This window comes from Undibacterium sp. Dicai25W, from assembly GCF_049340505.1.
GTDB lineage: Bacteria > Pseudomonadota > Gammaproteobacteria > Burkholderiales > Burkholderiaceae_D > Undibacterium > Undibacterium jejuense.
In genome coordinates this window covers 1-57,671 of sequence record NZ_JBMPOQ010000017.1, presented here as the reverse complement: position 1 = coordinate 57,671, position 57,671 = coordinate 1, and the positions used below count along the sequence as shown (strand labels likewise).

Annotated in this window: 49 protein-coding genes, 1 tRNA gene and 1 riboswitch (1 of these 51 running past the window's edge); of the genes, 22 read left to right on the top strand and 28 right to left on the bottom strand. The window is 47.1% G+C overall.

Annotated elements, in window-relative coordinates; translation table 11 throughout:
• From infB to ACO0KY_RS15920, 8 genes are all read right to left on the bottom strand, one after another.
• Positions 1–1,484: the 5' portion of a translation initiation factor IF-2 gene (infB, locus tag ACO0KY_RS15955; protein ID WP_423047687.1), read on the bottom strand. 1,375 nt of this gene lie to the left of the window's left edge; only the first 1,484 of its 2,859 coding nucleotides appear in the window; the start codon lies at positions 1,482–1,484; its stop codon lies off the left edge, out of view.
• Positions 1,485–1,531: 47 nt separating this feature from the next.
• Positions 1,532–3,091, bottom strand: a complete 1,560-nt coding sequence (gene nusA, locus ACO0KY_RS15950) for a transcription termination factor NusA (RefSeq protein ID WP_423047685.1) — start codon at positions 3,089–3,091, stop codon at positions 1,532–1,534.
• Entirely contained in the window at positions 3,088–3,573 is a 486-nt protein-coding gene (rimP, locus tag ACO0KY_RS15945) for a ribosome maturation factor RimP (RefSeq protein ID WP_186913353.1), read from the bottom strand. The genes nusA and rimP overlap by 4 nt, the downstream gene beginning before the upstream one ends.
• 209 nt (positions 3,574–3,782) lie before the next feature.
• A complete protein-coding gene (locus tag ACO0KY_RS15940; RefSeq protein ID WP_423047683.1) occupies positions 3,783–5,489 on the bottom strand; it encodes a pseudouridine synthase in 1,707 nt (568 codons plus the stop codon).
• Positions 5,470–6,459, bottom strand: a complete 990-nt coding sequence (gene scpB, locus ACO0KY_RS15935; protein ID WP_423047681.1) for an SMC-Scp complex subunit ScpB — start codon at positions 6,457–6,459, stop codon at positions 5,470–5,472. Before scpB ends, ACO0KY_RS15940 begins: the two co-directional genes overlap by 20 nt.
• A gap of 575 nt (positions 6,460–7,034) precedes the next feature.
• On the bottom strand, positions 7,035–7,850 hold the full coding sequence (locus ACO0KY_RS15930; RefSeq protein ID WP_423047679.1) for a DUF6671 family protein: 816 nt from the start codon (positions 7,848–7,850) through the stop codon (positions 7,035–7,037).
• Positions 7,847–10,387, bottom strand: a complete 2,541-nt coding sequence (locus tag ACO0KY_RS15925; protein WP_423047677.1) for a YbcC family protein — start codon at positions 10,385–10,387, stop codon at positions 7,847–7,849. Before ACO0KY_RS15925 ends, ACO0KY_RS15930 begins: the two co-directional genes overlap by 4 nt.
• The gene (locus ACO0KY_RS15920) at positions 10,384–12,027 is read right to left on the bottom strand and encodes an NADH-quinone oxidoreductase subunit L (RefSeq protein WP_423047675.1); all 1,644 of its coding nucleotides are present in this window, start codon (positions 12,025–12,027) and stop codon (positions 10,384–10,386) included. The genes ACO0KY_RS15925 and ACO0KY_RS15920 overlap by 4 nt, the downstream gene beginning before the upstream one ends.
• Before the next feature lie 97 nt (positions 12,028–12,124).
• On the opposite strand from ACO0KY_RS15920, the gene ACO0KY_RS15915 reads away from it, so the two are divergent.
• A complete protein-coding gene (locus tag ACO0KY_RS15915) occupies positions 12,125–13,075 on the top strand; it encodes a LysR family transcriptional regulator (RefSeq protein ID WP_423047673.1) in 951 nt (316 codons plus the stop codon).
• A 50-nt stretch (positions 13,076–13,125) separates the two neighbouring features.
• On the opposite strand, the gene ACO0KY_RS15910 is transcribed toward ACO0KY_RS15915, so the two are convergent.
• Positions 13,126–17,058 (bottom strand): sensor histidine kinase, encoded by a 3,933-nt coding sequence (locus ACO0KY_RS15910; RefSeq protein WP_423047671.1) that lies wholly within the window; start codon positions 17,056–17,058, stop codon positions 13,126–13,128.
• Positions 17,059–17,477: 419 nt separating this feature from the next.
• Between ACO0KY_RS15910 and ACO0KY_RS15905 the strand changes: the two genes are divergently transcribed.
• From ACO0KY_RS15905 to tauC, 7 genes are all read left to right on the top strand, one after another.
• Positions 17,478–17,942 carry a rhodanese-like domain-containing protein gene (locus ACO0KY_RS15905; protein ID WP_423047669.1) on the top strand — a complete coding sequence of 155 codons (465 nt, stop codon included), beginning with the start codon at positions 17,478–17,480 and terminating at the stop codon, positions 17,940–17,942.
• Between the two features lie 31 nt (positions 17,943–17,973).
• Entirely contained in the window at positions 17,974–18,924 is a 951-nt protein-coding gene (gene epsC, locus ACO0KY_RS15900) for a serine O-acetyltransferase EpsC (protein ID WP_423047667.1), read from the top strand.
• Positions 18,925–19,093: 169 nt separating this feature from the next.
• On the top strand, positions 19,094–20,023 hold the full coding sequence (locus ACO0KY_RS15895; RefSeq protein WP_423047665.1) for a family 2A encapsulin nanocompartment shell protein: 930 nt from the start codon (positions 19,094–19,096) through the stop codon (positions 20,021–20,023).
• A 4-nt stretch (positions 20,024–20,027) separates the two neighbouring features.
• On the top strand, positions 20,028–21,869 hold the full coding sequence (locus ACO0KY_RS15890) for a family 2A encapsulin nanocompartment cargo protein cysteine desulfurase (protein WP_423047663.1): 1,842 nt from the start codon (positions 20,028–20,030) through the stop codon (positions 21,867–21,869).
• A 349-nt stretch (positions 21,870–22,218) separates the two neighbouring features.
• Positions 22,219–23,214 (top strand): taurine ABC transporter substrate-binding protein, encoded by a 996-nt coding sequence (gene tauA / locus ACO0KY_RS15885; RefSeq protein WP_423047714.1) that lies wholly within the window; start codon positions 22,219–22,221, stop codon positions 23,212–23,214.
• Between the two features lie 109 nt (positions 23,215–23,323).
• Positions 23,324–24,103, top strand: a complete 780-nt coding sequence (locus ACO0KY_RS15880) for a taurine ABC transporter ATP-binding protein (RefSeq protein WP_423047661.1) — start codon at positions 23,324–23,326, stop codon at positions 24,101–24,103.
• Positions 24,100–24,999: a taurine ABC transporter permease TauC gene (gene tauC, locus ACO0KY_RS15875; protein ID WP_423047659.1), complete on the top strand. Its 900-nt coding sequence runs from the start codon at positions 24,100–24,102 to the stop codon at positions 24,997–24,999. Before ACO0KY_RS15880 ends, tauC begins: the two co-directional genes overlap by 4 nt.
• Positions 25,000–25,060: 61 nt before the next feature.
• Here the strand turns inward: tauC and ACO0KY_RS15870 are convergent, their stop codons facing one another.
• The 8 genes from ACO0KY_RS15870 to ACO0KY_RS15835 form a co-directional block, all read right to left on the bottom strand.
• Complete coding sequence (locus ACO0KY_RS15870) at positions 25,061–25,981, bottom strand: LysR substrate-binding domain-containing protein (RefSeq protein ID WP_423047657.1); 921 nt, start codon at positions 25,979–25,981, stop codon at positions 25,061–25,063.
• Positions 25,982–26,062: 81 nt separating this feature from the next.
• Entirely contained in the window at positions 26,063–26,761 is a 699-nt protein-coding gene (locus tag ACO0KY_RS15865) for a YoaK family protein (protein ID WP_423047655.1), read from the bottom strand.
• A 26-nt stretch (positions 26,762–26,787) separates the two neighbouring features.
• Positions 26,788–27,213 (bottom strand): DoxX family protein, encoded by a 426-nt coding sequence (locus ACO0KY_RS15860; protein ID WP_423047653.1) that lies wholly within the window; start codon positions 27,211–27,213, stop codon positions 26,788–26,790.
• Positions 27,214–27,297: 84 nt separating this feature from the next.
• Positions 27,298–27,453 carry a DUF1427 family protein gene (locus ACO0KY_RS15855; protein WP_422989977.1) on the bottom strand — a complete coding sequence of 52 codons (156 nt, stop codon included), beginning with the start codon at positions 27,451–27,453 and terminating at the stop codon, positions 27,298–27,300.
• Positions 27,450–27,656 (bottom strand): DUF1427 family protein, encoded by a 207-nt coding sequence (locus tag ACO0KY_RS15850; RefSeq protein ID WP_423047651.1) that lies wholly within the window; start codon positions 27,654–27,656, stop codon positions 27,450–27,452. The genes ACO0KY_RS15855 and ACO0KY_RS15850 overlap by 4 nt, the downstream gene beginning before the upstream one ends.
• 14 nt (positions 27,657–27,670) lie before the next feature.
• Complete coding sequence (locus tag ACO0KY_RS15845) at positions 27,671–29,518, bottom strand: amidohydrolase (protein ID WP_423047649.1); 1,848 nt, start codon at positions 29,516–29,518, stop codon at positions 27,671–27,673.
• A 97-nt stretch (positions 29,519–29,615) separates the two neighbouring features.
• Positions 29,616–30,269, bottom strand: coding sequence for a hydrolase (locus ACO0KY_RS15840; RefSeq protein ID WP_423047647.1), 654 nt, complete (start codon positions 30,267–30,269; stop codon positions 29,616–29,618).
• A 548-nt stretch (positions 30,270–30,817) separates the two neighbouring features.
• A tRNA-Met gene (locus ACO0KY_RS15835) sits at positions 30,818–30,894 on the bottom strand.
• Positions 30,895–31,021: 127 nt separating this feature from the next.
• On the opposite strand from ACO0KY_RS15835, the gene ACO0KY_RS15830 reads away from it, so the two are divergent.
• The 5 genes from ACO0KY_RS15830 (at position 31,022) to ACO0KY_RS15810 (ending at position 35,302) form a co-directional block, all read left to right on the top strand.
• Positions 31,022–31,594, top strand: a complete 573-nt coding sequence (locus ACO0KY_RS15830) for an NUDIX hydrolase (protein WP_423047645.1) — start codon at positions 31,022–31,024, stop codon at positions 31,592–31,594.
• Positions 31,591–32,310, top strand: a complete 720-nt coding sequence (gene aat, locus ACO0KY_RS15825) for a leucyl/phenylalanyl-tRNA--protein transferase (RefSeq protein ID WP_423047643.1) — start codon at positions 31,591–31,593, stop codon at positions 32,308–32,310. Before ACO0KY_RS15830 ends, aat begins: the two co-directional genes overlap by 4 nt.
• Positions 32,311–32,352: 42 nt before the next feature.
• Positions 32,353–33,075, top strand: coding sequence for an arginyltransferase (locus tag ACO0KY_RS15820; RefSeq protein WP_423047641.1), 723 nt, complete (start codon positions 32,353–32,355; stop codon positions 33,073–33,075).
• Between the two features lie 122 nt (positions 33,076–33,197).
• Positions 33,198–34,244 (top strand): quinone-dependent dihydroorotate dehydrogenase, encoded by a 1,047-nt coding sequence (locus ACO0KY_RS15815; RefSeq protein WP_422989963.1) that lies wholly within the window; start codon positions 33,198–33,200, stop codon positions 34,242–34,244.
• Positions 34,245–34,258: 14 nt separating this feature from the next.
• Positions 34,259–35,302 (top strand): aldo/keto reductase, encoded by a 1,044-nt coding sequence (locus tag ACO0KY_RS15810; protein ID WP_423047639.1) that lies wholly within the window; start codon positions 34,259–34,261, stop codon positions 35,300–35,302.
• Between the two features lie 93 nt (positions 35,303–35,395).
• Here ACO0KY_RS15810 and leuE read toward each other — a convergent pair whose 3' ends face one another.
• From leuE to ribB, 5 genes are all read right to left on the bottom strand, one after another.
• On the bottom strand, positions 35,396–36,091 hold the full coding sequence (gene leuE, locus ACO0KY_RS15805; protein ID WP_422989959.1) for a leucine efflux protein LeuE: 696 nt from the start codon (positions 36,089–36,091) through the stop codon (positions 35,396–35,398).
• A gap of 222 nt (positions 36,092–36,313) precedes the next feature.
• On the bottom strand, positions 36,314–37,321 hold the full coding sequence (locus tag ACO0KY_RS15800; RefSeq protein ID WP_423047637.1) for a peptidylprolyl isomerase: 1,008 nt from the start codon (positions 37,319–37,321) through the stop codon (positions 36,314–36,316).
• A 288-nt stretch (positions 37,322–37,609) separates the two neighbouring features.
• Positions 37,610–38,533, bottom strand: a complete 924-nt coding sequence (locus ACO0KY_RS15795; RefSeq protein WP_422989955.1) for a methyltransferase domain-containing protein — start codon at positions 38,531–38,533, stop codon at positions 37,610–37,612.
• 244 nt (positions 38,534–38,777) lie between these two features.
• Complete coding sequence (locus ACO0KY_RS15790; protein ID WP_186913380.1) at positions 38,778–39,053, bottom strand: hypothetical protein; 276 nt, start codon at positions 39,051–39,053, stop codon at positions 38,778–38,780.
• Between the two features lie 259 nt (positions 39,054–39,312).
• On the bottom strand, positions 39,313–40,026 hold the full coding sequence (gene ribB, locus ACO0KY_RS15785) for a 3,4-dihydroxy-2-butanone-4-phosphate synthase (protein ID WP_423047634.1): 714 nt from the start codon (positions 40,024–40,026) through the stop codon (positions 39,313–39,315).
• A 110-nt stretch (positions 40,027–40,136) separates the two neighbouring features.
• A riboswitch (FMN riboswitch) is annotated at positions 40,137–40,298 on the bottom strand.
• Between the two features lie 281 nt (positions 40,299–40,579).
• Between ribB and ACO0KY_RS15780 the strand changes: the two genes are divergently transcribed.
• The 7 genes from ACO0KY_RS15780 (at position 40,580) to cobA (ending at position 47,405) form a co-directional block, all read left to right on the top strand.
• Complete coding sequence (locus ACO0KY_RS15780; protein ID WP_186913382.1) at positions 40,580–41,353, top strand: sulfite exporter TauE/SafE family protein; 774 nt, start codon at positions 40,580–40,582, stop codon at positions 41,351–41,353.
• 61 nt (positions 41,354–41,414) lie between these two features.
• The gene (locus ACO0KY_RS15775; RefSeq protein ID WP_423047632.1) at positions 41,415–43,121 is read left to right on the top strand and encodes a nitrite/sulfite reductase; all 1,707 of its coding nucleotides are present in this window, start codon (positions 41,415–41,417) and stop codon (positions 43,119–43,121) included.
• 28 nt (positions 43,122–43,149) lie between these two features.
• A complete protein-coding gene (locus tag ACO0KY_RS15770) occupies positions 43,150–43,671 on the top strand; it encodes a DUF934 domain-containing protein (protein WP_423047630.1) in 522 nt (173 codons plus the stop codon).
• A complete protein-coding gene (locus ACO0KY_RS15765; protein WP_423047628.1) occupies positions 43,668–44,411 on the top strand; it encodes a phosphoadenylyl-sulfate reductase in 744 nt (247 codons plus the stop codon). Before ACO0KY_RS15770 ends, ACO0KY_RS15765 begins: the two co-directional genes overlap by 4 nt.
• Positions 44,411–45,346: a sulfate adenylyltransferase subunit CysD gene (gene cysD, locus ACO0KY_RS15760; protein ID WP_186913386.1), complete on the top strand. Its 936-nt coding sequence runs from the start codon at positions 44,411–44,413 to the stop codon at positions 45,344–45,346. The genes ACO0KY_RS15765 and cysD overlap by 1 nt, the downstream gene beginning before the upstream one ends.
• Positions 45,346–46,674 carry a sulfate adenylyltransferase subunit 1 gene (locus ACO0KY_RS15755; RefSeq protein ID WP_423047626.1) on the top strand — a complete coding sequence of 443 codons (1,329 nt, stop codon included), beginning with the start codon at positions 45,346–45,348 and terminating at the stop codon, positions 46,672–46,674. Before cysD ends, ACO0KY_RS15755 begins: the two co-directional genes overlap by 1 nt.
• A 5-nt stretch (positions 46,675–46,679) precedes the next feature.
• Positions 46,680–47,405 carry a uroporphyrinogen-III C-methyltransferase gene (gene cobA, locus ACO0KY_RS15750; protein ID WP_423047624.1) on the top strand — a complete coding sequence of 242 codons (726 nt, stop codon included), beginning with the start codon at positions 46,680–46,682 and terminating at the stop codon, positions 47,403–47,405.
• Positions 47,406–47,418: 13 nt separating this feature from the next.
• Here the strand turns inward: cobA and ACO0KY_RS15745 are convergent, their stop codons facing one another.
• The 4 genes from ACO0KY_RS15745 to lptF form a co-directional block, all read right to left on the bottom strand.
• Positions 47,419–48,165, bottom strand: a complete 747-nt coding sequence (locus tag ACO0KY_RS15745) for a substrate-binding periplasmic protein (RefSeq protein WP_423047622.1) — start codon at positions 48,163–48,165, stop codon at positions 47,419–47,421.
• Between the two features lie 121 nt (positions 48,166–48,286).
• A complete protein-coding gene (locus ACO0KY_RS15740; RefSeq protein ID WP_186913390.1) occupies positions 48,287–48,658 on the bottom strand; it encodes a sirohydrochlorin chelatase in 372 nt (123 codons plus the stop codon).
• Positions 48,658–49,788 carry an LPS export ABC transporter permease LptG gene (gene lptG / locus ACO0KY_RS15735; protein WP_186913391.1) on the bottom strand — a complete coding sequence of 377 codons (1,131 nt, stop codon included), beginning with the start codon at positions 49,786–49,788 and terminating at the stop codon, positions 48,658–48,660. Before lptG ends, ACO0KY_RS15740 begins: the two co-directional genes overlap by 1 nt.
• Entirely contained in the window at positions 49,785–50,915 is a 1,131-nt protein-coding gene (lptF, locus tag ACO0KY_RS15730; protein ID WP_186913392.1) for an LPS export ABC transporter permease LptF, read from the bottom strand. Before lptF ends, lptG begins: the two co-directional genes overlap by 4 nt.
• Positions 50,916–50,965: 50 nt before the next feature.
• Here lptF and ACO0KY_RS15725 point away from each other — a divergent pair, with 50 nt between their 5' ends.
• Positions 50,966–52,474 carry a leucyl aminopeptidase gene (locus ACO0KY_RS15725; protein WP_423047618.1) on the top strand — a complete coding sequence of 503 codons (1,509 nt, stop codon included), beginning with the start codon at positions 50,966–50,968 and terminating at the stop codon, positions 52,472–52,474.
• 272 nt (positions 52,475–52,746) lie between these two features.
• Here ACO0KY_RS15725 and ACO0KY_RS15720 read toward each other — a convergent pair whose 3' ends face one another.
• The gene (locus tag ACO0KY_RS15720; protein ID WP_423047616.1) at positions 52,747–54,684 is read right to left on the bottom strand and encodes a DUF5018 domain-containing protein; all 1,938 of its coding nucleotides are present in this window, start codon (positions 54,682–54,684) and stop codon (positions 52,747–52,749) included.
• A 238-nt stretch (positions 54,685–54,922) separates the two neighbouring features.
• Between ACO0KY_RS15720 and xth the strand changes: the two genes are divergently transcribed.
• A complete protein-coding gene (gene xth / locus ACO0KY_RS15715) occupies positions 54,923–55,687 on the top strand; it encodes an exodeoxyribonuclease III (protein ID WP_422989901.1) in 765 nt (254 codons plus the stop codon).
• Between the two features lie 25 nt (positions 55,688–55,712).
• Here the strand turns inward: xth and ACO0KY_RS15710 are convergent, their stop codons facing one another.
• Positions 55,713–57,590 carry a methyl-accepting chemotaxis protein gene (locus ACO0KY_RS15710; RefSeq protein WP_423047614.1) on the bottom strand — a complete coding sequence of 626 codons (1,878 nt, stop codon included), beginning with the start codon at positions 57,588–57,590 and terminating at the stop codon, positions 55,713–55,715.
• Positions 57,591–57,671: the final 81 nt, after the last annotated feature.

Genomic DNA, 57,671 nt, shown 5'->3' with positions numbered 1-57,671 from the left:
TGATATGCACCAATGTGCTGAGTAATACCACCAGCTTCGCCAGAAGCGACCTTGGCGCGACGGATGTAATCGAGTAATGAAGTTTTACCGTGATCGACGTGACCCATCACTGTAACCACAGGGGCGCGTGGGAAAGTTTCGTATTCCGCGTGTTCAGCAACGTCAGTCAATGCTGCTTCAGGATCATCCAATTTCGCAGCAAATGCTTTATGGCCCATTTCCTCAACCAGAATCATTGCTGTTTCTTGATCAAGAACCTGGTTGATCGTACACATTTGACCCAATTTCATCAAATGCTTAATCACTTCCGATGCCTTGACTGACATTTTATGCGCCAACTCAGCGACAGTCAGTGTTTCAGGAACGAACACATCTTTCACGATGGCTTCGACCGGCACCTGGAAGTTGGATTCACGATCATCGTGATGATTATTACGACGGCCTTTAGGACCACCTTTCCAACCATCGCGACCACCAGAAGTATCACCGCGGGTTTTCAAACCACCGCTGCGTTTTTTCGATTCGTCCGACCAGGTCGAAGAGACGTTAGCGGATTTAATCGCTTTTTTATCAGCCGTAGCTGGTTTTTTGTCGTCTTTTTTCTCAGTCGTAGCTGCACCTGTTGTAGCCGGCTTCTTCTCACCTGCTTTTTTATCAGCTGGCTTATGCAAAGTACCTTCAGCTTTTGGTGCTACCACAGGTGCAGGTACCGGTGCCTTAGCTGGTCTGCGCGCTGCATTCATCATTTCTTTGATCTGCGCAACTTCATCCGCGACGGCTTTTCTGGCCTTCTCGGTTGCTGCGGCACGATCTGCTGCCTCTTTAGATTCTAAGGCAGTTTTTTTCTTTGCTTCTTCTGCTTCCAAACGTTTCTTCTCTTCATCTGACTGAGAAGGTTTCACTTCTACAGTTTTTGCTGCGGCAGCGGCTGCTGCAGCTTGTTCCGCTTTCAAGCGCTCAGCTGCGACGCGTGCCGCCTCAGCTTCTGCCGCTTCACGCATTGCTTTTGCCTGAGCTTCTTTTTCAGCTTCCAGCTTAGCAAGGTGTTCTTGTTTTTCGCGTAATTCTGCTTCCTGACGAGCGATCAACTCGGCCTCGCGGCGAGCGTCCTCTTCATTCAACTCAACTTCTTCTACTTCTGCCACAGGAGTACGTGCCGCAGCATCGTCAGCAACGACTTCGTCACGTTTGACGAAAGTACGTTTCTTACGAACTTCGACCTGAATGGTGCGAGATTTGCCCGTAGCATCCGCCTGTTTGATCTCCGTTGTCTCTTTACGAGTCAGCGTGATTTTCTTTTTTTCATTGTCGACAGCAGATCCATGGGAACGACGTAAGTGTTCCAGCAGTCTATCCTTGTCTTCTTTTGTCAACGAATCTGACGTCGAATTTTTATCGACACCTGCCGCACGCAATTGCGTGAGCAGCAAATCCGCTGACATTTTCAGCTCGGTGGCAAATTGGGCAACGTTGTTACTCGCCATTCAGTCCTCTTTTTCTATGTGCGCGTTATGAATTTGAAACCCGTGAATTACTTTGCTTCTACGAGTTTCCAGGCGGTAGCTAACAAAGCCTTGGCCTGATCATCATATTTAGCGTCGATGAGTTTCATCTCATCATCGGTCACATCTTCAAATGCTTCTTTAATCAAATGGCGTGAACGGTCGGCAGACAATGCCAAAATCGCGCCAAATTCGTCGTAAGCCAGACCAGCGAAAGCTGCCAGTGTTTTAATACCAGCCAAGCCCAGTTTACCGGCGGTAACGCGGGTCATACCTTCGAGGTTCAACAAATTATCATCCATGCCTTCCAAACCTTCTTCGGAAGCAATGGCTTCTGTCAAAAGGGCGTCGCGTGCACGGTTACGCAACTCTGTTACGGTATCTTCATCGAATGCTTCAATTTCCAGCATTTCACTGATAGGTACGTAAGCAATTTCTTCGAGACTAGAGAAGCCTTCATCAACCAGAATTTCAGCTACTTCCTGGTCAACGTCGAGTTTTTCCATGAACAATGCACGGATACCCGCTGTTTCTTGCTCAGCCTTGTTCGCAGATTCTTCAGCAGTCATGATGTTGATTTGCCAGCCAGTCAACTCAGCTGCGAGACGCACGTTTTGGCCACTACGACCAATCGCGATTGCCAAGTTTTCCTCATCAACCACCACGTCCATGCCATGCTTCTCTTCATCCACCATGATGGAAGAAACATTAGCAGGAGCCAGAGCACCGATCACGAATTGCGCCGGATCTTCAGACCACAAAACGATATCAACACGTTCACCACCCAATTCGCCAGTCACAGCCTGAACGCGGGAACCACGCATACCAACGCAAGTACCGATAGGATCGATACGCTTGTCGCTTGTGTGAACCGCAATCTTGGCGCGCACACCAGCGTCACGTGCAGCAGACTTGATGACCAAAGTACCTTGCTCGATTTCTGGCACTTCCAGCTCGAACAATTTCATAATGAATTCTGGTGCCGTACGAGACAAGATCACTTGTGGGCCACGGGCATTGCGATCAATACGCAAAATATAGGCACGAACACGATCACCAACACGTAAGTTTTCTTTCGGGATCATCTGATCACGTGGCAAACGGGCTTCGATTTTACCGGACTCAACCACGGCATCACCGCGCTCCATGCGCTTGATCGTACCTGTTACGAGCGAGTCACCACGCTCCAGGAAATCAGCCAGAATCTGTTCACGCTCGGCATCGCGAATACGCTGCAGAACGACTTGTTTTGTGTCTTGGGCGAAACGGCGGCCAAAATCAACGGATTCAATTTCTTCTTCGATGTAATCATCGATTTGAATTTCCGGGTCATCTTCCACAGCTTCAAAATGCAAAATTTCTTGATCTGGCAATTGCAAACCCGCCTCATCAGGCACCACGTGCCAACGACGGAAAGAGCGGAATTCACCAGTATCACGATCAATCTCTACTCGGATATCAACTTCACCGGGGAAGCGTTTTTTTGTCGCTTGTCCCAAAGCATGTTCCAAGGCACCGAAAACGACTTCTTCATCGACGTTTTTTTCGCGTGCCAGCACATCCACCAATAACAACAAATCACGACTCATGCTTTGCGACTCCTAAAATCCACTTGTGGCACCAGACGTGCCTTATCCACGTCGGCGAGCGTAAACTCCAGCATGGCCGACCCATCTTTTACTTCAAATTCCAGCTTCAGGTTTTCGCCTTCAGGCTCGTGCAATACACCGGTAAATGTTTTACGGTTTGGTGTGCCTGGCATAGGCATACGCAATTTGACGGTAACTTCACAACCGACAAAACGGACGTAATCAGCCACTTTCTTCAAAGGGCGATCAAGGCCCGGGGAAGAAACTTCCAGACGTTCGTAATTAACATTTTCAACCGTCAACACGTGTGACAATTGGTGACTGACTTTTTCACAATCTTCGACTGCAATATTGCCTTTTTCAAGGTCAGCCGGCAAAAAGTCGATATATACCCTGAACAGGCCGCGCTCAGCCTGCTCAAAGTCAACCAGATCATATCCGGTACCGTTGACGGTTTTCTCTATCAAATCCAACAAAACCAAACTATTCTCCGATAAACACACAAGCCCAGAAAAATTATAGTCAAGGCACGCAAATGGTAAAACCAAAAAAAAATGGGCTAAGCCCATCTTTTCTTTGCGCCCGGATTTTAATTTCATCAGGCATAAACTACTAACTACCAGATTATAAACGATTATTTACCCCGTCGCAATCAGAAACAGGGCAAAACAACCACAATTCATCCGTCAAATCAAGCGCCGCGAGAACGGCGGCGAGCTGCAATACCCTGACCTATCGCCTGACCACTACCTCTGGCTGTCGGACCACGACGTTGCTGCCCAGCATCAGGGAATCCCAATGCAGTTTGCAAAGGATCCGGCTGGCGCGGGCGTTTTTTTCCAGTTGCACCACCATTACCGTTAGCGGCACCGCCACCATACGCACCGGTTTTATTGCCATTCGCATTACCACCACGACCAGCACCAAATTCACCACGGGACTCACCGCGCCCACTGGACATAGGGAAATTCGGCTGCTTCTGCGCGTAAGGACTGGAAGCAGCAGCCTTATTACCAAACGGCTTACCACCTTTAGCAGCTGCCGGTTTGTCGCTGGCAGTTTTTTCCAGACCACTTAATTTCAGTAAGCTGCGAACCGCATCTTCTTCCAATTCTTCCCATCGACCACGTTTCAGATTAGCAGGCAATGTCATTGCGCCATAACGCGTACGAATCAGACGGGATACGGTCAGGCCAACCGCTTCAAACATACGACGAACCTCACGATTACGGCCTTCACCAATAATCACGCGATACCACTTATTAACACCCTCACCGCCACCGTCGGAAATTTTTGAGAATTGCGCCAGACCATCTTCGAGCTCAACACCCGCCAACAGCCGCTGGCGCATACCCTCTTCCAACTCGCCCAAAGTACGAACGGCATATTCACGCTCGATACCATAACGCGGATGCATTAAGCGATTTGCCAGATCACCGGATGTCGTAAACATCAGCAAACCTTCTGTGTTGTAATCGAGGCGACCAACTGCCAGCCATTTACCGAGCTTCATGGTTGGCAAACTATCAAATACCGAGGTGCGACCTTCAGGGTCACTGGTACTAACAATCTCGCCAGCTGGCTTATGGTAAATCAACACGCGCGGCGGCTTTTTGCTGACTTTGCGCATGATAGGCTTACCGTTAATGCGCACCTGATCAGTCGGCAAAATACGTTGGCCGATATGCGCTGGCTCACCATTCACAGAAACGCGACCAGCAACAATTAAGTCTTCCATGTCGCGACGTGAGCCGAGACCCGCCTCAGCCAACACTTTGTGTAACTTTGGCGCATCATCGTCAGCAGTCAAATCACGACGGACTGGTTTGGCATTGCGACCACGACCTTTTGGCTCGTCAGCATCAGAAAAGCCAGCATCAAAGGCTTCAGAAGTCACGAATGAAAACACGTCATCCGGATTATTTACCTCACGGCGCGCCACATTGGCTTGCGAAGAGCGTTTACCATTACCGCGATTTGGCCCACGACCAGCTTGACCAGCTTCACGCACTGGACGCACAGGACGCTCGGCGTGCTCAGTACGTTCACCACGCTCCGGGCGCTCACCGCGATCAACTCTCGGAGCACGCTCGCCGCGCGGAGCCGCTTGCTCACCTTCAACACGCGGCTTGCGGGAACGATTTGCATTAGCAGCACGAGGAGCGCGCTCACTGCGCCCACCATCAATCACGGAGTCAGCAGACTGCACGCTACTTTCAGCGGAAGCCGACGCTTCTGCACCAGCCACTTTAGGACGTGGGGAGCGGCGCATATTACGCGGACCACGAACGCCGCGCGGACCACGGCTATTTGGCTTGGATTCTTCAGCACCTGCGGCCGAAGCTTCGCCGCCAGGATTTTTATCGGCTTTTACATCATCAGGATTCATGGGATTCATTCTTCAATTCATTTGATTCTACGTGAGGCTGCTGCTGATCAGCATCCAGTTCATTATCTGGCACCGATATCCCGGCAGCCTGACTACTTAAAATTTCTAATTCATGAGATACAGCAACATCAACACCCGATTCAGCACTCACTTCAAGCGCAATTACGTGATCTGGTTCATCGACATCAATATCATCACTGATGGCTACAATACTACCTTCGCCTGCAACCGCGTCATCAAACGCTTCAATAGCTAAACCAACATTCACTACATCAGGCACATTCAATTCACTGGCAACCGCGTCAACCGGGTCTTCGAGTGAACCAATATCCTCAACCATTTCACCAGCAACAGCAACCATATCAACCAGATCGGGCACATTACTACCGAATCCAGCGAGTTGCGCCTCAAGATCAGGTTGCGGATCCGAGTTCTGATCATCGCCTTTACTTACTTGCTGTAGCGGCGGCAATTGATCAAGTGAAGCAAGACCCATATCACTCAAAAACTGCTTGGTCGTGGCAAATAATGCCGGACGCCCGGGAACATCGCGATGCCCTATCGTTTCTATCCAACCACGATCCTCCAACGTCTTCACCATCTGTGAAGACACCGTTACACCACGAATCTCTTCAATATCGCCACGAGTCACAGGTTGACGATAGGCAATAATCGCCAGCGTTTCCAGGGTTGCACGCGAGTATTTTGGCGGCTTTTCAGGATTCAGACGATCGATATAGGCGCGCATTTCAGGACGGCTTTGAAAACGCCATCCTGTTGACAAGCCCACTAACTCAATTCCTTTATCTGACCAATCAAGACGCAGATCTTCCAGCATCATTTTGATGGTATCTGCGCCAACGACATCTCCATCATCGTCGGCATCCTGAAACAGTTTTTTCATGTTGTTGACTGTTAGCGGCTCAGGCGCGCATAACAAGGCTGTTTCGAGGACTCGCTTTGCCTCAGCAGTATTCATGCAAGTAATAGATTACACGGGTTTAATTGGTGCCATACACAGAACCACACCGGAGATGTACCCAGCTGTAGCCCACGCTTTTATGTATTTAGTTTTGTTGTAAGCCATTTTGCTTACAACGCCCGTCAAGCGGGCAGATCAGGGAGTTTTGGAAGCGCAACAACTGCTTTACGCCCTACCCATCAATTCAGTAGACACTAGATTGTAGTCCAGAATCGGCGTAGCAATCAAAAATAAATTGTCTACATGCAAAAAAAGCTACGCTTTAGGTGATTTTTTTGAACTTTCAAACAGCTATTATTAACTATTTATTAATTATTTATTAAATAAATTTAGCTCAACAAACCAACCACCGAAATCAGAAGTGGAATCTAAAATCACCATAACATCAATGAAATCAATCACTTCCATACTTTCAGTTGTTACATTATACCCGTTTTAACTACTCCCCAGTCAAAGTTATACGCCTGAGTCAGCCCCACTCCTAAAACAAAGCCAATATTATTTTTTAAAATCCAAAAGACCGCTGATCACATGACAACACCCAGAAAAACCAAAAATCATACTTTTATAACTTAAGGATTGCAGTAATCGCAGTAATTTGCAGTGACTGCGGTACGTAACTGTTTTTCGGATTCAAATCCGCAGGCAACACATTTAAACACCACTGCTCGTGCTTGCTGGGTAGGCATGTGACATTCCTCACACAGCGCACCCAAGACCGGCGCGTGCGCGCCAAATCCCGGCGCCTGACATTGTGGACAATGGGTAGCAAGTCTGGTCGCCAAATCTTGCGCACAACGCGCAATCATCTGCATACGCTTAGGATTGCGATGTGCACGCATATCGGTAGCCAAATCCACCGCCCCGTATTCCAGCGCCTTAATCACACAAATACTCAAAGCCTGCATATCTGAACACGACTTATCATAGATGATGCCATCCGGCTGCCCCACCACTATTCCGTGCTGCGGAAAGCCGATGGCAGCGGCAAATGTCAGCGCCTCCTCCAGATCACTCACACATTTATTTGCGTAATTTGTTTCTGGACCTTGAACAAAAGCACTGATTTCAAGTTGCTCTTTAGCATCATACCAAACCAGAACTTCGCGTCCCCAACCGGTAATACCAAACCATGGGTCACCGCCAAAACTTCCTTCGCTGCCGATGCCAAACCTAGCACCACTAAGACTACACGCGAGCTGCGCTTTACGCCTGGCAGCTTCCAGCATCGTACCTTCACGCGCGATCTCACCAGTAAAAGTACCCAAGCTATCAGTATTAAAATCGCTCACCGTAAATACAGCATAACCAGCTTGCGCAAGTGGCTCCTCGAGGGCCACCTGCTTTCCATGACAAGTCAGTAGTGCCGTGGGATACAAATTACTCATACTTGCGCAGACTCCAATACCCATTGATAAGCAGCACCGCCATTTTCAGCACTCTTCACATAACGATAAACTTCACCGCTTTCGGGATCAATGCTGAACAAATGCAACCACCCACCATCAACCAACTGCCATAATTTTTCATGCTTATGTACGATGCCAGAAATGATGTCGCGTGGCGCTTCCATCCACACTGAAAGACGCAAAGGCGTATGCACCCAATCCTCCCCATCGTGCAGAGATTGCAGCGGCAAGCCTATGCGCAGATCGCCACCGTTACCTTCAAATACGCCAATATGACCACCCACGACATTATGCAAAACCTTATTGCCACTACCCCAGCGACGGTTATCTACGGTCGATGCAAAATATTGCATATTAATCCAATGCGCCACCAACACTGGCGCGGTTAATATCTGCTCAAGGACTGCGTTACCAGCATCTTCTGCATGGTTATAATCATGCAGAAAACTTCTGCCGTGCAAATTCATATGCTGCGTACGCTGACGTGGTGCGGCGATGAAAGCAGCGTTATTTGCCAAACCCCATTCAGGGCGAACTTGCGACCAGTCGCCTGCTCTCTCGCGCATCGATTCCATCAATGCTTCCGGTTTAGACGCTGGCATACCCATGGTTGGAGCGCGCTCTTCGCGTATGCGCTGCCCGGCTTGTGCCAGCCACGCACGCACCTGCTCCAGTGCAGCAATTTTCTTCACATCATCCTGCACGTCAAACAAACGAATTTCATCCGTGGTCGTATTATGCAACCCAGCGACGAACAGGGTATCCTCAGGAACATCGATGCCTTTTACGCGCAGACCATAACGAATATCAACGCGATTCAACAAATGAGCCAGAACCCGGGCATTCACCTCACCAGTCTGACCGCAACACGCTCCACAATCAAGACCTGCAGCATGCGGATTGTTTGCAGTCTGACTGCCGTGACCGACTAACAAAATCACTGGCGCAAAGTCAGATGTCATCGACATGGCACGCAATATCCCCGCGACCAGATCGATCGATTCATCCACGCCGATGTTTTCAAGAACCGGAACCAGGCGATCACGCTCTGACGCGCTTAACGCTGCGGTGTCGGCGGCTTTCTCTTTTGTACTATGCAGACTGGATTTGACGAGCTTCCATGCATAACTCAAGCCTGTCGTTTCAACAAAACCAAAGCCACTGCTTGCGGTGGTACGGAAACGTCCCCATGCCTGAGCCACACCTAGCCGCAAGCGGCGTTGTGCAAATAAATTTTGCGTTTTTTCACGATCACTTGAGACCGATACGACCCGCATTTTTGGCGCTAATAAGCCCGGCAATTGTGGGCGTGCCTCATGACCAGCAAACGGCAAGTATTCGATCGGCAAACCAAAAAAACCCGCAAAACCGTGCGTGCGTATCGATGGGTCACTTGCTTCCAACGCACGACGCATACGTTCTGAGCGCACATCAATACAAAACACCGCTTGCATCGCTGGTCGCACAGATTTTGTAGATTCAGGTGTTGATTTAACCTGTAGTGCAAGACCTTGATTCACCTGTGCTTGCCATGTTAATTCCAAAGCATCTTGCCATACCCAGTCGTAGGAGTTGCCAGACTCATTCACCGGCAGACCGCGCTGAGCATGCCACGCATCCACCACATCTTCATGCTGACCGCTATCGGCAAGCACCCATTCCCACGCCAGCCGTATCGCCAACAATTGCTGCAAATGGTTATCTGTTTTTCCTTGCAAGCCCGCTTGCCAATTCAAATAAGCGCACCACGCTGCCCAACCATTAATACTCAACAATAAAGCAGTAAAGTAAGTTTCGTATTCTTCTGGTTTGATTTTTAACTTTTCGCAGACGACTTCTATCAATTTTTCATGCGTGTCTGGCAAAGCTGCTATGCGGTCGGCGATACCATCAATACCTGTAAATAAGGATGGGCCATTGTCATAAGAAGCAATTTCACGCCACGCCACATATAGGGATGTGGCGTGTGTCAATTTCCATCGAGCCTGCCCCTCATCAAACCATGAGGCACAATGCTGCCCAATTGCGTGCGTCACTACATCGCGACATGCTGGCTGGTGCGCCAAATCACGCTGCGCATCTAATGCATCTGTCAACAACATAAAACGGGCAGATTCACTTGAACTAGCAGAACAAGCTTGAATGAAACTCGCGATATCCAGTGTTAAGCCATGCTGTTTTACTGCCTTTGCGAGTGCGGCCTCAGAAATACGTTTGCTCTTAAATTCAGCCAAATACCATTCAGTAGGCATGGTCAGACGTGTGCCGCACAAATGGGACATCATGTCAGAAACTTTTTGTACAGATTGATCAACAAAACCCCACCAAGGATTGACGGCAATCAATCTGTCTAGCGGCCATGTTGGTGCAACCCGGTTGCACGCCACCTGCATCGCTTTTGCCAATGTAACTTGCTGATCTTCGACAGAAGCTTGGCGCCTCGATGCATTAGGAATAATCGGCGCTGCGGGTGCGACCGGCGCGACCGGCAAAGGTGACGGAACGGCAGACATCATAATTTTTCCTTATTATTAAAACGAGAGCCAGCAACGTTTAGGGGATAATTTTTTTTACTATCGGTCAATCGTGCAGGCCAGATACGGAGCGTCAGGTAAGTCACCATTTCATCGAGATGAAACCCGGCAAATGCCCGCGGATGGAGCCAGCGAGACAGCGCACCGCGAGGGTGAGTAAGAACAACTTGCTGCACAATTAACAAGCCAAACAAACAAATCGCCGCAAAAATAATACTAAAAATGGAAGGGGGCACCGTTGACGCAGACAATAAGCGACCAAAAATAAAGTGCCAGATGCCGTACAGTAAAGAGAGACCAAATGCGTAAATCGTCAACAGTATCACCTGATACCAGCCACGATTCTCTGACGGCGAACTGACCAATGGCAGCAGTCCGCTCGCCAGCACACCACCGAGCAACCAGATGACGGCATCATGACGCGGATCCAAACCAGTCAACCAGCCAGATAACATCAACGCCAACCCAAGTCCGGCAAACGCCAGGCAAAGCTGTGCAAAATTCAGTGGATGCGTCGCCGGAGCTATATGCAACATGCGCTGCCGGGACACCGTTTCACCTGCTGCCAAAAACGCATAAGCCTTATACAGAGAATGCGCCAAAAGATGCAGCAAGGCCAACGAGTATGCGCCCAACCCAATCTCTAACAGCATAAAGCCCATTTGCGCACAAGTAGACCACGCCAACATTACCTTGACACTGATACGCGTCATCATTACCAGCGCCGCCAAGGTCGCGGTAATACTACCAACCATCACCAACAGCAGTTGTGCCGCCGGTACCAATTCAAGCAAACCAGAGACACGTAATAAAATAAATCCGCCGATATTCACAATTCCTGCATGCAGTAAAGCAGACACCGGCGTTGGTGCTTCCATCACTTGCAGCAACCAACCGTGCAACGGGAGCTGTGCGCATTTCAGAATCGCACTGATCACAAACAAGTAAGCGGCAATTTCTATGTTGGTATCGGCCTCGTGAACATTGACCAAAGCATTTGCAATTCGATCCAACTCCAAGGTATCGAAGCGAACATACAGCAACAAAGTTGCGACCAGCGTCAGCACATCGGCAGCCCGGCTGATAAAGAATTTCTTATGTGCTGCCATTAACGCAGCAGGCCGATCTTTGTAAAAAATTAATAGTTGATGCAAAGCCAGACTGCTGGCACTCCACGCCAGACAGACCAAGAGCAAATTATTGAAGATAACCAATAGCCAGACTGTAGCGAGTGTCAGGCATAACCAGATCAGATAATGCGCAAGACCCTTGTCTCCGGCAAGGTAGTTACGTGAGTAACGTAAAATGACCCAACCAAGAAAGGCAGTGAGTAATAACATCATGACGCTTAAAGCATCCAATCTGACGGAAGGACACCAATGAGCAAAACTTGCGCTACCAGAACCATTAAGCCCAACCTCAACCGCGGAAAGCAAAGCGGTCAACATCGCCAACAAAGCCCCTCCCTCTGCAAACGACCAGGCCCGCGCCAAATGCTGCGACCCACGGTTTGCCATCCACGCTGCAAGCAATAAACTCCCGGGCAACAGAAGTATCAACAACGCCAACATCGCCTGCAATGAGGGACCAGCAGTAGGAAAAACAGTGGAAATATCCGGCATAAAAAGCACTCCAGGTGATGTACGTGATAGCTATTGTCCCAACATTTCGGTATATTGACTAATAAATTATGTCAACGAATTGCATTGATAATCATCTATGAACATCCGCCATTTGAGCTTCAGGCTATTACAAGTGTATGTACAGGTTGCCCGAATTGGCAACATTTCAGCTGCAGCCAGAGCCCTACATCTGACCCAGCCCACCGTATCACTCCAACTAAAAAAATTGCGGGAAGCCGTCGGTGAGCCATTGTTCGCTAATCGCGATGGAAAAATGGAACTAACCCATGTCGGCGAGGAGCTATACCGGGCAGCCTGCGACGTTCTGGTGCGATTTGATGACTTTAACGGCTTTCTGGAGCAAGCACGTGGCGGCAGCTCAGGACATATCAATATTGGTATTGTAACCACTGCCAAATATGTACTACCAAGGATACTTGGTGCTTTTTACAAGCTATTCCCACATGTCGGCGTCACCTTAAACATCGGCAACCGCGCGCACATTCTGGAGCGTTTTTCTAAGCAAGAGGATGATCTATACGTGTTTAGCCATCCACCAAGTGGCAATGCAGTACAAGCGACCCGCATACTTAAAAATCCGCTACAAATTATTGCACCGTTCGACCACTGGGCAGTCAGCCGTGAAAGTCTGGAATTTGCCGAGATCAGAAACGAACGCTTCCTGATTCGCGAACCCGGATCAGCAACCAGAATGATGTTTGAATCTTGGCTTAGTAGTCAGGGTATAGAGCTGGGCGATACCATGCAGATAGAAAGTAATGAGGCGATACGCCTGAGCACCGCTTCTGGGCTTGGTTTGTCAGTTATTTCTGCTCATACTTTATATGAAGGACAAGAAAAACTGGCAGTACTGCCTGTACATAATTTCCCACTAGAAAGTCACTGGTATCTGGTCAGCAGAAAAGACCGTCGCCTGCCACATGCTGCCATGCAATTAATCCAGTTTATGGCAGAACATTTACAAGAATGCGTAGAACCGCAATGGGTTGCACCCAATATCGCGAATCTGGCGGAAAATTTCAATTAAAACGGAGGCCACAGTTGCGTGTTCAGTACATCCCCTACCATCATCCACCATCAAACAACACCGCCAGAGCTATTGGCACTCAATGGTAAAACCAAGGTAAATGTGGTACCTAAGCCAGGATGACTTTCTACACTGATTTTTCCATTGAGAATCGAACTGACAATATTGTATGTAACACTGAGTCCCAATCCAGAACCACCCTGACCTAGTTTCGTGGTAAAAAATGGTTCAAAGATATGCTTGATATTTTTTTCCGGAATTCCCAAGCCATTGTCTTTGAATTGAATAACGACGTGCTGTTGATCGTTTACTCTGGCTAAAATCTCCATCGCCCCATTTTTCATTCCATCAAATCCATGGACGATCGCATTTTGAAGTAGATTAATCAGAACTTGACCTAAAGGACCAGGATAACTATGCATGACGATATCAGAAGGAATATCGACAGTAATATTATGGCCAGATAGACGAATTTGATTATTCATCGTGGTCAATATTTCTTTCACCGTTAATTCGAGATTGAAGCTGCGTTGTTTATCACTTGTCTGATCAACAGACACCTGTTTAAAGCTACTAACCAAACGTGAACTCGTTGCCAAAGTTCTGAGCAAAACTTTACACGCATCTACACATTGTTCGGTAAGTTTCAAAAATTCTGAGCGCTTGATTGCCCCCGATGCGACTACGTTTGAAATGCCACGCAGATGGTCTTCAATAGAACTGGCGATAAGAAGACTATTACCAATTGGCGTATTGAGTTCGTGCGCAATGCCAGCGACCAGAGAACCTAATGCCGCTAATTTTTCACGCTCAACGAGCTGACTTTGAGTTGAAATTAATTGCTGATAAGTTTCTGAATTGTGTAACGCCACCCCGACGTAAGATGCCAAAGTACGCAAAATATCGAGGTCAGTGTCATGGTATGCAGATTTTTTCTCACTTTGCACACTAATGACTCCACGTATCGTGCCACTAACAAAAAAAGGAACGTATAACATCGATAACTTGGTTTTTATCTCGTGTGAACCTACAACCAAGGTTTTATCAACAATGTTTTTCTCAGAGAATATCCACTCTGGCATTAACCCATCCTGAGTTTTTTCCAACTCCCAATCATTAATCAAAATGTCGACTTCATCATTGAGACACTTAGTACTTAATAAGATTTTATTGCGACTATCAAAGCAAAATGAAGGCAACGATACGCCATCATCAAATACACAAGAAAACATCATCTGCTGCTCTTGCGGAAGGTAAAATCCTACCGCAAAATAATCGACATCCATCAATGAATTTACTTGTTCGTAGAGGACGCGAATGATCGCTTCCTGATCTAAATTTGCCGTAATTTTCTTACCTATTTCACTCAAAACAGAGATGTTGTGGTGTGCCTGCTCAACTTCCGTTTTCTGCTTTTGCAACTCCTCAGTGCGTTTTTTTACCGTGAGTTCCAGCATGTTTTTTTGATTTTTAAGTATTTTTTCACGAGAAATTAATAAAGTAGCCACTGCGAATACAAAGGCACACAGGGAACAAATTCGAAACCACCAGGTTTTCCAATAAGGTGGAGTTACTGTAATAATGACACTAGCCCCTTCCTGGTTCCAAACGCCATCCTTGTTGCTGGCAATGACCTTAAAAACGTAGTGCCCGGGATCGAGATTGGTATAGTTAGCATAGCGTTTTGACGCGTCGGTATTTATCCAATTTTTATCAAAGCCCTGCAGTTGGTAAGCATACGAATTCTGAGAAGGAGCAGCGAAATGCAACGCCGCAAATTCAATGTCGAATGAAGAATCTGGGTAAACAATTTTAATTTCTCTGGGAACCTGGGACGGCTGATCACCAGAAAAAATTGTCGCCCCTGGATTGACTAAAGTCTTTTTCACCACCGACAGATTATTTATGACAATTTTTGGCGCCTGATGATTTTCGCGAATGTCATCCGCAAAAAACGAGGTAAACCCGTTAAAACTACCAAAATGAATTTGACCATCTGCAGTTGTTGCGCCAGCGCCAATCAAATAAGAACCCTCAACGATGCCATCACTGGCCGTATAATTTTTGTAGGCACCCGATTGCGGATCAATTTTTGAAATTCCAGAGATTTTACTGATCCAAATATTGCCACGTGGGTCTTCGGCGATCGCCCCGATCGATTCAGAAGAACCATCGATTTTAGTTGGGTAAAAACGAAAACTTATATTGTTACCGCTTAGCCTTTTCATGCGGTTCAGCCCGCCAGAAGTACCGACCCACACGACTCCTTTGACGTCTCGGTACAGATACTGAACACGATCATGACTGAGACTATCTGCTTTATCAGCATGATGTAAAAAATGGGAAAAGCTACGCGTATCTGAATCAAAGCGTTCCAGCCCGCTAAACGTCCCTATCCAAATATTTCCATCAACATCTTCAATAATCGAAAATGTCCAATTGTTTATTAAACTATGCGGATTTGCCGGATCATGCGTAAAAAGCTGAAATGGGGATGCGGAAGTTGGACGATACAAAACCCCGCCACGCGTAGCAATCCACATGCCACCGGAACGGTCAAAGTGAATATCTTCAATATTATTAATGTCAGGCTTATCGCTTAAAGGGACGTGAATAAATTGTTGCCTTACCTGGTTAAACAGATCAAGCCCGGCAGTTGTGCCAACCCATAATTGATTCTTGCTGTCGCGCCGGACGCTCCTAACTTGATTGCTAACTAAACTGTGTGGATCTTTCGCGTTATGCTTCCACTGCTTAAATTCATGCGAATTCAAATCAAACAGCATCAGACCACTACTGATCGTCCCGAGCCATAAGCGATTTTTTCCCGCATCCATAATAAACCGGATACGACTATCATTAATACCAGTAGCATCATTCATTATCTGCACAAAGCGTTTAAATCCGCCACTGGCAAGATCGACACTGCTTATGCCACCAGAATGGGTTGCAATCCAAAGCGTGCCATTAGTATCTTGAAATAATCTATCAATGGTATTTGCGCTCAAGCTATGCTGATCCAGAGGACGATTTCTAAAATTTGTCAGCGCATTTGTCTTAGGATCAAACCGGGTTAATCCATTGTCCAGCGTCCCTATCCACAATTGATGATTACTATCCACCAAAAGACTTTGGATTTTTTCGTCCGTTAAATCAGTATCAGTTAACACCGGTTGTCGAATAAGTTCAGGACTACTGATATTTATTTTGGACAGTCCGGCAAAACTTCCTACCCATAATGTATCCGCTTCCGCATAGAGCGCTGAGATAAAGTTTCTCTCGGGTCTTTGCTTCTTAAATGAACTCTCACTAACATGAAAGATGTCATTGCGCGCGACATCCAATTTATCCAATCCTATCCGCGTACCAATCCAAAGATCACCATGAAGATCAGATACCAAAGATGTAATCGCATCATCACGTATACTTTGCTTATCGTTTTGATCATGCCGCCGAACCGTAAATTTTTCGCTGGCAAAATTAAAATTAATCAGGCCTTTTTCACTTGCAAGCCACAAGCCTTTATCCTTATCGGGAACAATATCGCTAATACGGATATTGAGCGGAGGACTCTCAACATTTTCTCTGATTTGATACTGTTGAAATTTTCCATTTGCCGAGTGATATCGACTAAAACCCGACGAAGTCCCTATCCATATATCGCCTTGAGCATCGCAATGGAGCGCCAATATCCAGTTATCCGACAAACTGTCCGGCTGATCTTTGATATGTTGGAAATTTTTTGCCCGGTAGCCATCAAACACGAACAAGCCGCGTTGAGTACCAAACCACATTAAGCCCTGCCTGTCTTGCACAACCGATGTGATCGACTGAACCTCCAGCCCATGTTCTGCGCCAATCTGCTCAAAACGAAGTGCGCCACGAACAGTGCCAGCGTTTGCTTGATAGACAAAACCAACGAGGAGTAACACTCGAAAAAGTTTAACTAAGAACAACATTAACTGATGGATAATGCTGGTCATGAACTTCCTCAATGTTGAAGCAAGATACCAGAGAACCAGTTTTGGCGGCAATGACAAAAACGAGTGTAGCATAAGCCTCTGGCATCACCGCCAATTGCACAAACTCAAGAAATAATTTTTGACGTTTTAAATCTCAGAAATTTAACTGCAAATTACCATTCATCCAATACCGTTGCAATACTAACCATATTTAATGCACCCTGGTCGAATTCAGCATGATGTAGAAGTGGAACATTCAAAATGAAATTCCAACAAAAGTCAGAGATTCAATTTGATGAAATTAAGCCCTAATATCTTTTTCCACATATATAAATATATTTTTATTCGTTTTCCAAATTAAGAGACTTACGTATTCTTGTATTCAGGAATCGTTATTTCGCGAGAAATGGCCATTCTCAGAAATTTACAAGGAGAAAAGTATGGACACCTCTTTTGAACATTCCAGCGCTGGAAATCCAAAAGATGCCGTGAGCGGTACGTTGTTGTCTACCGATAGCAACGCCGATGGAGTGTCACCGCAAAAAGCATGGGCGCTATTTTCAACTGGTCAGGCAGTACTGGTCGATGTGCGGACGGCAGAAGAACGTGCTTTTGTTGGCTTTGTGCCAGACAGCGTACACGTGGCATGGGCAACTGGAACCAGTATGACCAGGAATCCACGCTTTGTTCGTGAACTGGAATCTAAAGTCGGCAAAGACAAGAAAATTCTGTTGCTGTGTCGCAGTGGCAAACGTTCCGCACTGGCAGCCGATGCAGCAAAAAAAGCCGGGTTCACTGACATCTATAATGTACTCGAGGGCTTTGAAGGTGAACTCAATGCAGAGCAACATCGTGGCAGCGCAGATGGTTGGCGTTTTCATGGATTGCCCTGGGTACAAAGTTAATCGTTTTGCTTAAGCATTGGAGTCAACAGGAATGAGCAATAAAGCGCCGGTCACTTACGAAGTACGAACACCAGTTTTTGATATAGACCGGGTAGTCAGTGAATTAGCAGCAGTCAGACACCAATGGCGAGAAGGCAGACAACGCTCAACAGAACCAGGCGGGCGTGAGTTACCGTCGCGCGAAGCTGTGTCCGAAATTATGGCTGGTTTGCGTGGCGCTTTATTTCCTATGCGTCTGGGTCCGGTAGAACTGCGTCAGGAGAGCGAAGATTTTTATGTTGGACATACCCTGGATCTGGCGCTCCACTCTCTATACACGCAGGTCCGTCTAGAGCTCATGTATGTCGCTCGATACGAGGGTAAAGAGCGAGAAAATATTGACCAGCAAGCATTGCAAATTGTGCGTAGTTTTTCACGCAGCCTGCCCGACATCCGGTCTTTACTCGATAGTGATGTCATTGCCGCATATCAAGGTGATCCTGCGGCACGTAGCGTCGATGAGGTTTTACTTTGCTACCCTGGCATTTTGGCTTTAATTCACCATCGGATAGCCCATTGTTTGTACCAGCTAGGCGTACCACTTCTGGCACGTATCGCGGCTGAATTGGCACATGCACAAACCGGAATAGACATCCATCCTGGTGCCAGCATCGGCACTGGTTTTTTCATTGATCACGGTACTGGGGTCGTCATTGGTGAAACCGCCATCATCGGTGCCAATGTCCGTATTTACCAAGCTGTCACCTTAGGTGCGAAACGCTTTCCTGCTGACGCCGACGGCACACTACAAAAAGGACTCCCACGCCATCCAGTCGTTGAAGATGAAGTCGTGATTTATGCCGGCGCTACCGTATTGGGACGCGTCACCATAGGGCGCGGCGCAGTCATCGGCGGCAATGTATGGATTACGCAAGACGTGCCCGCTGGCAGCCATGTAACGCAAGCGGGTTCATTACAACAAGGACGCACCGTCCACCCGTAACATTTATGAATGCGTTCATAACACTAATAATGATCATATTAATCGTTGTGAGTTGTTGTAGATGCATCAGATAAGCACTGTTAGAACTAGCTTTACCGTTACCAGCGTCAATTTGGCGTTGTGACGCCGTTAGTAATTTCTTTTAATTGACTTATTTCAAGGAGCAACCATGGCAGAAGCAGCAAATCAGCAATTAGCATTAGGCGATGACGCAGCAAGACAACTAGCAAATGCAACAAAAACAGTTCCCAAACTCTCCACGGTTAGTCCACGTTGGTTAACTCATTTATTGGAGTGGTTGCCAGTGGAAGCTGGTATTTACCGTTTAAATAAAGTCAAAAATCCACGCGATGTACGCGTCGCGTGCTCGCAACGTGATGAATCCGATCTGCCACAAACTTTTGTCGATTACGACGAAAAACCACGTGAATACTTCCTGAACGCCGTTTCTACCGTCCTCGACGTACATACCCGCATCTCTGATCTGTACAGCAGCCCACATGATCAAATCAAAGAGCAATTACGTCTGACTGTTGAAACCATCAAAGAACGTCAAGAAAGCGAACTGATCAACAATCCGGACTACGGCTTATTAGCTAACGTGGCAGACGATCAGCGCATTTTCCCTCTGACAGGTGCACCTACCCCTGATGATCTGGATGAGTTGCTGACCAAAGTCTGGAAAGAACCAGCGTTCTTCCTGACCCATCCATTAGCGATTGCTGCTTTCGGACGTGAATGCACACGTCGTGGCGTACCACCACCAACTGTCAGTTTGTTCGGTTCGCAATTCCTGACCTGGCGCGGCATCCCATTGGTGCCATCAGACAAAGTACCTGTGGCAGATGGTAAAACCAAGATTCTGTTACTGCGTGTTGGAGATAAACGTCAAGGCGTGGTCGGCTTATTCCAACCGGGTCTGGCGGGTGAACAAAGCCCCGGCCTGTCCGTGCGTTTCATGGGTATCAGCCGCAATGCAATCTCTTCTTACCTCATCTCTCTGTATTGCTCATTGGCGATTCAATCCGATGATGCATTGGCGGTGCTTGACGATGTTGAAATCGGCAAGTTTCATGAATATCCAGACACCTACAAGTAATTAAATGAGTAACGATCCCTTCAATCTGAGCGGTGGATTGCCCGACCCGGCAGAACTGGCGCAGTTAGCGAGCGAATTTTTCGCCGCCCTGCCCAATGGGGAACGCAATCCTCTCCGCGGGGTACCAGCACCGGACTTGCCCGCCGGTTTGCCTGGACATTTTTCACGTAACGAGGTGGGACAATCCGTTGGAGTGCATCCGGCTCCGGTGGGCATTCCAACCACACCACCTGCAACACCAAGAGCCGCCGTTGCCGAGGTGGCACCAGCTGGGTATACGGCAGCGCTACCGGCAATTGAACCATTAAAGCAACATTCACCTGCACCAACAACGCCTTTTTATTTCCTGGGTGATGTAAGCAGCTATCCGGCAGGTAATCCGGGCGGCGCAAACCTGCCTGGGCTACAAACCTTTAGCACACCAACGGATACGGATCTCCGTGGCTTGCTCAACGCAGAAGAACCGGCATTGCGCTCCGGTGGGATTCCTTCAGCCAGAGCGGCCGATGCCAGCAATCCGGCTGGGTCATTTTATTTTATTGACCCGTTGCGTTATCCAGGACCTCAGGGGAGTCATGCCGGTGCAGCGCCGAATCTGGCAGCCAGTGCACGTCCGCCCTTCGACGTTCACGCGATTCGCAAAGACTTTCCGATTCTGCAAGAACGTGTGAATGGCCGACAACTAGTCTGGTTTGACAATGCAGCAACCACGCAAAAACCGCAATCGGTAATTGATCGCATTTCGTATTTTTATGAACATGAAAATTCGAACATACATCGTGCCGCCCATGAGTTAGCTGCACGAGCTACCGATGCGTATGAAAGCGCACGTAAAAAAGTCGCCAAGTTCCTCGGGGCCAGTTCAGCAGAAGAAATTATCTTTGTTCGCGGTACGACAGAGGCAATTAATATGGTGGCCAAAACCTGGGGTGTACAACACATTGGCGAAGGTGACGAAATCATCGTCTCGCATCTGGAGCATCACGCCAATATCGTACCGTGGCAACAATTGGCGACCCAAACTGGCGCCAAAATACGCGTAATTCCGGTAGATGACAGTGGCCAGGTGATCTTGAGCGAGTACACACGTTTGCTCAATAGTCGCACTAAACTGGTATCGGTCACGCAAGTATCGAATGCATTGGGTACCGTCGTTCCGGTAAAAGAAATCATCGATCTGGCTCACCGTGCAGGTGCCAAAGTATTGATTGATGGTGCCCAGTCAGTGTCGCATATGCGTGTGAACGTACAAGCATTGGATGCAGATTTCTTTGTCTTTTCCGGCCATAAACTGTTCGGCCCAACTGGTATCGGCGTCGTGTATGGCAAACGCGATATTCTGGAAAATATGCAGCCATGGCAAGGTGGCGGCAATATGATCGCAGACGTCACGTTTGAGCGCACCATTTATCAACCGCCGCCGAATCGTTTTGAAGCCGGCACAGGAAATATCGCTGATGCAGTTGGTTTAGGTGCTGCGATAGACTATATCGAGCGCATCGGCATCGAAAACATCGCTCGCTACGAACATGATCTGCTCGCCTACGCAACTTATGGCATGCAATCTATTCGTGGCGTACGATTGATCGGTACAGCGCAAGATAAAGCCAGCGTTCTTTCGTTTGTACTGGATGGTTATCAAACCGAAGAAGTGGGTAAAGCGCTCAATGAAGAAGGAATCGCCGTACGTTCCGGACATCATTGCGCGCAACCCATTTTACGTCGTTTCGGCCTTGAGGCCACTGTACGACCTTCACTGGCTTTCTACAATACCTGCGAAGAAGTCGATCGGTTGGTATCAGTAGTCGCACGTCTGGTAGCTCAAAGAAAGACGCCGTATAAATAAAAATTTTTACTCTTCAACGCTATACCAATGCCCAAATTTGATTATGCAATTTGGGCATTTTTTTGACGAACTTAAAAGAAAACCCCTCTCAATTTCGTGTTCTGCCATCTTCTACGATTCAACATCTTAACTTCCAAAAAAGCTAAACCAATACGAACAACAAGCACTATTCAATTTCGACATAAGCGCCTGAGAAAATCAATAAATTTCGCATATCGATGATCGAAATGATTCGTTTCCGATAGTGACAAAGCTACCTAAAATCAAATTCAAGCGCTCGAAAAACATTTAATAAGAGCCTGCTTATCCGCACTTCTTTTCTCAACTACCTTTGGAGGTTTTTATGGGTTTGTCATTCAAGAAAATATTACCGGCAATTACTATTTTCTCTGCGCTATCAGGCGCTACGTATGCCGCAGATAAAGAAGTCAGCATCGCCTATCAAACCGTCGTTGAGCCTTCCAAAATCGCACAAGCAGATGGCGAGTATGAAAAGCAAACTGGCTGGAAAATCAATTGGCGTAAATTTGAAAGCGGCGGCGAAGTCATTACCGCAGTAGCGTCCGGCGACATCCAGATCGGCTATGTCGGCAGCAGCCCACTGGCGGCCGCAGCCAGTCGCGAATCGCCGATTGAAACCATCTTCATTGCCGCAGAAATTGGTGAAGCAGAAGCACTGGTGGTACGCAATGGCAGCAATATCAAAACACCGCAAGATCTGATTGGAAAAAAAGTGGCTGTACCATTTGCATCAACCACCCATTACAGCTTGCTAGCGGCTTTAAAACACTGGGGTGTCGATCCGAAAAAAGTAGAAATTCTTAACCTTCGCCCGACAGAAATTTCCGCTGCATGGCAGCGCGGTGATATCGATGCCGCTTATGTATGGGATCCAGCTTTAGGCAAAGTCAAAGAAACAGGTACGGTACTGACCAATTCAGCTGAAGTTGCCAAATGGGGCGCACCAACATTTGATGCCTGGATAGTGCGTAAAGATTTTGCAAAGAGCCATCCTGACTTTGTGACTGCATTCGTCAAAATTACTGGAAAAGCCTATGCAGACTATCGTCAACACGGATCTGGCTGGACCGCCGATTCCGCTCAGGCAAATAAGATTGCCCGATTAACTGGTGCTAATAAAGCGGATGTGCCTGCCTTATTACAAAGCTCGATTTTCCCAACACTCGACGAACAAATTTCACCACGCTTGTTAGCTGGTGGCACGGTTAAAGCAATCAGTGACACGTCGTTATTTTTGAAAGATCAGAAAAAAGCAGAGCAAGTCTTAAATGACTATCGTCCGTATGTGAATGCACAGTACGCAAAAAAAGCGGCGCAATTATAATTTGTCACGCTGCACGAAGTCGCTGAGCAATCAGGCGCGTCAGATAGTCGTTGCAGAACGGCTGATTGAACGCCTGTCTCCTTTTTAAAGTCCTGATTTGTAAAATCGTATGATAAAACTTGATCATGTAGGTATCCGCTTTCCGGGTAAAGAACAAACCCAAGACGTATTAAGTAGTATCAATCTGGAACTGCAAGACGGCAGCTTTACGGTTGTGATCGGTGAATCTGGCTGCGGCAAAACTACGCTACTAAATCTGATCGCTGGTTTTGAATCTCCAACCAGCGGCCATCTCAGCATCGATGGAACGCCTATCACAGGACCAGGCGCTGATCGCGGCGTTGTATTTCAGGACGACGCACTCTTACCATGGCAAACTGTCAAAGAAAATGTCGCATTTGGTCTGCAATTAGCAGGCAACAGCAAAGCTGTGCGCGAGGAACAAACCCACAAATATCTGAAAGTAACTGGCTTAGAGGCGTTTGCTGATTATCCGATCTGGAAAATTTCAGGCGGCATGCGACAACGCGTTGGCTTAGCGCGAGCGCTGGCGGTAGAGCCGCGATTCTTGCTCCTTGATGAACCTTTAGGTGCACTCGATGCCCTGACCCGCGCACGCATGCAAGAACATTTATTGCATGTCTGGAAGCTCTCCGGCAAAGGTATGCTGATGATTACCCACAGCGTCGAAGAAGCCTTATTTCTTGCCACTGACTTGGTACTACTACGCGCCAGACCCGGACGCATCGATAGCATACGTCAGCTTGATTTTGGTCGACGCTTTACAGAAGGCGAAAGCACCCGCAGCATCAAATCCAGTCGCGAATTTGTCGAATTACGCGAACAAGTTTTACAAGAATTATTGGCCCAAGAGGAGGTGCCTATATGAGCGAACAAGCCAGAGAATTTGCGCTGAATGAATTTTTTAAAGCACCTCAACATCTTAAGCAATCTGATCAAGCTTCAGTCACGCCAGCATCAGTCACTCCAGCATTACAAAAATTCCATCACTGGCGGCAACACTTACCTGACCGCGCCTACAGCCTGCTCACGTTTGCAATATTGCTATTGATCTGGTACACGTTCAGTGCCTTAAAAGTAGTGCCAGAACTATTTTTACCGTCTCCGGCTTCAGTGTTACGGAAATTTATTTCTGTCGCCGACGAAGGTTTTGTTGATGCAAGCTTGTTGGCACATACTGTAACCAGCATTGCCAGAGTGTTAGTAGCATTAATTTTGGCGACAGTAACTGCTGTGCCGATCGGGATTTTTATCGGGCTCAATCGCTATGCACGTGCAACAATTGATCCTCTCATTGATTTTTATCGACCGATACCACCTCTCGCCTACTTGCCACTCATCGTCATTTGGTTTGGTATCGGTGAGACCTCAAAAGTGATTTTAATTTATCTGGCTGTCTTCGCACCTATCTCCATCTCTACCGTGCAAGGTGTACGACGCGTGGATCAAAGTCGCATTCGCGCCAGCTTATCTTTGGGTGCTAACCGCTGGCAACTCATACGGTATGTCATTCTTCCCTCTACCTTGCCGGATGTACTTACCGGCGTCCGGATCGGTCTTGGTGTCGGCTGGTCCACCCTGGTCGCAGCCGAGTTAATCGCGGCAACCCGCGGCTTAGGGTTTATGATTCAATCCGCTGCCCAGTTTTTAGTTACGGATGTAGTTGTGATGGGCATTATCGTCATTGCTCTGATCGCATTTATCTTTGAGTGGGGATTGCGGCGATTACAAAAGATACTCGTACCCTGGAGTGAAAAAACGTAAGAAAGAAGATAAAAAAACAGAGAGCGCATCAAATGATGCAACGTAATCCAGATTGACGATATCAAACAACTGAAATCGATTCAATCAGGCGCCCCGTCAAATCGACGTGGCGCATGCGCTCTATCCACCACCCTAAAGCGGCGCCGACTTCCCCTGCCCGCCACGTTAGATAAAAAGTCTCATCAGGTTTAGGTTCTTCTACTTCTTTTTTAATTAATGCACCGGACGCGATTGCCTTTCGGGCATAAGGTTCAGGTAAAAAACCAAAACCGATTCCACTTAACTGTAGACCCAGCTTACTTTGCATGTCCGGAACAGCAACAACATTTTGTCCATACATCAATCCAATCGTGCGCGGCGCCAGGCGCCTTGCGGTATCAGAAACGCTAATTGCCTTATGCAACAGCAATTCTTCTTTTTTTATTTTGCCTTTTACTTTGGCTAATGGATGGGTAGGTGCGACGGCAAATACGAAAGAAATCTTACCAATTTCTTCCGCCACGTATCCACCGCCGGAGGGGCCTTGACCCGGCGCACCTATCATCAGATCTACCCGGCGATCAAGTAATGCTTCCCATGAACCTGTCAGGGACTCGCGTGAAAAGCGCAAACGTGTGCCTCCTGCGACGCCGCAAAACGCAGCAATATCAGTTTCCAGCGAAATAGGTGCAAATAAGGACTCCAGACCAATATTGAGCTCAGTCTCCCATCCTGACGCAACGCGCATGACCCGCTTTTCCAGATCATCTGCGATGCGAAGCAAATATCGCCCCTCGTTGAGGAGCTCTTCACCAGCACGTGTCAAACTAACTTTCGGCCCTTGTCGGTCGTAAATTTGGACACCCAAATCTTCTTCAAGTCTGGCAACACTGTATGAAATGGTGGATGGAACTCGATGCAATTCAGTGGCGGCTGCTGACAAAGAACCGCGCCTGTCGATTGCATCTAAGATCATCAAAGCATCGAGGCTAATTCTGAACATAGCTTATTCCATTTCTGAACAATGTATGGATGTGTAAAAAATCGACATCATACACAAGCTTGCTTTGTTGAGTTTAATTGCTCAGGCGGTGTCTCTGCTCACTTCAATAAAATACAAGTAAATAAGCAGAACGGCTGGAAGTAGCAAAGCGAGAAAATGCACATGACTATAAGCGAATGCCCCACCGACGGCACCAATACCAAAGAAAATCACTGGCCAAAAAAATTTAACGCATCGGCTACGTGTTTCCTCATCGGCCGTATGACGAACAATATCAACCAGGTCAATAACAAGCTGGGTCACATTTCCCGTCATCACGGTAGTAGGCGTCATGTGTGTCAGGGTCAATCGACTAGCGGCATTTTGAACCCCCATACTCGCAGCGCCTAGAATACCAGCCAGCAGCGCCATCGTTGTGCTGGTGTCAGTAATCGGTTCAGCGCAATATCCAGTAAACAAGAAACCAAGCAACAACACAAGCTGCAATAAAAGCAGAGAGGGCGTTGCGGGCTTGCCTTGCTTTTCGCGCCAAATGACGACTAATCTCGTGAATGCCACTGCTAAAACAAATGCAGGAAACGCGAGAAATTTGATCAAGACACCATGTGACGGGCGCACCAGCTCAGCACCTATCAATACGAAGTTTCCGGTCACGTGGGCTGTAAACAAGCCAAACAAGGCAACGAAACCGATAGTATCAATATAGCCGGCCAAAAAACTTAAGCTGATATTTTGCACCAGATGGTGTCGATCTGTGTCAGCGATTTTTAAAGATATCATAGGCGATGATTGATTTGAATTTAGCTTTATAGTTTTTTTACATTAACAGAAAAACGACCTGCGCCTGCAATCAGAACGGTGCCGAAAATGATCATGAATAGCCAACCAAATTGCCCCTCTGCAACCGACCAATCTGGATGAACCAAAAACATCGCCACCACCAAAAGACACACGACTGACAGTGCTGCAACTCGCACGAATACACCAGCAATAATCAGTAAGGGACAAATGACCTCAGCAAAAATAGAAAAACAGAGTGAAAAGCCTTTGCCTATATGGACAGGATCCTCAATGCGCTGTAGCTCATTGCTGAAATGAAGAATTTTGGGAAGGCCATGAACATACAGTAAGAGCAATGCGCCGCAAACGCGCAAATACAGCAGACCCAAGTCATGCAAATGTTCTGTATCTTTGCTATAAAGACGACGCAAAAATGAGGTAAGCGATGCCATCGTAATTTTTCCTTAGTTTGATACTACAAATTAATGCTGATTAACGCTGCCTAACGTTGACTAACCTTTATCAATGCCGATCATTTAAAGGATAAAATCGGGTAGAACATAGCCCAAAGTCATTGCTACAACGAGTAAGGCACCCACGGGCGTGGGTGGCGTCGGCGACGGCAAATCAAACCAACGACAAGCCGCCCCCACCGACAAACCCAATATCGATCCTGCAACCAGCGCCATCATTTGATACCCTCAGAAACTTCCGGCTTGGAACGCTTTTCCAAATAACGATCGACCAACCAAAAACCACTGCTCATCATAAACACCAACAAAGCTCCACTCAATACCGGGGGTGAAGGAACGGGAATTTTTGCCATTCGGCACGCAAGCCCAACACATAATGATAGTGATAAGCCGAGTAAAATTTTCTTTAAACGCATGGTCATGGTCGTATTCTCCTTTAAAAGGCAAAGCAGCTACATCCAAGCGCACCCCAAAAACCCGTATTGCTTGATACAGGCACAGACGATCTTCGTGCGACATCATGCGCATGCGCGTGCACACCACATGCACCAGCACATTGGTGTGGCAAGCTAGTTTGCTTCTGCAATACGGGTTTCCAATGACCGGGAACAGTCCTAACCGGAGACCAATCCGGCAGCACAGGCAATGAAGGCGGCCCAAATGTTGCGAACGTTGATGCACCATAAACGATCTTGCCGCCGACGACCGTGAGCACTGACTCGATTGATTTGATGCTATCTTCGTCAACACTAAAAAAATCACTGGATAGTGCGGCGAGATCAGCCAATTGTCCCACCTTAATCCGACCTTTTTTTCCTTGTTCGTTAGAAAACCAGGCACTGCCGGCTGTCCACAATTCAAGCGCCGTTTCACGCGGCAAAACGCCAGCCTGATCATACAAAGTCATTCCACCCACCGTTCGACCAGAGACCAGCCAATATAAGGCTGTCCACGGGTTATAGCTGGCAACGCGGGTGGCATCAGTACCAGCACCGACTGGTACGCCACTTGCTAGCATACGATTAATCGGTGGCGTATTCTTTGCAGCTTCAAGCCCATAACGTTCGGCAAAATACTCACCTTGAAACGCCATTCTGTGTTGAATCGCAATACCACCACCTAAAGCACTTACGCGATCAATATTGCGCTGACTAATGGTTTCCGCATGGTCAAACATCCAATGCAAACCAGCGAATGGAATGTCTCGATTGACTTTTTCGAACACATCGAGCATACGGCTAATCGATTCGTCGTAAGTGGCATGCAAACGGAAAGGCCATCTATTAGCAACAAGGTGACGGACAACCTTTTCAAGTTCGTCTTCCATACCTGCTGCCAGCTCAGGACGAGGCTCAAGAAAATCTTCAAAATCGGCAGCCGAAAAAACCAACATTTCACCGGCACCGTTATGCCGAAAGTAATCATCACCCTGCCCTGGAGTAACCATGTCTGTCCATTTTTGGAAATCGTCTAATTCCTGCCCCTTGCGTTGGGTAAAGAGGTTATAAGCAATACGTATGGTTAGTTGGTTTTCTTTCGCCAGTTGATCAACAATTTGATAATCTTCGGGATAATTCTGAAATCCACCACCTGCGTCAATCACACTCGTGACACCAAGCCGGTTCAACTCGCGCATGAACTGCCGGGTCGAATTGATCTGCTGTTCAAGCGGTAAAGTCGGACCTTTTGCCAGGGTAGAATAGAGAATCATGGCATTTGGTTTTGCCACTAACATGCCGGTTGGGTTACCGTGCTTATCGCGTTGAATTTCTCCGCCCGGCGGATTGGGTGTGTCTTTAGTGTAGCCAACTGCACGTAGGGCGGCTCGATTGAGCAGCGCGCGATCATACAAATGCAAAATAAAAACAGGCGTATCTGGTGCTGCTGCATTAATTTCTTCCAGCGTGGGCATTCTCTTTTCAGCAAATTGAAATTCCGTCCACCCTCCCACTACCCGCACCCATTGCGGGGATGGCGTACGCAATGCCTGCTCCTTCAACATCATTAAAGCATCCGCCAATGATGGTATCCCCTCCCAGCGAAGCTCAAGGTTATAGTTCAAGCCACCACGTATCAAATGCATGTGGGAATCGTTCAACCCCGGAATAACTGTGTGGCCAGCCAAATCGACTAACTTGGTCGCTGAATCACGCAAGCGCATTACTTCTTCAGTTTCACCGACAGCGACAAATTTTCCATCCTCAATCGCGACTGCACTTGCAATGGGATGTTGCTTATCCAAGGTATGAAAATGGCCATTATATAAAATTAGCTCAGCGCTCATTATTGTCCTCTTTTGTGAAACTGATTTGAATTGATACGATCGCCACGTATTCAATATTCATAAAAAACGAGGCGATCTTTGCCCAACTGTTATTGGCTTAATGTGCTTCGCTGGCGTTAAACATGGTCTTTGCATAAATCAATCCCAGACCATAACCACCACCATGCGCAATCGACGTTGCGACAGTCTCATTATAAGTTTCACTACGTGCCCAGTCGCGCTGCAACTCAAGAAGATACTGCAAAGAAGTCATTGGGCGAGCACCCTGTAAAATCATGCGCTCTATCGCTCGTTCATGCGCCTCATCAGAAACGTCTCCGCTTGCATCAGTGATGACATAAGCCTCAAAACCTTGATCCAATGCCGAGAGAACCGGACCAACGATGCACACGGATGTCCACAGCCCGGCAAAAACAATTTTATCTTTACCAAATGAATTAACGCGATCAGCAATACGCGCGTCTTCCCAGGTATTCATCGTAGTGCGATCAATCACGTCATGTTCCGGGAAAACAGATTTGATTTCATCAAACATCGGGCCCGAAAATGATTTTTCTGCGACCGTCGTCAGGATCGTGGCTACCTTAAATTCTTTCGCCGCTTTCGCCACTAAAGCAGTATTGTTACGAAGCTGAACCGGATCGATGGATTTGGTGGCAAATGCCATTTGAGATTGATGATCAATCATGATCAAGGCATGATTGCTTGGATTAAGTAAAGTGTTTCCTGGCTGAGCTTTGGCGATTGGCATGAATTTCTCCTTGGTTTTACAAAAAATATGCAAGTAATTCGAATATGAATGAGATCAAATTCCTCTGGCACCGGCTGACATTCCAGTCTCGATGACTTCAGGACTCGCATTATGAAATAGTAAAAAGAAAATGAAAAACGGAAAATTTCATGAAGTATCATCGAAATTTTCGAATATCAATTAATCAAAAAATTATCTGCGCTCAAAGGAATTGCACTTTGATGAACGATCCGAAAGGCGATCGAAATATCGTGTTTTTTAATCCCACACATCGATGCGCTATTCAGACCAAAAATTGCAGCAGCAATTAATTGAAACGTTAATGGATGTGCGAGGTGGCAAGACAGATAGATAGATACTCAACGTAACTCACAATCGATGTGATCTGTAGCAAGCAAAAGCAGACTTTTTTCTACAAACCCTGTGTTCCAGGTAAATAGACCGAGAAGTCCGAAGAACTTCGAATCTTCGATGCGGCAAATGTTGAGAAAATATATCGCGAAATGCAAAAAGGCTTACAGAAAATCTGTAAGCCTTTTTGCCGAATCTGGTTGCGGGGGCAGGATTTGAACCTACGACCTTCGGGTTATGAGCCCGACGAGCTGCCAGACTGCTCCACCCCGCGTCTGAAGAATGAAACTATACACGATTTTACTGCAATGCGCAATTGCCGGCCCTCTTTATTCTGATTATCTCTGTGACCTCGGCAGATGATACACTGCTGACATCACTCAAATTTATTCTATTCTGCTATGAAATTTTGTTCTGAATGCGCTGCACCAGTTGAGCTGAAAATCCCTGTTGATGACACCCGGGAACGATTTGTCTGCACGGCTTGCGGCGCTATTCACTATCAAAACCCCAAATTAGTGGTCGGCTCCATTCCTGTCTGGGAGCACGATGGCGAATTGAAAATCCTTTTATGCAAGCGTGCGATTGAGCCGCGCCTCGGTTTTTGGACCTTGCCTGCCGGTTTCATGGAAAATAACGAGACCTCGGCGCAGGCAGCACAACGTGAAACGATAGAAGAGGCTGGCGCCAATATCGAGCTCCATGAATTATTTTCTATCATCAACGTCCCCCACGTACATCAAGTGCATTTGTTTTATCGCGCGACGTTGCTGGATCTTAACTATGCCGCGGGCATTGAAAGCCTGGATGTGCAGATATTTGCAGAAAATGACATCCCGTGGGACGACATTGCGTTCCCCACTATCAGTCACACTTTGCGCTTTTTCTTCAGCGATCTCAAAAAAGTGCGTGAGGGTGGGCAATTTTCACTCCATGAAGAAGACATTTTCAAACCCATGCGGAGTAGCACTTGATACCCTGGCTGGAAAAAGATACGCCATTTCCCAATGTCAACACAGCATTAACAGAAAAACAAGGTGCCCCAGGCTTGCTGGCTGCGGGGGCTGATTTATCCCCCGAACGCCTGCTGGACGCTTATCGACATGGAATTTTCCCTTGGTTTTCAGAAGGACAACCTATTTTATGGTGGTCAACCGATCCGCGCATGGTGTTGCAACTGGATGATTTTAAAGTGTCAGACAGTTTGCAGAGGGTATTAAAGAAGATTCAAAAAGACCCGCGCTGGGAAATTCGCTTTGATAGTGCGTTTGAACAAGTCATGCGCGCCTGCGCAGCCCCGCGCAGAGATGGCGCTGGCACCTGGATCTCGGAAGATATTGTGGCAGGCTATTGTGCCTTGCACCGCGCAGGTTTTGCGCATTCGTCAGAGGTATGGCTGGATGGAGAATTGGTAGGTGGCGCCTATGGCGTTTGCATAGGTCATATGTTTTACGGCGAATCCATGTTTGCACGGGTCTCCAATGCCTCAAAAGTTGCCTTAAGTCATCTGGTTTTTTTCTTACGTGAACATGGCGTGAAAATGATAGACTGCCAGCAAGAGACGTCTCATCTGGCGTCGCTTGGTGCCAGACCGATTCCACGCTCAGATTTTCTGAGCTGGATACAAGTGGCAACTGCGATGCCTGCGATCTCGACTTGGCAACCACTCGTTGAACCAAATTTCAAGTAATTAAATGATGCACCGGATGCGCAAAGCAAGGGTAACGATAACGTGACTCAACTCAATGACTTGCCTTTTGTGAGCATACAGTTCTATGCCACAGCCCCCTACCCATGCAGCTATTTGGATGGCCTGCAAGCGCGTTCGCAAGTGGCAACACCAGCCCATCTGATCAATGCTGATACCTATTCAGAGCTAGTCAAGAGTGGTTTCCGCCGCAGCGGCATTTTTATTTATCGCCCCCATTGCGACAGTTGTCGTGCCTGTACGCCAGTGCGCGTGCGAGTTGACGAATTTGGGCCTAACCGCAGCCAAAGGCGCGCCGAAAAGAAGCACGCCGAATTGCACGCCACAGTCACCGCACTCGCCTATTCAAACGAGCATTACGAACTATACCAGCGATATCAGCATTACCGACATGCTGGCGGCGGCATGGATCAGGATAGCCGCGATCAGTACGCACAATTCCTATTGCAAAGTCGGGTGAATACGAGACTAGTCGAATTTCGCGATCAGCATGGCGCTTTAAAAATGGTCAGCCTGATCGACATTCTTACCGATGGACTGTCATCGGTTTATACTTTTTTCGATCCGGACGATACGAATACGTCTTACGGCACTTACAATGTCCTATGGCAAATACGTCAGGCCAAAGAACTCGCGCTACCCTATGTTTATCTTGGCTACTGGATTGCCGCAAGCCCTAAAATGGCTTATAAGATCAACTTCAAACCTTTGGATGCGCTGATGCATGGTCGCTGGGAGCCGTTATAAGAATGCCATAGCGAAGCAACACCAGTAGCTATCAGAATCAACCGGCAAAAAACTTGCCACAGAGAATAACAAATCACCCTTTTAATACGTATCTCCTATTTTCATCAATATTCATCAATACTATGCCTGAAAAACTTTTATATGCCCTGGCACGCTCCGTCCTATTTTCTATGGAACCGGAAAAAGCCCATCATCTGACCTTACCGGCGCTGCAACGCATGAGCAAATCGGGACTAGGTGGTTTATTTAGCAAACCAGCAGATGACCCGCGCACCGTGATGGGGGTGCACTTCCCTAATCCTGTCGGTCTGGCTGCCGGCCTCGATAAGGATGGTGCATATATTGATGGTCTTGCCGCATTGGGATTTGGATCAATAGAAATTGGCACGGTCACACCGCGCGCACAACCTGGCAATCCGCAACCACGCATGTTCCGCCTGCCGAAGGCAGAAGCCATCATCAATCGTATGGGCTTCAATAATGGCGGCGTAGATGCATTTGTTCGCAACGTTCAGTCTTCCCGCTTTTATCAGGATAAACAAGGTGTTCTGGGACTTAACATCGGTAAAAACGCTGATACACCCATTGAACGTGCCGCTGATGATTACCTGCATTGCCTGGAAAAAGTTTACCCTTACGCAAGCTATGTGACAGTCAATATTTCTTCACCAAATACCAAAAATCTACGCCAATTACAGGGGGCAGATGAACTCGATAACTTGTTGGCCCAGCTCAAATCGGCGCAACAAGCTCTGGCCGATAAGCATAAACGTTATGTGCCAGTCGCCCTGAAAATCGCACCTGATATCGATGCGGAACAAATCAAAACGATTGCAGATGCTTTGCTACGCCATAAAATTGATGGCGTCATCGCGACCAATACCACGATTACACGCGACGCAGTCAAAGGCCTGCCATTTGCTGAAGAAGCAGGCGGTCTATCAGGCAAACCGGTGTTTGAACTGTCCAATCGCGTCATTCGCGCATTAAAGGCCGAACTTGGCGATGAATTGCCCATCATTGGCGTTGGTGGAATTTTTTCCGGAGAAGATGCAGCGACTAAAATTCGTGAAGGCGCGTCTCTGGTACAGCTGTATTCCGGCCTGATCTACCAAGGCCCAGCGTTGGTCAAAGAATGCGCGGCCGCTTTGCGCAACGTCAGAACCTAAACGAGAGAACGCCAATGCAAACCGTCGCACTCGGTACGAGCCAGCTCCAGGTCAGCAAAATTTGCCTCGGCACCATGACTTTTGGCGAACAAAACAGCGAAAGCGAAGCGCACGCGCAACTCGATTACGCGCTGGAACGTGGGATCAATTTTATCGATACTGCTGAAATGTATCCGGTGATGCCACGGGCTGAAACGCAAGGAAAAACGGAACAATACATCGGCAGTTGGCTCAAAAAATCGGGTGCACGCGACAAAGTCATCCTGGCCACCAAAGTGGCGGGCCCTTCACGTGGCATGCATTGGATACGCAGTGGCGAGAATGATTTGAATGCTGTGAATATTCGCGCTGCAATCGAAACTAGCCTGCAGCGTTTACAAACCGATTATATCGATCTGTATCAGTTGCACTGGCCTAGCCGCAATGCACCTATCTTCGGGCAAAAGCAATTCAACCCAGAGTTAGAACGCCCGCATATCGCGATTGCAGAAACTGTCGCAGTGTTAGCGGACTTAATCAAAGAAGGCAAAATCCGCGCCTATGGCGTATCCAATGAAAGCGCCTGGGGCGTGAGTGAATTTGTGCGGCAGGCAGAACAACAACAGCTTCCACGCCTGACCTCGATACAAAACGCCTGCAATCTGGTTAATCGGGCATTTGAACAAGGTCTGGATGAAACATGCTTCCGTGAAAACGTTGGCCTACTAGCGTATAGCCCGCTGGCATTTGGTCAGCTCACAGGAAAATACGCCGACGATGCCAAAGCCCATGGTCGCCTGACGATCTTCCCGCCAACCTGGAGCCCGCGCTATACAAGAGCCAGCGTGTTAGAAGCCAGCAAACGCTATGCGGCATTAGCACGTGCTCACGGCCTGACGCCGACGCAATTGGCTCTTGCCTGGTGTTATTCGCGTTGGTACGTTACCAGCACTATTATCGGCGCGACTAACCTGACCCAGCTCAAAGAAAATATTGATGCATTTGACGTTCAGCTCAGTCCGGACATCATGAGCGCAATCGAAACGATACATACTGAAATCAACAATCCAGGCCAGTAATTCCCGTAATAATCCGCGCCCAAAATAAACATAGAACAGCTTTTTCTCATGGCAAACTGTTCTATTTTTTTGCTCTGCACCTGTCTCTATGAGTTATAAAGTAGCACTCGCGAGCTTCACACCAAATCCAATAAACATCGCGCCCACACCACCTGACAGTCCCGCCGATAAACGTTGCCGACGACGAAACGCATCCGCGAGTTTCGCCCCAACCAGAATGATTACCGTTAAATAAGAAAAACTACAAATCTGGCATATCAGCGCCAAAAACCCATACGACAATAATGGCGAATGAAAGTCAGGATCAACAAACTGAATGAAAAACGAAATGAAGAATAAGATCGCCTTAGGATTCATCAAGCTGATGATCAAGGCTTTGGTAAATGGCTGACTCATCGAAGTTTGCGCCACTGTTGCGGTTGCAACTTTATCTGATCGAGCAGCAACATTTTGATCTGACTTTGCCTGCAACCATCCGCGACGGCTATGCAGCAGCATCTGCAAGCCTATCCATCCAAGATACGCTGCACCGATATACTTTACCGCATAAAACAGCGTAGGGCTGCCTTTCAACAACGTGGCCATACCACCTGCTGAGAGCACCATTAAAATGAAATCGCCGACAAAAATTCCGCATGCACCTTGATATGCGGGGCGGATGCCGCGCTGGGCAGCTACACTCAACACATACATCGAATTAGGACCTGGCAACAAAACAATGAAAATGGTGCCAAAAAAATAAGTCCAGAAATCGGTGACGCCAAAGCTGGCGTGAATTAAAGCGTTCATTTGAAATACCATGTTGGAAAGCTGAGCGGGAAGAGATCATAACAGCCCCGTACAAACTTTGTCATGGACACGTGCGACTTGCCAGAGCGGCAAGCCGTCATAGAATATCCCCCATATTCACCCAACAAAACTCTTACAAGGAAAAATACGGCATTACCGGAGAAGTTTTTTCGGTCAGATGCATCAATAAGGATGCGTAACCAGTCGCTGAGAAAAGGACAATTAATCTTTCTTTTCGCGCACAGGCACTTGTACATTGCACAAATCGACGTACCCCGCTGGCACTTTATACCATTCACCTCCACGGTTACGTTGCGCTTCAACGATGGCTTTAAAAGTTGGCGTATCGGTGCGAATCACTTCCAATTTCGTGCGCTCTGCTTCTGGTACATCGGCAGCGATGCGTATAGATTTAATCGGCGTGTTTTGTTCTGGCTTTTCATAAAAACCTAAAGCACCTGTACCGCGCGGCAATGAAGTCAGCAGCGACATGCCCTGCATCACGCGCCCGACCACGGTGATATTACGATCAAGCTGGCGTGGTGCCTGGCCAGTAACCACGTACAAGGATGTTCCATCACCGCTAGTCACTTCGTTCCCCCGCGCAACACCCACGGCACCGTAGCAATGCGTCAGCCAGGTAGTCCCTGTTTTCGGATCGCGTCCAGCAGCAAAACCGTTGGAGTGCCCAACTTGCGGCGCATAACCATCAACATCAAATAAGCGATTAAACGTTAGCGTGGGCGTATATTTGACAGTGAATTCCGGATCAAGATTTTTCTTCGCAGTTTTGACTTCACGCTTCTCGTCTGGATCAGCCCATTGCACGACATAATTATCCTGAGAACGGACGATAGCAAGACCGTCAAAATACCCTTCCCTGACCAACTTACGAATATTGTCTGCGTGATTCGGCGCAAAATCGGGCGCCAATTCAATCACTACCCGTCCACTTGCCAATTCCAGATACAAAGTATTTTCCGGATCTAACGACCGCCAGTCATTTGCGCTGGAAGCCTTAACGATATCGCCCACACCTGGCTTCGCTTTGAGCGGATTTTCTTTCAAGGCCACCACGGACAATGGCGCAGCTTTTTTGTTATTGACAACCGCGTTCGCGTTAAGACTTACCGCAAACAAAGCCACTGCGGCCAATGCAGTCCATTGAAAAGGTAATTTGGACAGACCGGAAATACTTGAAAACATTGGCATCTTGATGCGTGCAGACATAGTCGAACTCCGTGAATAAGCTAAATGAAAACCCAGACAAAATTAAGTCAAAAGAAACTAAACGATATACAACAGTAATGCGTATTTTTCACTTGAGCAATATGCGCAACAACTTACGATATGAATAATTATTTGTCTACATAATTTGATCCCGACGTACTTTTGACAACACGCAAGCTCAAAAGTTTTCCACCATATCGTTTAAATAAAAAAAGCACCGTTACCGGTGCTTTTGCATGCAAACATCCAAAAATAGCGCAAGTAATAGCGCAAGTAATAGCGCAAATCTTAGCTATGCACTAAAGACAGGTGCGCAGCTCTGGAAGCAGCAGTCGATTTCAAACTCACTTTCAGTGAATTTTGGAGCGAGGCAAATGATCCACCTGCACGATAATTGAAGCTCACCTCCAGAATATCGCCGGGTTTTACGTCAATTGGTTCTGGTACTGGCAAAGACATGTAATGATTCAACCAATCGATGGTGGATGAGGTTTCCATTACCACGGCCAGAATATTTTTTGTCACAAAGCGTAAGGCGCTTAAGGTACCAGCCTGTTCTATCGTAAAACTACCTTCCCATTTAATTTGCAAGCCATTTGGCTGCGTAAAGTCAATCACGCTATACAATGCGGGCTGTGCGAGTTCACGCGTATCAGCAGAAAAAACGCCGGGCTGTAAAAACTGAATAATTGGCGCCTGATAACCCCAGAAATCGTAGGTGTGATGCAAAGGTTGCACCGCCATCACTACCGCTTCCGGAATGAATATGGGTAATGGTCCGCCAAATTTTTCAGTGTAACGCTGTTTGAAATTTTCAATCACTTCGACCTGCTTTTCGCGCAACATGGCAACGTGAATCATTTCGCAAATCACCACATCGACAGGTTCTGGTGGCAGGTATTCAAATGCGTCGGCGTGTATTACTTCAACTTTCTCGCCATGGGCATTTTTTGCCAACAAACGACGCGCTTCAGCTACCATATCCGGATTGAATTCTACACAGTAAACTTTGGCTGCTTTTTGTGCGGCAAACCAGGACAGCACGCCAGTCCCGCCGCCCAACTCAAGAACTTTAGCCCCTTCAAAAACCTGACGCTCAATCGCCGCTTTGAAATTATCCATACGATTCGCATCCATCAACATATTGTGATGGTATTGCAATGGAATAAATTGCCCAAGGTAGCAACTCTCTGCTTCACGCTCATTCAACATAGCGGTTCCTTTTTTATCAGTTTCTTCAAATGGCTGGCTTGACGTGCAAACATACAGCACTGGCACTAAGACAGTTGTTCAAGCAGATGCGAAGAAAAGCCGCTATGCAGCCTTTTCCAGATCTGAGGTCTTGATTATCCTGTGATTGAAAAGAAACGAACTACGGAGCTAGCAGGGAATACTTGCTCAATTCGAGCTTTAAACACTGAATCGTCGAAAAATAAATGACGGAATTATTGACGAACTATTGATGGACTTTGGCTGGTGGAATAACAAGTATCAAAGGCAACTGCGGCATCACGTCTGAGGATTTTGGTTTTTCACAATGAGGATCCTTGAAGGCGACATTTCCTTTTTCCCAAAACTCACCTGGAGAAGTCTGTGCACAAACCTGTGCGTCAGATGTTTTGCTTTTCCAGATGAAATACGCGGCCGGTTCTGCGTTACTGGTGAGTGGAGCAAATGCCAGAGCGAATAAGATCGGTAAAACGCCATAGGCATGCATCAAACAAACTCGCATCTTGGCCTCCTGTAAAAAATGAGCTACTCAGTAACAGCAACTGCAACTTCGCTCATCCCATTAACCCAATAAGTGCTCACTTAAAAACTTAACGTCATTAAGCACAGAGACGCAATGAAGAAGCTGACACAAACATCAATACCTAGCTTAAGTTAAGTAATGATAACCAAACAATGCCATTCTCTGCATCCCTGTGTTGAGAGGATTTGTCTCAATGTTACTTACTAGCTCTAAAACAGACCCTGCCCTATTTCATGCATTATGGATGTTGGCTACGATATTGTGCAAGTTCGTCTATCGTCAAAATAACCAGATCATGGGTTAACGCATAGGTTTGCACTTGCGCTCCATGCGTCATACTGCCATCCGGGTTCATCAACTCGCACAGAACCGCTGCCGGAGCTAATCCAGCCATTGTTGCCAGATCAACCGAACCCTCAGTATGCCCACGACGTTGCAATACCCCACCAGCAACGGCACGCAATGGAAATACATGGCCAGGGCGCGCCAGATGTTCCGGCTTGGCATCAGCAGCAATTGCCGTGAGGACGGTGGTAACGCGATCCGCTGCCGACACGCCGGTTGTTACGCCCTGCTTCGCTTCAATTGACACCGTAAATGCAGTGCCATAACGGCTTTCGTTGTGGCTCACCATCGGTGGCAATTCAAGTTGCTGCAATTTCTCATCAGGCAAACACAAGCAAACGATACCGCTGCCGTCACGTATCATGCGCGCCATCGATTCAATGGAGATTTTTTCGGCGGCGACAATCAGATCCGCTTCATTTTCACGATCAAAATCGTCCATCAACAAAACCGGGCGACCATCGCGCAAATCTGCCAAGGCAAGCTGCAAGCGTTGTTCAAAGGGGGCTAAAGAGAAAATTTCCGGATGAACAGAAATCGAGGACGATGCAGACTGAGTATGTTCAGAAAGACCATTAGGATTGATATTTGTATTGGTATTTAACATAATGAAACGCTCCGCAAAATAAAAAAGTGCAAAAGACGTTTCAGGGATATTTCAAAAACGCATAGCCAAACGCCAGCGTTCATGCGCAAAGCATGAATGCTGAATATAAGGCGCATCTTCTCTCATCCGGACTATCACCGTCGGCCCTGGAATTACACCAGATCTGCTGACCTTGCCAAAACACTCAAAGTGCTAAGCCAAGCGCTCGCGGGCTTGTCTGAAAAATCAGATTTACCGCCGGTGGGGAATTACACCCCGCCCTGAAGACGTACAACCTACCGAATTAACGGCAAGTAAATTATACGGAAATTTGAATAATCGTGTGTCGACCCTGTCAATTCTACAAATACTTATTTTTTAACCTATACTAAAAGTCAATAATTAAAAATTTTGTGACATTTAGCATTGCCTAAGGGTAAGTTTATTCATATAACGAGAATATCGGCCACACCGATTATGCATATATCAAAACTGCATATAAGCAAATGAATACTAAGTAGTTTGGAATATATCCGAGTTTCATTACGATTCACGTTACTTTACGCGGGGCGATATGACTTTTACTTATATATTTTCAGGATTTGCTGTTGGCACACTGGTCGGTTTGACCGGTGTTGGCGGCGGCTCACTGATGACGCCTCTGCTGACCTTATTATTTGGCGTTTCCCCCTCCGTTGCAGTGGGTACCGATCTGGCTTTTGCCTCCATTACCAAAGCTACCGGCACATTTACGCATCGTTTGCGTGGCACCGTTGACTGGCAAATCGTGCGTTTGCTGTGCTACGGCGCTTTGCCTGCGGCATTGATCGCTACGCTGGGACTCAAATATTTTGGTAGTCTGAATAAAGAAATCGGACAGGTCATACGTTACTCGATCGCTGCTTCGGTATTTCTTACCGTGATCGCCTTGCTATTTAAAAGCAAAATGCTGAACTGGCTCAACAATCATCCAGAAAAGCAATTGCAAGGCCGCCAATTACAGGCAGCCACCGTTGCCGCCGGAGTATTGCTGGGCACGCTGGTCACGATTTCGTCGATTGGAGCCGGAGCGATCGGCGCGACCTTATTGGTCATGCTCTATCCGCGCATGTCGGCAGCACATATTGCTGGCACCGATATCGCGTACGCAGTGCCACTGACAGCGATTGCCGCATTTGGTCACTGGTGGCTGGGCTCAATCGATTGGGCTTTGCTCGGCGCACTGCTCATAGGCTCATTGCCAGGTATCACACTAGGATCCATGGCGGCACGCGCAGTACCTGAGAAACTGTTACGTGGCATACTCGCAACGACCTTAACGCTGGTTGCGACCAAACTGATTTTCTAAATTTTTTCAATACTTCTTCTACCCATTCAGTATAACAAGCGCATAGTGAGGACTAAATAAGATGTACCGTTATGACCAACACGATCACCAGATCATCAAAGAACGTATCGCGCAATTCCGTGATCAGGTACGTCGTCGTCTTGCCAATGAGTTGACTGAAGAAGAATTTCTGCCTTTGCGTTTGCAAAATGGTTTGTACTTCCAGCGCCATGCCTACATGCTGCGCGTCGCAGTTCCTTACGGCATGCTCTCTTCTGAGCAGTTACGCACATTTGCATTCATCGCACGCAAGTATGACCGTGGCTACGGTCATTTCACCACACGTCAGAACATTCAATATAACTGGATCAATCTGGAAGACGCACCAGATATTTTGGAGCATCTGGCCAAAGTAGAAATGCACGCAATTCAGACCTCCGGTAATTGCATGCGCAATATTACGTCGGATGAGTTTGCTGGTGTTGCAGCTGATGAAGTGATCGATCCACGTGCTTATGCGGAGATTCTGCGTCAATGGACGACGTTCCATCCTGAATTTGCGTACTTACCACGCAAATTTAAAATCGCAATCAATGGCTCCAAAGAAGACCGTGCAGCGATCGCTGTGCACGATATCGGCCTGACAGTCGTACACAATGAAGCAGGCGAAGTCGGCTTTAAGGTGATGGTTGGTGGTGGTATGGGGCGTACGCCTATCCTTGGCAGCGTGATTCGTGAATTCCTGCCGTGGCAGCACGTCATGACTTACCTCGAAGCGATCTTACGCATCTACAACCAATACGGTCGCCGCGACAATAAGTACAAAGCACGTATTAAGATTTTGGTCAAAGCGATCGGCGCTGACGTATTTGCACAGCAAGTGGAAGAAGAATGGGCAGAAATCAAAGATGGTCCAGCGACACTGACTGAAGCAGAATTAAAGCGTGTCGCGAGTTTCTTCAGCTCGCCTGATTATGCGCAATTGCCTGCACATGATGCTGAATTTGAACAGCACAAAGAAGAAAACAAAGCGTTTGCCAATTGGGTGAAGCGCAATGTTAAACCACATAAAGTAGCTGGATACACCGCCGTCGTTTTGTCACTCAAAAAACCAGGCGTACCGCCAGGTGATGCCACTGCTGAACAAATGGATTTCGTTGCTGATCTGGCCGATAAATATAGCTTTGGTGAGTTGCGCGTCACGCATGAACAAAATCTGGTGCTCGCTGATGTGAAGCAAAGTGAATTATTCGCGGTATGGCAAGAAGCAAAAGCACACGGCTTGGCGACACCAAATATCGGCTTGCTGACAGATATGATTTGCTGCCCTGGCGGCGACTTCTGCGCGTTAGCAAATGCGAAATCGATTCCGATTGCGCTCGACATTACTGATCGCTTTAACGACCTCGATTATTTGCACGACATCGGCGATATTGAATTAAATATGTCCGGCTGCATTAACGCGTGCGGTCATCATCACGTTGGGAATATCGGTATCCTCGGCGTCGATAAAGATGGCAGCGAGTGGTATCAGGTATCGATTGGCGGTGCACAAGGTAATCAGGCTGCCATTGGCAAGATCATTGGTCCGTCTTTCTCTGCTGGCCAGATGCCAGAAGTGATTGACCGCATTATTCAGGTCTACATCCGTGAGCGCCTTGAAAATGAGCGCTTCATCGATACCACGCAACGTCTCGGTATTACGCCATTTAAAGATTTTGTTTATGGAACGCCGATCAAAACCACAGAACACCACGGCGAAGACGCTGGCTCTGTCGTTTCATACTAATACCGGATACGCTAGTAAAGAAAACATCATGACTGACATTATTAAAGATAAAGCCATCGTTAGCGATGATTGGACCGTCTTGCGACTGACCGAGGAACAAACACCAGATGCCGTAGAAGTACCTGCGGGTAAGGTTTTAGTGCCACTCAAAGTCTGGCTATTACAAAGAGATACGCTGATTAAACGCAGTGATCTCGGCGTCTGGTTTAGCAGCGATGAACAAGCCAAGGATCTGAAAGACGACATCGCTCATTTTAGTTTGCTGGCGGTCGATTTTCCTAAATTCTCAGATGGTCGCGGCTACTCTATTGCTTACAACTTACGTTCGCGTTTTGGTTTTACTGGCGAATTACGTGCAATCGGTGACGTCTTACGCGATCAGTTGTTTTACATGCAGCGCGTTGGTTTTAATGCATTTGCGGTTCGTGCCGATAAAAATATCCACGATGCAATCAAAGGTTTGACAGATTTTTCAGAAAAATACCAAACTTCCTGGGATGAGAAAAATCCTCTGTTCCGTCGTGCTGAACGTACCGGAGCAGATGTATGAACGTTGTCATTACAGAATTCGAAGCAAAATTAGAAAATACCCGCGTCATTTTGAAAAACATTGCGCAGGAATTTAGCCCTGCGGTGTTTGCTTCTAGTCTGGCTGCAGAAGACATGGTATTGACTGACCTGATCTTGCGCGAGAAACTGAATATCGGCATTTTTTCTCTGGAAACCGGACGCTTGCATACAGAAACTTTAGGCATGTTAGACAAAGTCAAAGCGACCTATGGTACCGAGATTGTGCTCTATAAACCTGAAGCAAGTGCAGTTGAAGCCTACGTTGCTCAGCATGGTTTGAATGCATTTTACGACAGCGTAGACAGGCGTAAAGAATGCTGCCGCATTCGTAAAGTTGAGCCATTGAATCGCGCATTGGCGGGCAACAAGGCCTGGGTCACAGGCCAGCGTCGGGCACAGGCAGCCACGCGAACAGAATTAGCCGTACAAGAAGATGATGTTGCTCACGGCATGCAAAAATTTAACCCTCTTGCAGATTGGTCTGAAGAGGATGTGTGGCACTACATTCGTAGCAATAATGTACCGTACAACCCGCTACACGACAAAGGCTACCCGTCTATCGGTTGCGAACCTTGTACTCGTGCGATACAACCTGGCGAAGATGTGCGCGCCGGACGCTGGTGGTGGGAAAATCCAGAATCAAAAGAATGTGGTTTGCATGTCGTCGATGGCAAATTAGTTCGTATCAATAAGCAAGCTGAAAAGATCGGAAATCAATGATGAATACAGTCACAGAAAAACATTTTATTGATGCCGCGAGCAATCGCCATCTGGATTGGCTGGAATCCGAAGCTATCCACATCATGCGTGAAGTGGCGGCAGAATGTAGCAATCCGGCCTTATTATTTTCCGGTGGTAAGGACTCTATCGTTTTGCTACGCTTGGCAGAAAAAGCCTTCCGCCCGGGTAAATTTCCTTTCCCACTAGTGCATATTGATACCGGACACAATTTCCCGGAAGTGATTGCTTTCCGCGACAAACGTGTGGCAGAACTGGGCGAACGCCTGATCATTGGATCAGTAGAAGAATCTATCCGCCGTGGCACTGTACGTTTGCGTAATCCGGCAACCGACTCGCGTAATGCCGCGCAAGCAGTTACCTTGCTTGAGACTATCGCCGAACACAAGTTTGATGCTTGTATAGGCGGCGCTCGTCGCGATGAAGAAAAAGCCCGCGCCAAAGAGCGTATTTTTTCTTTCCGGGATGAATTCGGCCAATGGAATCCAAAAGCACAGCGTCCGGAATTATGGGACTTGTATAACACCCGTGTTCATGCCGGTGAAAACATGCGCGTGTTCCCAATTTCCAATTGGACAGAACTCGATGTCTGGCAATACATTGCCCGCGAAAAGCTGGAATTGCCGCAAATTTATTTCGCCCACGAACGTCAGGTGATTCCACGTAATGGTTTGCTGGTACCACTGACCGATTTAACGCCACCACGTGAAGGCGAAACGGTAGAAACACAAATTGTACGCTTCCGCACCGTCGGCGACATTTCCTGCACCTGCCCAGTCTCATCCGATGCCGCAACCGTAGAAGCAATTATTGCAGAAACTGCGATTACCCAAATTACCGAACGTGGCGCGACCCGCATGGATGATCAGACTTCTGAAGCATCGATGGAAAAACGTAAAAAAGAAGGATATTTCTAATGAATGCTATCGCCATTGAAAAACAAGTTAACGTTAATCTTAGCCAGGAGCGTGGCCTGCTCAGATTCATCACCGCTGGTTCGGTGGATGACGGCAAAAGCACATTAATCGGTCGCTTACTGTTTGACAGCAAAGGTATTTTTGCTGATCAACTGGATGCCATCTCACGCGCAAAACACAAGCGCACCGTCGGTGATACGATCGATTTATCCTTGCTGACCGACGGTTTGGAAGCCGAACGCGAACAAGGCATTACGATCGACGTCGCTTATCGCTATTTCGCGACACCTAAGCGCAAATTCATCATCGCCGATACGCCTGGGCATGAGCAATACACGCGCAATATGGTGACCGGTGCATCAACAGCAGATGCGGTTGTCATTCTGGTCGACGTGTCTAAAGTCAAATTAAATGATGACGGCAGTGTTGATTTGCTGGTGCAAACCAAACGCCACTCAACCATCGCTCATTTGCTCAAGATCCAGCACGTCATCGTTGCGGTCAACAAAATGGATTTGGTCAATTACGATCAAAACGTGTATGACCGTATCGTGGCCGAATACAAAAAATTTGCAGACCAACTTGGCTTGAGCGCAGTTCATGCAGTACCACTGTCAGCACTCGCTGGTGATAACGTAGTCACGGGCACCGACAAGATGCCATGGTATCAAGGGCCTACTTTGATCGATTTGCTCGAGTCACTCAGCGTCTACGATGCGTCCCACGATGAACCGTTTCGTTTTCCGGTGCAATTGGTTGCGCGCCACAACGGACATGAGGCAAATGACTTCCGTGGCTACATGGGTCGGATTGAAGCGGGCAAAGTCAGCAAAGGTGATCAACTGACTGTGCAGCCAAGTGGTCAGTCGGCCACAGTGAAAGATATTCTGACACTCGATGGTTCATTAGAATCGGCCGTCGTTGGTCAATCTGTGACGATTTTACTCAATGAATATCTGGATATCTCTCGCGGCGATATGTTGGCGGGTGCCGATAGGCCAGCGAGCCAATTAAAAACAGTAAAAGCTGATTTGTGCTGGTTATCTGAAGATGCATTGGATGTGCGGCGTAAATACTGGTTAAAACATACGACGAAACAAGTTGCAGCACGCGTGACCGCAGTTGATACCCTGCTCGATATCAATACCCAGCAGCGTAGCCCTGCAACGAGCTTAAAACTCAATGACATTGCAACCGTTACGCTCAACGTCCAACAAGCTTTAGCTGCCGATGCATATGATAAAATCCGCTCCACAGGAGCATTCATTCTCATTGATGAGGTAACCCATCAGACAGTGGCTGCAGGTATGATACGTATTGAGGAGTAACACGCATGACAGCGCCTTTCGGCAAAGTTTATCTGATAGGCGCTGGCCCTGGTGCTGCGGACTTAATCACAGTCCGTGGTGCTCGCATCCTGGCACAAGCAAGTGTCGTTCTGTATGACGCACTAGTGACGCCGGAAATGCTGGAGTTGTGCCCACAAGCCGTCAAAATATCGGTCGGCAAACGTAGCGGACAACGTTCTGCTGCGCAAGAACACATCAATGAACAACTCGTCGCCTGTGCGCGTCAATACCCACTGGTTGTACGCCTTAAAGGCGGCGATCCCATGCTGTTTGGTCGCGCCGATGAAGAATTAACCGCCTTGGAATCGCACGGTATTAGCTATGAAATCGTGCCCGGCATTACAACGGCATTAGCTGCAGCCGCCAGTGTCAAACAGCCCTTGACCAAACGTGGCGTTGCCCGAAGTGTCGCCTTATTCACATCAAGTACAGCACCAGGAGAAGTTGCAGATACCCGTATTCCTGAATGCGATACGCTGGTGCAATATATGGGTGGCAGAGAAGCGATGTTGACTGCACAACGTATGTTGGCTGCAAACTTCCCGCCTGATTTACCGGTCGTTGTCATTGAAAATTGCAGCCGTCAAGATGAGCGCAGCATCACACTTAGCCTCGCCGAATTGTCTCAGGGCTTACCCATCAGTAGCGGCCCTGTATTGGTCATGATGGGTGAGGCCATGCGCACGCGCGGCACGGTCAAAGCATCCTGATTAAAAAACACCATCACGGTAAGCGCACTTCGTGTCTTTGCGCCATTTCCTGCAGAGCATTACTTGTGCGCAGTTGCTCAAACAACTCGTCATATCTGTTTCTGAGTAGATCGCAACTGGTCTTACAATAGGCGAGGTAACCTTCTTGCTTATCGATATAAGGCTGTAATATCGTGACTTTCTTTGCGAGCCCCATCTTCGCTACCAACGCTTCTGAATTACGCAAATTAGTCGCCAAATAATCGATGCGTTTGGCCACCAACATATTCAATCCGTTTTCTAAGGAATTGGCTAAGGTTGGCTTCATGCTCGTGCGCATAGGTTCAAATTTAGGACCGTACACCCAGCCATTGATCACGGCCACTTTGCCCTCGCCGAATGAAGCATAATTACCATCCCAAGCAGCGGATTTTGGTTCTTGGCGCACATAAAATGCCATCACATCTTGATAAAATGGTTTCTGCGCAAAGCTGAATTTTATTTCACGCTCGGCAGTCTTATAAGGACCAATCAGTATCTGCGCCTGACTGTTTTCGACCATCGATTGAGCGCGACTCCATGGGTAGATTTGAAAACTGATCGTATCGCCATTCTGCTTCGCTAAAGCGCGCAATATGTCGACCGCAAGGCCATTACAACCGCCGTCACTGTTGCACTCAAATACATGTGCAAATTCGGTACCAACAGCAAGGATCTGCCCGGCCATCGCCAGCGGAGAAAAAAGCAAACAAATGCAAAAAGCAAAACGAGAAATCGACATGAACTTTTCCAAAAAATGATTCCAGAAAAATTACACAGGCAAGATAACGCTTAGTAAGCTATATCCATGATTATTCTATTATTCTATTATTCTGTTAATACTGAAATTAAATAAAACAGAATTACGCCAAACTAACACAGTAGTCGCGAATTGCCAATAAAACACTCTCTTGTTCACCGACTGCTGTCGCCAATTGCATATCAAGGTCTGGATATGTCACGTTCAGTTGCTCAATCAAGATGGGTAAATCTCGGAGCACATGACCACCCTGCCCTAAAAATATTGGAGAGACCGTGATTTTTTGGATGCCTTTTGCAACCATATCTGACACCAACTCAGGCAAGGACGGCGTCATAAATTCCAGGAAAGCTAATTCCACGGCGCAATCCGGCAAACTTTCCTGGGTCATTTTTTGCAGCCGCTGGAACGGAGCCGCCCAGCGCGGATCACGTGCGCCATGCGCAAACAAGATCAATGCAGTATGTTTATTCATCAGTGTCTTTCTACGTAGCGCAAACCCATTATCGCCAGTCCCATGAATAATAAACTGGGCACCAGCGCCGTCACAACAGGTGGCCAGGTATTGAGCATGCCCAGATGTGAGAATAAGGAATTAATCAGGTAAAACACCATCCCTATCATAATCCCGCTGAAAATTTTAAAGCTAATGCCGCCGCTACGTACGTGTAAATAGGCGAATGGCAGCGCCAGTGCCATCATCACAAAGGTGGCAAACGGGTAGGTGATTTTTTTCCAGAAGGCGATTTGATAGCGCTCGTTATCTTGTTTATTTTCCGCCAGATGCCGCGTAAATGCAGCCAAATCAATCGCTGACATACGATCAGGGTCGGCAAATAACACCGCTAAAATATCAGGGGTTACTTCAGATACCACATCCAGGCTTGGTAACTTCTGGCTCTTTACATTGGCAATATCTTCCGCCGACAAAGTCATAGGAAAGGAAGTCTGATTAACGTCAAAAAGACGCCATACATTATTACCCTGATATGCCGCATTCGCGGCTGTCACTTCACGTGCCAGATGAAAATTTTTGTCGAATTCATAAAGCTTCACCTGATTGAGTTGGCGGTTCGGCAGAATTTCTTGCACATTTAAAAACCGTGATCCGATGACCTCGCCTTTTAAACCATCCTGACGAATCAAATCTTTAGTCCATAAACCGGTTCTGAATTGTTGTGTTTCAGCCGCGCCTAAAGCGGTTAACTTCATCGCTTCCGCCATTTTGCTGGAATTAGGCGCAATGATTTCCCCAAACAAAAAAGTCAGCAAAACAAACACGAATCCTATTTTAAATAAAATACCAGCAGCCATCACATTCGACATACTGGCAGCACGCATAATAGTAAATTCGGAATTAGAAGCGAACTGCGCTAAAACATAAATGGTACCAATTAGCACAGCGATAGGCATAAATTCATAGACATAGCCAGGCAGTCCTAAAAATACATACCATAGTGCATGCTGCAAACGATAGCCACCTTTATTGACGCTAGGCAGTTCTCCCATCAAATCAAAAAAGGAAAACAACGCCAGCAGCGCCAGCATCACAAACAGCACAGAACGAATAATTTCAGTGCCAAAATATTTTTGTAAAATCTTCATGCCTGTTTTTCTTTTCCACGTACGCCAGCCTTACATCTGGACCATATCACTAATGGGTGCCAGTCGCTATTTACCTTGAGTCGCCACGCAAACATAGCGATCACCGACAATAACACCATTAAATGAACTGGCCACCAGCTCATACTAAATTCGCTCCTGCCTTGCGACACTGTCGCTTGAGAAATATTGATAATATTCAAGTAAATGATGACTGAAAGCAGTGCCACTATTAAGTTTGCGGAACGACCTACCCGTGGATTCACAAACCCCAGCGGAATCGCCGCCAACATCAACAATGTGCACATGATAGGTAAAGAAATGCGCCACAATAATTCCGCTTTTTTGTTGGCATCCATGTCTTTCAACAACACATTCAATGGCATGGCTTTTGCAGAGTTATCACCGACCAAAGCACCATTCTGACTAGAAACCAATACGCCATATTTATCAAATTGCATCATCTGGAAATCGGGGGCGGTCGGTAAGCCGTCGTAACGACGCCCTTTACTCATGACCAGAAATTTATCGCCAAATTTATCAATATCTATCACGCCTTCTTTGGCAACGACAATACTGGAACGACCATCACGAATCGTATTAATAAAAATATTTTGCACCTTACTCATGTCGCCAGCGACTTCTTCCACAAAGAAAATACGGTCCGACGAAGACGATTCCTGAAATTTGCCGGGAGACACTTTGGCAATATCAGAACGTTTTTCGTAGCGTTCTCTGAAATCTGAACTTTGCTGACTAGCCCATGGTGTCACCACAAAACTAAGCAAAGCAGTCAAAATGATCCATGGCGCACCAAACCGCAGCACAGGCGCTATCCACTCTGTCAAACTCTGACCAGAAGCGAACCAGACCACCATTTCTGAGTCCTGGTAGGTACGAGTTACAACCAATAAGACCGATATAAAACCGGTCAATATCAATAAAATCGGCATATTCATCAGCTCAGTAAAGCCGATGAGTGCGACCACATCGCTGGATGCAACTTTACCTCCAGCCGCCTGTCCGAGGATCTTAATGAGCATCACGGTGATCGTGATGGTAAACAATGTTGTGAAGACTGCGCCTGCTGCGCTGAGCAATTCACGTCGAAGCGCGCGTTGAAAAATCATGAGAAGGATTATAATGTCTGTTTTACGAGACTTACCAAGAGGAGTAATACGTGGACTTTAGCATAAAAACAATCGACGCAAAAAGTGCCTTAACTGCCCACAAGGCCATCAAGACAGGCTGTATCGTAGTTGGCGTATTCGAAAATAAAAAACTTTCCGCAGCAGCGGCCGGCTTAGATAAGCACGGCGCCATCGCGGCAGCACTGAAATCTGGTGACATTACTGGCAAGATTGGTTCTTCCTTATTGTTGCGTAATATTGCTGACATCGCAGCAGAACGCGTGTTACTGGTTGGTTTAGGCGAAGAAGGCAGCACAGTAACAGAAAAAGCCTACCAGCAAGCAGTACAAGCCGCTGCGCGTACCTTGCTCAACTTAGGCTCCAATGATGTTGTTTTGGCATTACCAAGCATCAAAGACCGCGACATTTCCGCGACGGTACGCGGTGCAGTGATCGCCTTCCGCGAAAGCATTTTCCGTGCTGACAGCTTAAAGAGCAAAAAAGACACCGCGCCTGTCGGCGTCAAAAAAGTAGCTATTGCCGTTGCCACCACCGAAGCCACTCTGGCAAAAACTTCCTTGCTGCAAAGCATCGCTTTAGCCAACGGCATGGATTTAACCAAAGAATTGGGCAATTTACCACCAAACGTTTGCACTCCGACGTATTTAGCCAACACTGCTAAGCAAATTGCTGCTGATTACAAGATGGGCGTAGAGATTCTGGACCGCAAACAGCTCCAGGCACTCAAAATGGGCAGCTTCTTGTCCGTCACTAACGGCACAGTAGAACCACCAAAATTCATCGTTCTCAAGCACATGGGCGGCAAAGTCAAAGACGCACCGGTTGTTTTGGTTGGCAAAGGTATCACTTTTGACTCCGGTGGTATTTCTCTCAAACCAGGCGCAGGCATGGATGAAATGAAATACGATATGGGCGGTGCAGCCTCTGTCATCGGCACCATGCGCGCCATCGGCGAAATGAAACTCAAACTCAACGTGATCGCCGTTGTTCCTAGCTGCGAAAACATGCCATCTGGCTCAGCGACACGCCCAGGCGATATCGTGACTTCCATGTCCGGTCAGACAATCGAAGTGTTGAATACCGATGCTGAAGGCCGTTTGATTCTGTGTGACGCCCTGACCTACGCAGAACGCTTCAACCCGGCAGCAGTCGTTGACGTCGCCACTCTGACTGGCGCTTGCGTCACATCCTTGGGTCACCACAACACAGGCTTATTTACACGCCACGATGCCAAACATGATGCATTAGCTGATGAATTGCTGGCAGCGGGTAAAGAAACTGGTGATACCGCATGGCGCATGCCGATCGAAGAAGCATACAACGAACAGCTCAAGTCCAATTTTGCTGACATGGCAAACATTGGTGGCCCAGCTGGTGGCAGCATCACTGCAGCTTGCTTCCTCGAGCGCTTCACCAAGAAATACACCTGGGCACATCTGGACATCGCGGGCACCGCATGGAAATCTGGCGCAGCCAAAGGCTCTACTGGTCGCCCAGTACCTTTGCTGACAACGTTCTTGATGAATCGCGCGGGATAAGTTACAAAGCACCGATGCTGTACACAAATAAGCCGCACCAATTTAAATGGGTGCGGCTTATTTTTTGTAGAACGTCATGCACATCTAAAATCGGCCTGAACCAACTTCAGCGCGAGGCCTATATCACTCTATTCAACAGTGCATATTTTGGATGCGAATATCCGAGTAAAAATTAGCGATCATGCATCGAAATTCAAAATCTTAAAAACAAGGTGCAGCACATTACTGTGCCACCCTCATTCAAAACGCCAAAAAAGCCGCTCCCAACAAAACTATTTTTTACTTGTAGGTCGAATTAACATAGCGCGCGTTTTAGCCAACTCTAACTCTTCACGAATAGTTAAGGGCTTTATTTGACCGCTACTTACATTCTGTGCCGACCAATATATCTTTCCTCTCAATGCTGAAGCCGCCCCCTCGCAATGCTGCTCAAATCGAAGATCAAGCTCATTCAATGCATTATTAACATACTTAACTTTATCTACAGCAAACCACCCCGTCAATTGATTACAACCCCGACCATTCCCACTCCAGTTTAAACCACCTTTTGCAGGATTATGAAATGGATATCTTCTTAAATCAGGATAATATCCGACGATCAACTGGGACAATGAATTCATTTTTGTAAAATTTGCATCCCAGCCACCAGTAATTACCCCGATGGAAGATCCGTCAGTAACCCGTATTTGATCTGTTGCTCCTTGATACAAATATTCCCTGCCTTGACCAATGTAGTCACCGACATCACTCTGCAAGTAAACGTAGTTTCCAGAATTCGGTATTTTACCTTGCATTGGTTTCCACAAATTTGTGGGAATAGGATTAACAGGACCACTTATTTTTGTTACATCGTATTTGTTATATACAATTGAGCCATGAAGTGACGGTATACCATTCTCACAGTGCTGATCAAACTTTAGGTCGATATGGGACAATTCGCTTCCGACATACCGAACATTTTTAATCACCACGTTCGTTGTTGAGGTATTACATCCACGTCCCTCGCCAGACCAAGTAAATCCCCCGACACTGGATGTGTGAAACGGATAACGAGCCAAACCAGTATAAGTTCCCTCAACGAATTTAGTGAGCGTATTTGGCAAAACCAACGTAGCGTCCCAGGATTCATCTCCACTTACCCTAGCGCTTAACGATGCTCCATTCGTCGAAATACTTAGTGAGGTATTGCTATTATCATATGAATAACTCGCTCCGCCTCCAATGTAATCGCCAACATCACTTTGCAATGTGATATTGGTTGGAGTGGAAGCAGATACCGTATAGATTCGATTTGAGCCATCCTCAGCAGTAACGACATACTTAACCTCTTTAGCAAAGTTTTGAATATTTTTTTCACTTTGCTGCGGAACATTACTCACGCTCACCAGCAAGCCTGTCGTAACAAATTTGGGGGCTAACTGACTGATATCTGTATTCACAGGTACAAGCAACGAGATGACACCAAGATCATTGTCAATTGAGCCAGATACGCCAAGTGATGGAATTGAAAACGAAGTTATCTCTTTTGCAGATGATAAAACGACACGTGAAATTAGAACGACATACAATTGCGATGTACCATCTGCCGCGGTAACCTTGTAGCTTACAGGACCCGAAAAATCAATTAGTGAAATATCACTGACTTGAGTCACGCCATTGACACTAACATCGTTCCCATTTGTTTCAATATGAGGCTTCAACGATGTCAAATTTGCGTTCACTGGCAAAGTTGCTGTAATAGTCTTTTTACTTTCATCAATCACCGCACTTGTCTGATAATCAGGAAACGAAAATGCAGTAATTGATTTAGTAGACGATTTCGCAAACACAATTACCTCGACCCAATAGGTGTCCGTGCTTCCATCTTCTGCGACCACTGTATAACGTATGGGTCTCGAAAAATCATTGATAGTCGTCCCGCTTACCTGAGTTACTTCTCCGATTTTTACCGAAACACTCGTCGTGGAAAATTGTGCGACCAGTTTTTTTATGTCCACAGATTCAGTAATGCTTATTGTAATAATTTTGCTAGTTTGGTTAATTATTCCTTGAGTGTTTGGGGTAACAATCGAGAAACTGGTAAATGTCTTGGCCGCCGACTTATTTTGAGAATCAGGTGGTGTAGAGTTACTTCCACCCGAACCTCCACACGCTGTGACAATTGCCATACAAAACAGCATTAGCCACAGTGATTTAATATATCTGAGCATTACAATATTCCTCTTTGTGTAAAAAAATGCACTATTGTATTTGAATTAACACACGTATCACAATCACTTCAACTAAAGACTACAATTCGGGCTAAAAGTAGAGCAAAGCCTCACACAACGTATAATGTAGACACACAAAAATTGATGAAGTCGCATGCATATGACGATTTGTAGTCAAAATAATTAAAGATACAAATTCCAAATAAATACACAGTTAAATCAAACACTTACAACATCTATGAAAATTACCACCTGGAACGTCAACTCTTTAAAAGTCCGATTACCGCAAGTACTGAAATGGCTGGAGTCCAATCCTGTGGATGTGCTGTGCATACAAGAGACCAAGCTGACCGATGATAAATTTCCGCAAGCCGAGATTGAAGCAGCGGGTTATCACGTAGCCTTTACGGGGCAAAAGACGTATAACGGCGTGGCGATTTTGTCTAAGCACCCGCTGTCTGACGTGCAGAAAAACAATCCGCAATTTGAAGATGAACAGCAAAGAATTATTGCGGCAACGATCAACGGCATGCGCATTATTTGCGCGTATGTGCCGAATGGTCAGGCGCCTGACTCTGATAAATTTCAGTACAAATTGAGATGGTTGGCGTCGTTGAAAAATTGGGTACAAGAAGAAATGCAACGCTACCCGCAACTGGCGATATTGGGTGACTACAATATTGCGCCGGAAGACCGCGATGTCCATGATCCGGCGGCGTGGGTTGGTATGAATCTGGTGTCACCTGAAGAACGTGCTGCGTTGCAGGCATTGCTGGATTTGGGTTTGACAGATAGTTTCCGTCAGTTTGAACAAGCAGAAAAATCGTTTAGCTGGTGGGATTATCGGGCGCTGGGATTCAGGCTCAATAAGGGTGTGCGTATCGATCACATTTTGTTATCAGCGCCGTTAGCGCAACGATGCAGCGCGTGTGAGATCGATAAAGTGCCGCGTAAATGGGAGCAGCCATCGGATCATGCGCCGGTGACTGCTACCCTAGATTAATCAAATATCTAAATAAATACCTGGCTTATTCTTCATACGGTAAGCCAGGTGGAGCGGACTTCTGTTTGTTCACTTTGCTTGCAGGTGCAATGCGTGGAGCTGATTGGGTTTGCTCCATACGGAATGCAGACATGGCTGTTTTGAGTAAATTTGCCTGCTCTTCTAATGAGCCTGCTGCCGCGGCCGCTTGCTCCACCAATGCCGCATTCTGTTGCGTTGCCTCGTCCATGTGGGCTAGGGCGACATTCACTTGTTGGATGCCATCACTTTGCTCGGCAGAAGCGGACGTGATTTCATTGATGATGGATGCAACCTGATCCACCGCAGCAACAATACGCGTCATCGCGGCACCCGCTTTATCTACCAGTTCAGAACCTTCGTTGACCTTGCTGACAGAATCTTCAATGAGGCTCTTAATTTCTTGCGCCGCTGCGGCACTACGTTGCGCCAGGGTACGCACTTCACTCGCTACAACGGCAAAGCCGCGCCCTTGCTCACCGGCTCTGGCTGCTTCTACGGCGGCGTTCAAGGCAAGGATATTAGTTTGAAACGCGATGCCTTCAATGACGCTGATAATATCTACAATTTTGCGCGAGCTGTCTGAAATGCCTTGCATGGTGCTGACGACTTTATTCACCACTTCACCGCCTTGTGTTGCAACATCCGATGCATTGACTGCCATTTTATTTGCTTCACGGGCATTTTCTGCATTGTTTTTGACGGCATCTGTCAGCTCTTCCATGCTCGCTGCAGTTTGTTCCAAGGATGATGCTTGTTGTTCGGTGCGACCAGATAAATCCATATTCCCGGTCGCAATTTCAGTCGCGCCTACGGTGATGGAGTCGGTGGCTTTTCGTACGTCCACCACCATGACACGAAGCTGCTCAAGGAAATTATTAAAGGCCTGTGCGGTTTGTGCGACTTCATCTTCACCTTCCACGTTGATTTGACGACTCAGATCACCACCACCTGCTGCAATATCCGCCATCGCATCACGTACACGTTGCAAACCGGAGAGCATGTGTCCGACCAACCAGGTTGAAGCTGGTACGATAATCGCCAGCAGCACGATCAGCACAATGGCAGAGATCATCAGTAATTGATCCAAAGAAGCGAGCGCTTTCTTTTTATCAACGACTAATGCGAGGTACATGTCTGAACCAGTGACTGGTTGCAAAAACAAAAAGCTAGCTTTGTCAGCGATGACCGTTTCTATCGGGTCGGTATTTTTGGCGAGCTTACTTAAATTATCCAAAGCCAGCTCTGGTGCGATGTCTTTCGCAGGCTTTAAAACTTTAGTCTGATCCGAATGTGCTAATACCTGGCCAGATTTATCTAACAAAAACGCATACCCATCGCCCGTCAGCTTAACGTTGAGAATTTGATCGACAATCTTAGTAAGAAAAACGTCAGCAGCGGCAACGCCGCCCTCGCCGCCTTTAACTGGCGCAGCGAAGGAGATCATTAGTCCAGGAGGGGTAACGCCCATGTAAGCCGAAGTCACAATCGGTTTTTTGGCCTCAATTGCACCTTTGTACCATGGTCTGACCGTTGGATCGTAACCAGCAGGAGGCGCGTCTGCTGGATTATTGGTGAACGTCTTATCTGGTTGACCGAGATATACACTGAGGAAATTACCACCGCCACGTATCATTGCTAAACTGGCTTGTAGATCAGTGCCTTCGCCCAGAGATTTTGCCAAGCTCTCAACAAGTGAAGTGTTAATTTGTATCCAGTTACTTAATACAGCGTTGTAACTCGTTGCCACTCCGCGGATTTCGTTATTCAAGTCATTTTCAATTTGCGACCGCATCCGGAGATAACTGCCAACGGTTAAAAATACCGTGCAAACAGTGACCAATAAAGCAATGACAAAAATTAAACGTCCTTTTAATGACTTCATAACATCTCCTTTGTTCTCTTGAAACTACAATCAGTGAATAGACGTGAATATTTGCAAGGGGCACAGACATATGAAGCACAT

Bases quoted from the DNA above. Each gene is read 5' to 3' on its own strand.
- ACO0KY_RS15850 (WP_423047651.1), bottom strand. From the start codon at position 27,656: ATGACCATGCGTTTAAAGAAAATTTTACTCGGCTTATCACTATCATTA.
- ACO0KY_RS15790 (WP_186913380.1), bottom strand. From the start codon at position 39,053: ATGCGAGTTTGTTTGATGCATGCCTATGGCGTTTTACCGATCTTATTC.
- ACO0KY_RS15710 (WP_423047614.1), bottom strand. From the start codon at position 57,590: ATGAAGTCATTAAAAGGACGTTTAATTTTTGTCATTGCTTTATTGGTC.
- tauC (WP_423047659.1), top strand. From the start codon at position 24,100: ATGAGCGAACAAGCCAGAGAATTTGCGCTGAATGAATTTTTTAAAGCA.
- epsC (WP_423047667.1), top strand. From the start codon at position 17,974: ATGAGCAATAAAGCGCCGGTCACTTACGAAGTACGAACACCAGTTTTT.
- ACO0KY_RS15880 (WP_423047661.1), top strand. From the start codon at position 23,324: ATGATAAAACTTGATCATGTAGGTATCCGCTTTCCGGGTAAAGAACAA.
- ACO0KY_RS15770 (WP_423047630.1), top strand. From the start codon at position 43,150: ATGACTGACATTATTAAAGATAAAGCCATCGTTAGCGATGATTGGACC.
- ACO0KY_RS15720 (WP_423047616.1), bottom strand. From the start codon at position 54,684: ATGCTCAGATATATTAAATCACTGTGGCTAATGCTGTTTTGTATGGCA.
- ACO0KY_RS15865 (WP_423047655.1), bottom strand. From the start codon at position 26,761: ATGATATCTTTAAAAATCGCTGACACAGATCGACACCATCTGGTGCAA.
- ACO0KY_RS15800 (WP_423047637.1), bottom strand. From the start codon at position 37,321: ATGTCTGCACGCATCAAGATGCCAATGTTTTCAAGTATTTCCGGTCTG.
- lptF (WP_186913392.1), bottom strand. From the start codon at position 50,915: ATGATTTTTCAACGCGCGCTTCGACGTGAATTGCTCAGCGCAGCAGGC.
- ACO0KY_RS15915 (WP_423047673.1), top strand. From the start codon at position 12,125: ATGAACATCCGCCATTTGAGCTTCAGGCTATTACAAGTGTATGTACAG.
- ACO0KY_RS15940 (WP_423047683.1), bottom strand. From the start codon at position 5,489: ATGAATCCCATGAATCCTGATGATGTAAAAGCCGATAAAAATCCTGGC.
- ACO0KY_RS15905 (WP_423047669.1), top strand. From the start codon at position 17,478: ATGGACACCTCTTTTGAACATTCCAGCGCTGGAAATCCAAAAGATGCC.
- ACO0KY_RS15870 (WP_423047657.1), bottom strand. From the start codon at position 25,981: ATGTTCAGAATTAGCCTCGATGCTTTGATGATCTTAGATGCAATCGAC.
- ACO0KY_RS15910 (WP_423047671.1), bottom strand. From the start codon at position 17,058: ATGACCAGCATTATCCATCAGTTAATGTTGTTCTTAGTTAAACTTTTT.
- ACO0KY_RS15815 (WP_422989963.1), top strand. From the start codon at position 33,198: ATGCCTGAAAAACTTTTATATGCCCTGGCACGCTCCGTCCTATTTTCT.
- cobA (WP_423047624.1), top strand. From the start codon at position 46,680: ATGACAGCGCCTTTCGGCAAAGTTTATCTGATAGGCGCTGGCCCTGGT.
- ACO0KY_RS15845 (WP_423047649.1), bottom strand. From the start codon at position 29,518: ATGAGCGCTGAGCTAATTTTATATAATGGCCATTTTCATACCTTGGAT.
- ACO0KY_RS15810 (WP_423047639.1), top strand. From the start codon at position 34,259: ATGCAAACCGTCGCACTCGGTACGAGCCAGCTCCAGGTCAGCAAAATT.
- scpB (WP_423047681.1), bottom strand. From the start codon at position 6,459: ATGAATACTGCTGAGGCAAAGCGAGTCCTCGAAACAGCCTTGTTATGC.
- ACO0KY_RS15920 (WP_423047675.1), bottom strand. From the start codon at position 12,027: ATGCCGGATATTTCCACTGTTTTTCCTACTGCTGGTCCCTCATTGCAG.
- ACO0KY_RS15755 (WP_423047626.1), top strand. From the start codon at position 45,346: ATGAATGCTATCGCCATTGAAAAACAAGTTAACGTTAATCTTAGCCAG.
- ACO0KY_RS15745 (WP_423047622.1), bottom strand. From the start codon at position 48,165: ATGTCGATTTCTCGTTTTGCTTTTTGCATTTGTTTGCTTTTTTCTCCG.
- ACO0KY_RS15925 (WP_423047677.1), bottom strand. From the start codon at position 10,387: ATGATGTCTGCCGTTCCGTCACCTTTGCCGGTCGCGCCGGTCGCACCC.
- ACO0KY_RS15890 (WP_423047663.1), top strand. From the start codon at position 20,028: ATGAGTAACGATCCCTTCAATCTGAGCGGTGGATTGCCCGACCCGGCA.
- nusA (WP_423047685.1), bottom strand. From the start codon at position 3,091: ATGAGTCGTGATTTGTTGTTATTGGTGGATGTGCTGGCACGCGAAAAA.
- ACO0KY_RS15775 (WP_423047632.1), top strand. From the start codon at position 41,415: ATGTACCGTTATGACCAACACGATCACCAGATCATCAAAGAACGTATC.
- lptG (WP_186913391.1), bottom strand. From the start codon at position 49,788: ATGAAGATTTTACAAAAATATTTTGGCACTGAAATTATTCGTTCTGTG.
- ACO0KY_RS15930 (WP_423047679.1), bottom strand. From the start codon at position 7,850: ATGAGTAATTTGTATCCCACGGCACTACTGACTTGTCATGGAAAGCAG.
- cysD (WP_186913386.1), top strand. From the start codon at position 44,411: ATGAATACAGTCACAGAAAAACATTTTATTGATGCCGCGAGCAATCGC.
- ACO0KY_RS15795 (WP_422989955.1), bottom strand. From the start codon at position 38,533: ATGTTGAATGAGCGTGAAGCAGAGAGTTGCTACCTTGGGCAATTTATT.
- ACO0KY_RS15860 (WP_423047653.1), bottom strand. From the start codon at position 27,213: ATGGCATCGCTTACCTCATTTTTGCGTCGTCTTTATAGCAAAGATACA.
- ACO0KY_RS15780 (WP_186913382.1), top strand. From the start codon at position 40,580: ATGACTTTTACTTATATATTTTCAGGATTTGCTGTTGGCACACTGGTC.
- ACO0KY_RS15895 (WP_423047665.1), top strand. From the start codon at position 19,094: ATGGCAGAAGCAGCAAATCAGCAATTAGCATTAGGCGATGACGCAGCA.
- ACO0KY_RS15740 (WP_186913390.1), bottom strand. From the start codon at position 48,658: ATGAATAAACATACTGCATTGATCTTGTTTGCGCATGGCGCACGTGAT.
- ACO0KY_RS15830 (WP_423047645.1), top strand. From the start codon at position 31,022: ATGAAATTTTGTTCTGAATGCGCTGCACCAGTTGAGCTGAAAATCCCT.
- xth (WP_422989901.1), top strand. From the start codon at position 54,923: ATGAAAATTACCACCTGGAACGTCAACTCTTTAAAAGTCCGATTACCG.
- ACO0KY_RS15765 (WP_423047628.1), top strand. From the start codon at position 43,668: ATGAACGTTGTCATTACAGAATTCGAAGCAAAATTAGAAAATACCCGC.
- leuE (WP_422989959.1), bottom strand. From the start codon at position 36,091: ATGAACGCTTTAATTCACGCCAGCTTTGGCGTCACCGATTTCTGGACT.
- ribB (WP_423047634.1), bottom strand. From the start codon at position 40,026: ATGTTAAATACCAATACAAATATCAATCCTAATGGTCTTTCTGAACAT.
- ACO0KY_RS15840 (WP_423047647.1), bottom strand. From the start codon at position 30,269: ATGCCAATCGCCAAAGCTCAGCCAGGAAACACTTTACTTAATCCAAGC.
- ACO0KY_RS15855 (WP_422989977.1), bottom strand. From the start codon at position 27,453: ATGATGGCGCTGGTTGCAGGATCGATATTGGGTTTGTCGGTGGGGGCG.